Origin of the sequence: Nonomuraea sp. PA05 (genome assembly GCF_008086045.1) — a bacterium.
GTDB lineage: Bacteria > Actinomycetota > Actinomycetes > Streptosporangiales > Streptosporangiaceae > Nonomuraea > Nonomuraea monospora.
In genome coordinates, this window is the sequence record NZ_VSEY01000062.1 from 1 (window position 1) to 56,643 (window position 56,643).

Annotated in this window: 52 protein-coding genes and 2 pseudogenes (1 of these 54 only partly in view); 30 read left to right on the top strand and 24 right to left on the bottom strand. The window is 70.5% G+C overall.

Going from position 1 to position 56,643, the window contains the following annotated elements; all coding sequences use genetic code 11:
• Window positions 1-837 (bottom strand): MBL fold metallo-hydrolase, encoded by an 837-nt coding sequence (locus FXF51_RS54570; RefSeq protein ID WP_148442790.1) that lies wholly within the window; start codon window positions 835-837, stop codon window positions 1-3.
• 36 nt (window positions 838-873) lie between these two features.
• Between FXF51_RS54570 and FXF51_RS54575 the strand changes: the two genes are divergently transcribed.
• Both FXF51_RS54575 and FXF51_RS54580 read left to right on the top strand, forming a co-directional pair.
• On the top strand, window positions 874-1,167 hold the full coding sequence (locus FXF51_RS54575) for an ArsR/SmtB family transcription factor (RefSeq protein ID WP_262380513.1): 294 nt from the start codon (window positions 874-876) through the stop codon (window positions 1,165-1,167).
• 399 nt (window positions 1,168-1,566) lie between these two features.
• Entirely contained in the window at window positions 1,567-2,112 is a 546-nt protein-coding gene (locus FXF51_RS54580; protein ID WP_148442791.1) for a hypothetical protein, read from the top strand.
• A gap of 219 nt (window positions 2,113-2,331) precedes the next feature.
• Here the strand turns inward: FXF51_RS54580 and FXF51_RS61485 are convergent, their stop codons facing one another.
• Complete coding sequence (locus FXF51_RS61485; protein WP_187415081.1) at window positions 2,332-3,129, bottom strand: hypothetical protein; 798 nt, start codon at window positions 3,127-3,129, stop codon at window positions 2,332-2,334.
• Window positions 3,130-3,685: 556 nt separating this feature from the next.
• On the opposite strand from FXF51_RS61485, the gene FXF51_RS54590 reads away from it, so the two are divergent.
• Together FXF51_RS54590 and FXF51_RS54595 are read left to right on the top strand one after the other, a co-directional pair.
• Window positions 3,686-12,430: a DNRLRE domain-containing protein gene (locus FXF51_RS54590; protein ID WP_148442792.1), complete on the top strand. Its 8,745-nt coding sequence runs from the start codon at window positions 3,686-3,688 to the stop codon at window positions 12,428-12,430.
• 71 nt (window positions 12,431-12,501) lie between these two features.
• Window positions 12,502-13,218, top strand: coding sequence for a pentapeptide repeat-containing protein (locus tag FXF51_RS54595; RefSeq protein ID WP_148442793.1), 717 nt, complete (start codon window positions 12,502-12,504; stop codon window positions 13,216-13,218).
• Window positions 13,219-13,220: 2 nt separating this feature from the next.
• Here FXF51_RS54595 and FXF51_RS54600 read toward each other — a convergent pair whose 3' ends face one another.
• The 3 genes from FXF51_RS54600 to vanY-N form a co-directional block, all read right to left on the bottom strand.
• Window positions 13,221-13,556, bottom strand: coding sequence for a hypothetical protein (locus FXF51_RS54600; RefSeq protein WP_148442794.1), 336 nt, complete (start codon window positions 13,554-13,556; stop codon window positions 13,221-13,223).
• Between the two features lie 35 nt (window positions 13,557-13,591).
• A complete protein-coding gene (locus FXF51_RS54605; RefSeq protein WP_148442795.1) occupies window positions 13,592-14,458 on the bottom strand; it encodes an AraC family transcriptional regulator in 867 nt (288 codons plus the stop codon).
• Window positions 14,459-14,574: 116 nt separating this feature from the next.
• Window positions 14,575-15,123 carry a D,D-peptidase/D,D-carboxypeptidase VanY-N gene (gene vanY-N / locus FXF51_RS54610; RefSeq protein ID WP_148442796.1) on the bottom strand — a complete coding sequence of 183 codons (549 nt, stop codon included), beginning with the start codon at window positions 15,121-15,123 and terminating at the stop codon, window positions 14,575-14,577.
• A 192-nt stretch (window positions 15,124-15,315) separates the two neighbouring features.
• On the opposite strand from vanY-N, the gene FXF51_RS54615 reads away from it, so the two are divergent.
• Genes FXF51_RS54615 through FXF51_RS54625 form a run of 3 tightly spaced genes read left to right on the top strand, consistent with a single transcriptional unit; the run spans window position 15,316 to window position 17,941 of the window.
• The gene (locus tag FXF51_RS54615; RefSeq protein WP_187415082.1) at window positions 15,316-15,990 is read left to right on the top strand and encodes a response regulator transcription factor; all 675 of its coding nucleotides are present in this window, start codon (window positions 15,316-15,318) and stop codon (window positions 15,988-15,990) included.
• A gap of 8 nt (window positions 15,991-15,998) precedes the next feature.
• Window positions 15,999-17,432: a sensor histidine kinase gene (locus FXF51_RS54620; RefSeq protein WP_222871899.1), complete on the top strand. Its 1,434-nt coding sequence runs from the start codon at window positions 15,999-16,001 to the stop codon at window positions 17,430-17,432.
• Window positions 17,429-17,941, top strand: coding sequence for a GerMN domain-containing protein (locus FXF51_RS54625; RefSeq protein WP_148442798.1), 513 nt, complete (start codon window positions 17,429-17,431; stop codon window positions 17,939-17,941). Before FXF51_RS54620 ends, FXF51_RS54625 begins: the two co-directional genes overlap by 4 nt.
• Before the next feature lie 481 nt (window positions 17,942-18,422).
• Here the strand turns inward: FXF51_RS54625 and FXF51_RS54630 are convergent, their stop codons facing one another.
• A complete protein-coding gene (locus FXF51_RS54630; protein ID WP_148442799.1) occupies window positions 18,423-18,830 on the bottom strand; it encodes a nuclear transport factor 2 family protein in 408 nt (135 codons plus the stop codon).
• Window positions 18,831-18,928: 98 nt separating this feature from the next.
• Here FXF51_RS54630 and FXF51_RS54635 point away from each other — a divergent pair, with 98 nt between their 5' ends.
• The 4 genes from FXF51_RS54635 to FXF51_RS54650 are packed head-to-tail and all read left to right on the top strand — an operon-like array spanning window position 18,929 to window position 23,606.
• The gene (locus tag FXF51_RS54635; RefSeq protein ID WP_187415083.1) at window positions 18,929-20,410 is read left to right on the top strand and encodes an MFS transporter; all 1,482 of its coding nucleotides are present in this window, start codon (window positions 18,929-18,931) and stop codon (window positions 20,408-20,410) included.
• On the top strand, window positions 20,407-20,829 hold the full coding sequence (locus FXF51_RS54640) for a MarR family winged helix-turn-helix transcriptional regulator (RefSeq protein WP_148442800.1): 423 nt from the start codon (window positions 20,407-20,409) through the stop codon (window positions 20,827-20,829). Before FXF51_RS54635 ends, FXF51_RS54640 begins: the two co-directional genes overlap by 4 nt.
• A gap of 52 nt (window positions 20,830-20,881) precedes the next feature.
• Complete coding sequence (locus tag FXF51_RS54645) at window positions 20,882-22,609, top strand: bifunctional metallophosphatase/5'-nucleotidase (RefSeq protein ID WP_148442801.1); 1,728 nt, start codon at window positions 20,882-20,884, stop codon at window positions 22,607-22,609.
• Window positions 22,610-22,652: 43 nt separating this feature from the next.
• Window positions 22,653-23,606, top strand: a complete 954-nt coding sequence (locus FXF51_RS54650) for a squalene cyclase (protein ID WP_148442802.1) — start codon at window positions 22,653-22,655, stop codon at window positions 23,604-23,606.
• On the opposite strand, the gene bla is transcribed toward FXF51_RS54650, so the two are convergent.
• The 3 genes from bla to FXF51_RS54665 form a co-directional block, all read right to left on the bottom strand.
• Window positions 23,603-24,523, bottom strand: a complete 921-nt coding sequence (gene bla / locus FXF51_RS54655; RefSeq protein ID WP_148442803.1) for a class A beta-lactamase — start codon at window positions 24,521-24,523, stop codon at window positions 23,603-23,605. The two genes, FXF51_RS54650 and bla, sit on opposite strands and share 4 nt — an antisense overlap.
• A 147-nt stretch (window positions 24,524-24,670) precedes the next feature.
• A complete protein-coding gene (locus FXF51_RS54660; RefSeq protein WP_148442804.1) occupies window positions 24,671-25,072 on the bottom strand; it encodes a hypothetical protein in 402 nt (133 codons plus the stop codon).
• A 29-nt stretch (window positions 25,073-25,101) separates the two neighbouring features.
• Window positions 25,102-25,539, bottom strand: coding sequence for a MarR family winged helix-turn-helix transcriptional regulator (locus FXF51_RS54665; RefSeq protein WP_187415084.1), 438 nt, complete (start codon window positions 25,537-25,539; stop codon window positions 25,102-25,104).
• A gap of 127 nt (window positions 25,540-25,666) precedes the next feature.
• On the opposite strand from FXF51_RS54665, the gene FXF51_RS54670 reads away from it, so the two are divergent.
• Entirely contained in the window at window positions 25,667-27,091 is a 1,425-nt protein-coding gene (locus tag FXF51_RS54670) for an MFS transporter (protein WP_262380514.1), read from the top strand.
• Between the two features lie 65 nt (window positions 27,092-27,156).
• On the opposite strand, the gene FXF51_RS54675 is transcribed toward FXF51_RS54670, so the two are convergent.
• Window positions 27,157-28,176 carry a hydroxyacid dehydrogenase gene (locus FXF51_RS54675; protein WP_262380515.1) on the bottom strand — a complete coding sequence of 340 codons (1,020 nt, stop codon included), beginning with the start codon at window positions 28,174-28,176 and terminating at the stop codon, window positions 27,157-27,159.
• Window positions 28,173-29,207, bottom strand: coding sequence for a LacI family DNA-binding transcriptional regulator (locus FXF51_RS54680; protein ID WP_148442806.1), 1,035 nt, complete (start codon window positions 29,205-29,207; stop codon window positions 28,173-28,175). Before FXF51_RS54680 ends, FXF51_RS54675 begins: the two co-directional genes overlap by 4 nt.
• Window positions 29,208-29,438: 231 nt before the next feature.
• Here FXF51_RS54680 and FXF51_RS54685 point away from each other — a divergent pair, with 231 nt between their 5' ends.
• From FXF51_RS54685 to FXF51_RS64000, 13 genes and pseudogenes are all read left to right on the top strand, one after another.
• Window positions 29,439-30,725, top strand: coding sequence for an ABC transporter substrate-binding protein (locus FXF51_RS54685; protein WP_148442807.1), 1,287 nt, complete (start codon window positions 29,439-29,441; stop codon window positions 30,723-30,725).
• Window positions 30,722-31,696 (top strand): carbohydrate ABC transporter permease, encoded by a 975-nt coding sequence (locus FXF51_RS54690; protein ID WP_148442808.1) that lies wholly within the window; start codon window positions 30,722-30,724, stop codon window positions 31,694-31,696. The genes FXF51_RS54685 and FXF51_RS54690 overlap by 4 nt, the downstream gene beginning before the upstream one ends.
• The gene (locus tag FXF51_RS54695; RefSeq protein ID WP_148442809.1) at window positions 31,696-32,517 is read left to right on the top strand and encodes a carbohydrate ABC transporter permease; all 822 of its coding nucleotides are present in this window, start codon (window positions 31,696-31,698) and stop codon (window positions 32,515-32,517) included. Before FXF51_RS54690 ends, FXF51_RS54695 begins: the two co-directional genes overlap by 1 nt.
• A gap of 32 nt (window positions 32,518-32,549) precedes the next feature.
• Window positions 32,550-33,995, top strand: a complete 1,446-nt coding sequence (locus tag FXF51_RS54700) for an RICIN domain-containing protein (protein ID WP_148442810.1) — start codon at window positions 32,550-32,552, stop codon at window positions 33,993-33,995.
• A gap of 135 nt (window positions 33,996-34,130) precedes the next feature.
• Complete coding sequence (locus FXF51_RS54705) at window positions 34,131-34,523, top strand: VOC family protein (RefSeq protein ID WP_187415085.1); 393 nt, start codon at window positions 34,131-34,133, stop codon at window positions 34,521-34,523.
• Between the two features lie 21 nt (window positions 34,524-34,544).
• Window positions 34,545-34,883 (top strand): YciI family protein, encoded by a 339-nt coding sequence (locus FXF51_RS54710; protein WP_187415086.1) that lies wholly within the window; start codon window positions 34,545-34,547, stop codon window positions 34,881-34,883.
• Complete coding sequence (locus FXF51_RS54715; protein WP_148442812.1) at window positions 34,880-36,082, top strand: RNA polymerase sigma factor; 1,203 nt, start codon at window positions 34,880-34,882, stop codon at window positions 36,080-36,082. The genes FXF51_RS54710 and FXF51_RS54715 overlap by 4 nt, the downstream gene beginning before the upstream one ends.
• Before the next feature lie 179 nt (window positions 36,083-36,261).
• A pseudogene (locus FXF51_RS63340) lies at window positions 36,262-36,441 on the top strand (hypothetical protein); the annotation flags it as partial.
• Between the two features lie 244 nt (window positions 36,442-36,685).
• Window positions 36,686-36,829, top strand: coding sequence for a hypothetical protein (locus FXF51_RS61490; RefSeq protein WP_187415092.1), 144 nt, complete (start codon window positions 36,686-36,688; stop codon window positions 36,827-36,829).
• An 88-nt stretch (window positions 36,830-36,917) separates the two neighbouring features.
• Complete coding sequence (locus FXF51_RS54725) at window positions 36,918-37,598, top strand: CBS domain-containing protein (RefSeq protein ID WP_187415087.1); 681 nt, start codon at window positions 36,918-36,920, stop codon at window positions 37,596-37,598.
• Window positions 37,583-37,729 (top strand): hypothetical protein, encoded by a 147-nt coding sequence (locus tag FXF51_RS61495; protein ID WP_187415088.1) that lies wholly within the window; start codon window positions 37,583-37,585, stop codon window positions 37,727-37,729. Before FXF51_RS54725 ends, FXF51_RS61495 begins: the two co-directional genes overlap by 16 nt.
• Window positions 37,726-38,409, top strand: coding sequence for a CBS domain-containing protein (locus FXF51_RS54730; RefSeq protein ID WP_148442813.1), 684 nt, complete (start codon window positions 37,726-37,728; stop codon window positions 38,407-38,409). The genes FXF51_RS61495 and FXF51_RS54730 overlap by 4 nt, the downstream gene beginning before the upstream one ends.
• Window positions 38,410-38,536: 127 nt before the next feature.
• Window positions 38,537-38,716, top strand: a pseudogene (locus FXF51_RS64000) (NAD(P)H-dependent glycerol-3-phosphate dehydrogenase); the annotation flags it as partial.
• A gap of 79 nt (window positions 38,717-38,795) precedes the next feature.
• On the opposite strand, the gene FXF51_RS54740 reads toward FXF51_RS64000, so the two are convergent.
• The 5 genes from FXF51_RS54740 to FXF51_RS61500 form a co-directional block, all read right to left on the bottom strand.
• Window positions 38,796-39,632: a universal stress protein gene (locus tag FXF51_RS54740; RefSeq protein ID WP_148442814.1), complete on the bottom strand. Its 837-nt coding sequence runs from the start codon at window positions 39,630-39,632 to the stop codon at window positions 38,796-38,798.
• Between the two features lie 307 nt (window positions 39,633-39,939).
• Window positions 39,940-40,776: a universal stress protein gene (locus FXF51_RS54745; protein WP_148442815.1), complete on the bottom strand. Its 837-nt coding sequence runs from the start codon at window positions 40,774-40,776 to the stop codon at window positions 39,940-39,942.
• A 16-nt stretch (window positions 40,777-40,792) separates the two neighbouring features.
• The gene (locus FXF51_RS54750) at window positions 40,793-43,090 is read right to left on the bottom strand and encodes a phosphoketolase (RefSeq protein ID WP_148442816.1); all 2,298 of its coding nucleotides are present in this window, start codon (window positions 43,088-43,090) and stop codon (window positions 40,793-40,795) included.
• 591 nt (window positions 43,091-43,681) lie between these two features.
• The gene (locus FXF51_RS54755; protein WP_222871901.1) at window positions 43,682-44,158 is read right to left on the bottom strand and encodes a nitroreductase/quinone reductase family protein; all 477 of its coding nucleotides are present in this window, start codon (window positions 44,156-44,158) and stop codon (window positions 43,682-43,684) included.
• A gap of 105 nt (window positions 44,159-44,263) precedes the next feature.
• The gene (locus FXF51_RS61500; protein WP_187415089.1) at window positions 44,264-44,401 is read right to left on the bottom strand and encodes a hypothetical protein; all 138 of its coding nucleotides are present in this window, start codon (window positions 44,399-44,401) and stop codon (window positions 44,264-44,266) included.
• Window positions 44,402-44,531: 130 nt separating this feature from the next.
• Between FXF51_RS61500 and FXF51_RS54760 the strand changes: the two genes are divergently transcribed.
• Window positions 44,532-44,852, top strand: a complete 321-nt coding sequence (locus FXF51_RS54760; RefSeq protein WP_148442817.1) for a hypothetical protein — start codon at window positions 44,532-44,534, stop codon at window positions 44,850-44,852.
• Between the two features lie 2 nt (window positions 44,853-44,854).
• Here the strand turns inward: FXF51_RS54760 and hypF are convergent, their stop codons facing one another.
• Together hypF and FXF51_RS54770 are read right to left on the bottom strand one after the other, a co-directional pair.
• Window positions 44,855-47,077, bottom strand: a complete 2,223-nt coding sequence (gene hypF, locus FXF51_RS54765; RefSeq protein WP_148442818.1) for a carbamoyltransferase HypF — start codon at window positions 47,075-47,077, stop codon at window positions 44,855-44,857.
• A 10-nt stretch (window positions 47,078-47,087) separates the two neighbouring features.
• Complete coding sequence (locus FXF51_RS54770; protein ID WP_148442819.1) at window positions 47,088-47,744, bottom strand: CBS domain-containing protein; 657 nt, start codon at window positions 47,742-47,744, stop codon at window positions 47,088-47,090.
• A gap of 244 nt (window positions 47,745-47,988) precedes the next feature.
• On the opposite strand from FXF51_RS54770, the gene FXF51_RS54775 reads away from it, so the two are divergent.
• Window positions 47,989-48,168, top strand: a complete 180-nt coding sequence (locus tag FXF51_RS54775; protein ID WP_148442820.1) for a hypothetical protein — start codon at window positions 47,989-47,991, stop codon at window positions 48,166-48,168.
• Window positions 48,169-48,274: 106 nt separating this feature from the next.
• On the opposite strand, the gene FXF51_RS54780 is transcribed toward FXF51_RS54775, so the two are convergent.
• From FXF51_RS54780 to FXF51_RS54790, 3 genes are read right to left on the bottom strand one after another with little or no spacing between them, the layout of a single operon-like run.
• A complete protein-coding gene (locus tag FXF51_RS54780; RefSeq protein WP_148442821.1) occupies window positions 48,275-48,556 on the bottom strand; it encodes a wax ester/triacylglycerol synthase domain-containing protein in 282 nt (93 codons plus the stop codon).
• Between the two features lie 47 nt (window positions 48,557-48,603).
• The gene (locus FXF51_RS61505; protein ID WP_187415090.1) at window positions 48,604-48,753 is read right to left on the bottom strand and encodes a hypothetical protein; all 150 of its coding nucleotides are present in this window, start codon (window positions 48,751-48,753) and stop codon (window positions 48,604-48,606) included.
• Window positions 48,754-48,794: 41 nt separating this feature from the next.
• A complete protein-coding gene (locus FXF51_RS54790; RefSeq protein WP_148442822.1) occupies window positions 48,795-49,265 on the bottom strand; it encodes a PACE efflux transporter in 471 nt (156 codons plus the stop codon).
• A 94-nt stretch (window positions 49,266-49,359) separates the two neighbouring features.
• On the opposite strand from FXF51_RS54790, the gene FXF51_RS54795 reads away from it, so the two are divergent.
• The gene (locus FXF51_RS54795; protein WP_148442823.1) at window positions 49,360-50,253 is read left to right on the top strand and encodes a LysR family transcriptional regulator; all 894 of its coding nucleotides are present in this window, start codon (window positions 49,360-49,362) and stop codon (window positions 50,251-50,253) included.
• 219 nt (window positions 50,254-50,472) lie between these two features.
• A complete protein-coding gene (locus FXF51_RS54800; RefSeq protein ID WP_148442824.1) occupies window positions 50,473-51,219 on the top strand; it encodes a DNA polymerase beta superfamily protein in 747 nt (248 codons plus the stop codon).
• A gap of 362 nt (window positions 51,220-51,581) precedes the next feature.
• Here the strand turns inward: FXF51_RS54800 and FXF51_RS54810 are convergent, their stop codons facing one another.
• Together FXF51_RS54810 and FXF51_RS54815 are read right to left on the bottom strand one after the other, a co-directional pair.
• Window positions 51,582-52,343: a sporulation protein gene (locus tag FXF51_RS54810; RefSeq protein ID WP_148442825.1), complete on the bottom strand. Its 762-nt coding sequence runs from the start codon at window positions 52,341-52,343 to the stop codon at window positions 51,582-51,584.
• Between the two features lie 117 nt (window positions 52,344-52,460).
• A complete protein-coding gene (locus tag FXF51_RS54815; RefSeq protein WP_148442826.1) occupies window positions 52,461-54,371 on the bottom strand; it encodes an APC family permease in 1,911 nt (636 codons plus the stop codon).
• Between the two features lie 382 nt (window positions 54,372-54,753).
• On the opposite strand from FXF51_RS54815, the gene FXF51_RS54820 reads away from it, so the two are divergent.
• Window positions 54,754-56,106, top strand: coding sequence for a serine hydrolase domain-containing protein (locus FXF51_RS54820; protein ID WP_262380516.1), 1,353 nt, complete (start codon window positions 54,754-54,756; stop codon window positions 56,104-56,106).
• 293 nt (window positions 56,107-56,399) lie between these two features.
• Here the strand turns inward: FXF51_RS54820 and FXF51_RS54825 are convergent, their stop codons facing one another.
• Window positions 56,400-56,643 carry the 3' portion of a hypothetical protein gene (locus tag FXF51_RS54825; RefSeq protein WP_148442827.1) on the bottom strand. 215 nt of this gene lie beyond the right edge of the window, so only the last 244 of its 459 coding nucleotides appear in the window; its start codon lies beyond the right edge, outside the window — the gene reads right to left on this strand; it ends in the stop codon at window positions 56,400-56,402.

Here is a 56,643-nt window from a genome sequence, read left to right on the forward strand (position 1 = left end):
CTAGGCGTCGTCGTCGAGCGCGAAGCGCATGTATCGTTCCGCAGAACGGCGCACGGTGTCCGCCCCGTTGCTAGTGACCACCCGTCCCCAGAACGCGCCGTAGATGCGTTCGAAGGCGAACGGTTCGACCAGCGCGAGTGCGCGGCGGATGGTGCGCGGTCGCTCCGGGATGAAGTTGGGGATGCTGTACATGAAGCTGACCCACTCCCGGTCCATCACCACCATGAAGATGTCTCCGCTGAACAGCGCGCCGTGTCCGTCAGGGTCGTCACTCCAGTGCAGTACGGTGCCGCCGGCGAAATGCGTGCCCGCGTTGATCAGCGTCATGCCTGGCGCGAGCTGATGGGTGTCGCTCGTCCAGTACTCGATCAGCGGATCAGGCCGTCCGACCCAGTCGCGATCTGCGGCGTGAACGTACAGCGGGGCGTCGAAGGCCCGGCTCCACTCGGTCATCACACCGTAGAAGTGCGGATGGCTGACGGCGATCGCGCTGATCCCGCCTAGTTTCTCAACCTCGGCGGCAAGATCGTCATCGAGGTAGCCCACGCAATCCCACAGCACGTTGCCCGACGGTGAGCGGATCAACAGCGCACGCTGGCCGACAGCCACCGACGGCGTCGCCCCGACTCCGACCACTCCGGGCCCTTCCTCTTCGACCCGGCCGCGATGGCCACCAGCACGCAACTCGGCCAGCGAGGTCCACTGCTGGCCCTCCCAGCCAACGTACTGCCGCTTGTCCAGGCAGATCGGGCAATCAGCGCGTGGCTCCCCGTACTGCACCCCGCAGGTACGGCAGATCGGAAGCCGCGTGGCGGCCGTAGAGAGCATGTTAGGCATTTGCCTATATAGTCACATGGCGATTAATGTGTCAATGTGGAGGAGACGGAGGCCCGATGGGCCGAGATGCTGAAGGCATTGGGGCACCCGGTGAGATTGGGCATCATGCGTCGGCTGGCGGCCGCGCCCGAGACCTGCGCGTGCGACTTCAGCGACGTGTTCGGACTGAAGCAGCCCACCATCAGCCAGCACCTCAAGGTGCTCCGCGAAGCCGGTCTGGTCACCACACGCCGGCGCGGCACCCAGATCTGCTACTCAGTACACCCCGGCGCGCTCACCGAGCTCACCGACACCCTCGGCGCACTCACGGCCCATGCAGGTGCCGAGTGATCATCCAGCCAGGTCGTGCGGGTTGCCGGCGTGCGGGACGCTACCTGGCCGTGACGGGCAGGTGCCGAGGTCATGCGTCCCATGTATCACAGCAGCCCTCCAGAGAGGGCCTCGACCTAGGCACGCCGACGCGGTGCGTACACAGTTCCTCGGTGCCGCCGACGGCCAGGCAAACGCGCAGGCGCGGATGCGGCGGCCGATGGGCGGCGAGCGGCCCGACTCGCTGACGAACAGTCGATCTTCGGCTGGCTACTGTCGACTCAGATGACGCACACACCGGTACTTCGACGCATGCCTCATTGACAGCGCCCAGGTCAGGAGCAGCTCTTACTGCCATCTTCATTGCTTCCAGACACGGTGTTGTCTGATGCGCTTGCAGATGGCATAACGGCACGAGGCATGTCAACAGACCTGGCTGCCGGCCCGGTGCTGCTGGGGGCTTCGTTCGAGGAAACAGGGCGGGTGCTGGCGGCGTGGGGCGCGCCGTATCCGGGTGCGGAGCCGCTGGATTGGCGGCTGCTGGGATCGGGAGTTGACGTGCACGCGTTCTGCGGGTCCGCAGGAGTGGTGCAGACGGTCGAGATCTACCGAGATCTCGACGTGGAGCTGCGGGCGCACGTGTTCCTGCTTGGTGTGGATCTGTTCTCGACGCCTGCCGAGCAGGTGATCGCGGAACTGCGAGCCCGTTTCGACGTCGAGGTCGACCAGGGCGACTGCGGCTTGGTGGTGCCGGAGTTGTCCCGATCGGGGGTCCCGTATCCGGGGGCGGATCAGGAGACCGTCGACCGCTACACGTGTTTCGAGAGCGTCCTGATCGCGAGCCGGGGCTACTACGACCCGCCGCCCGGAACGGAGCATCATGAGCATGCCGGCACTCGACAGATCAACAGAGAAGTCACGCGCGGCTGCTGCAGAAGCCGAAGATCGCTTCCCTGGTGGAGCTGACCGGCCGATTCCTTCTCATCCGGGGTGATCTGCGGACGTACAAGATTCAGTGGGGTGCGGCCGGATCGGTGTTCCTGCCGTTCGAAGACGACGGGGGAACACTGCCGGTGATCCTTTCGAAGGCGTTCCTCCTGGCCGGCGACACGGCGATCACCGACCCGGTGATCACCCGGCAGCTCGGCCGGCCGGGTGTTTGCGGACAGGGGCACGGACGACCGGTCATGCGGCCGCACGGCTCCGAGGCGCGAGAGAGCCCACCGCTCCCAGCGCCGCGGCGCCCACGTAGGACCAGCCGATCAGTTCCAAGCTGCCGGAACAGTCGTGCGGCGCCGATGAGGCGAGCTGGGCGACCGGTTCGTACAGGGCGGGGACGAGGAGCACGACGGCGGCGGACAGTGCGGCCGGACCGGGCGCGAGCACGGCGCCGATGGCGGCCACGCCGACCCACACGCCGACGGCTTCGGCGGTGAAGAGGTGCATCTGGACCAGCGCCCAGGTGTCTTCCAGAGGCGCGTGGCAGCCGAGCACCTCGGTGGAGGAGAGGGGCATGGTGGCGGCGAGGTCACGACCGGCGGCGATGAACAGGACCGCCGTCCAGGCGGCGGCGTTCGCCCGCCTCGCCGGACGGCGCGGCCGCCGGTCCGCGCGGTCCAGGAGGCAGGCGGTCAGGGCGGCCGCGTAGCAGAGCAGCACCGGCCACTCACCGCGCTGTGACCCGCAGAGCGTGGTGTACGGGATGACGATGGTCAGCGCGCCCAGCACCAGCACGGCGGCCGACGCCGAGGCGCCGAGTACCGCGAACCGGCGCGGCAGCCACAGCGCGAGTAGCGCGAGCGCCACCGGAAGGAGCTCCGCGCTCCACCCGCCGAGTGTCCACACGACCGTCGCCAGCGCACTCGGCCTGGGTAACGCCTCAGAAAGCGGCGTATAAGCGAAATATCCGCAGCTCTCGCCGGGGATCAGCACCGAAAGAACGGCCGGTGTCACGGCTGCCGACACGGCCAGGAGGCGGAACATCAGGCGGCCTTTCGCCGAGCGCAAGTGATCATGTGCGGGCGAGGCTACCGCATCAGGCACCAGCCCGGTTCTCCGCTGAGGCATCGGCAGGCTCTTTGTGGCTCATCAAAACGGCGTATGACTATCTCGAAATGGTCACGGCCAGCCGGGAATAAGCTGGCAATAAATTCGCCTCCCGGGAAACACACCACTGCCAGGGAAAAGACCCGCCCCGAGCCACCGTTTTCAAAACGTTACCTTCCCCGGCCTCGCTCACTCCCCGCGCACGTGACCTTGCCGAATTCTCAGCACCCCCAGCTCGAGCCGACCATCCGAAGCCCCCGGGCGAGCAAGGTAAGCGCCCTAACCCAAATCCACCCAGGGTTGACAAGGGTTCGTGACGAGGTTCATGATCCCCGCAAATAGACAAACCGGGGATGACTTTCACAACGCCGGAGCCAGCGGATTCGCGCCCGGCGAAAAACTCAGTTCAATGATCATCGGCTGACGCCACGGCGCCCTTCGGCATGCCCTGGCCCAATTCCACCATGCCCTTTTCAAGGAGGCAGGCACGATCATGCGCAAATCCCGTCGATTACTGGGCGCCTTCCTGGTGCTCACCCTCGCCCTGAGCGGCAACGTGGTCCCCGCCAGGGCGGCCACACCGAGCCCGCCGCCGGGCGACGCGCGTAACGGATGGAAGCCGGACAGCGAGCGCGACTGGCTGGACGATCTGCAGGACTGGTTTACCGGGGGCGGCGGCGAGCAGGCGCCGGAGGCCAGGGATCTGGGGGTGAACGCGGTCCCCCGGAACGACGTGGAGCCGGCGGCGCGGAGGATCCCGCCGGTCAAGCGGGTCAAGGAGCTGGCGGGCAAGCGTTCCAAGCACGAGCGGACGTTCGTGCTGGAGGACGGCCGGCAGCAGGTCGAGGTGTCGGCGGCGCCGCTGAACTACCGTGACGAGTCCGGTGAGTGGCAGCCGATCTCGACGGAGATCTCGCCGACGGACCGGAAGGGGTTCGCGTACGGCAACCAGCGCAACGCCTTCAGCAGCTTCTTCGGCACAGAGCCCGCCTCGCTGCTGCGGGTGGAGCTGGACGACGTGGCGCTCACGCTCGGCGCCGACGGGGTCAAGCCCGGCAAGCCGAAGGTGAAGGACGACACCGCCACCTACGCCTACGAGGGCGGCGGGGCGCGGCTGGCGTACGAGGTGACGCCGGAGGGCGCCAAGGAGCAGATCGTCCTGGACGCCGCGCCCGAGCAGGCGCCCTCCTACACCTTCACCCTGAAGCCGGACGGGCTGCGGGCCTGGCAGCGGCCGGACGGGTCGATCGCGTTCTGCCGCGCCGACTTCGACGGCACGCCGGTGATGGAGATCCCCCGGCCGTACATGACGGACGCTCGCGACGACGCCTCCTCGCCGTACGGCAAGACGTACAGCGACAAGGTCCGGCAGGCCATGGTGTGGGACGCGGCGGCGGGGCTGCTGCGGATCACCGTGACGGCGGACCAGGCGTGGCTGGCCGATCCGGCGCGCCGGTACCCGGTGGTCATCGACCCGACGATCAAGATCGCGCCGACGCCGTCGGTCTCGCAGGACACGATGATCGTCTCCGACTCCCCCGGCACCAACTTCGACGGGAGCTGGCGCCTGTCCACCGGCACGTCGTCGGTGGGCGTGTCGCGGGCGCTGCTGAAGTTCCCGCTGACGGGGGTGCCGTCCGGCACGAAGATCGACTCGGCTCAGCTCCAGGTCTACTACGACCAGGACATCCAGACCAGCACCGGGGTGAGCAACAACGTCACCCTGGAGGCGCACCGCGCGACCGCCGCCTGGGACGAGACGACCGCCACCTGGAACTCGGCCAAGAACCTCACCGGCGAGCTGGGCGGCAACACCGAGGTCGTGGACGACGGCGACCCCGGCAAGACCGCGGCCACCGGTTCGTGGCCGGTCTCCACCAGCCCGCTGGCGGCCAACGCCGTCGGCGGCGACTACCTGTACAACAAGGACGCCGTCGCGGGCGACCGCCACACATGGGTGCCGCGCGTGACCGAGGACGGCGACTACCGGGTCGACGTGCACTACGTGGAGGCGGCCGACCGGGCCACGGCGGCGCCGTACACGGTCACCTACAACGGCGGCAGCAAGACGTACGCGGTGAACCAGAACGCGGCCTCCACCACGAACGGCGTGTGGAAGACGCTGGGCACCCACCCGTTCACCGCCGGCACCAACGGCAAGGTCGTGCTGGGCGACGGCCCCGCGTCCGCCTCCGTCGGCGTGATCGCCGACGCGGTGCGGCTGACCAAGGACGCGGTGCAGGTGAAACCTGCCTCGGCCAACGGCAGCCAGTGGCACTCGTTCTCGGTGCGCAACATCGTCCAGTCGTGGCTCGACGGCGCCAGCACGAACCACGGCTTCGTGCTGAAGGCGGCCGACGAGACCCTCGACAAGGGCGGGGTGCGCTACGAGGGCAGCCTCTACTCCTACGGCGGCGAGACCGCGACCTACCCGCGCCTGGTGCTGACGTACGGCCGCCAGGGCGTCACCGTCGATCCGCCGGCCACGATCCACGCCGCGGGCGCGGAGCTGTCCTGGCCCGCCTACCGGGACCCGTCGGACGCCGGGTCGGACGACCTCGCGGAGTACCAGGTGCACCGCAGCGTCTACCAGACGTTCACCCCGTCGGCGGCCACGCTGGTCTCGCCCGTGGCGGCGGGCACCACGCAGTTCACCGACACGACGGCCACGCCCACCCCGGCCGACTCGACCGACCCGTTCGGCCAGGTCTACTACTACATGGTCGCGGTGAAGACCAGGGACGGGCAGCTCGTGCCCGGGCCGACGGAGATCGCCGCGCTGCCGAAGGCGGGCAGGACCGTCAAGGTCTTCCAGGGCGGGACGGCGGACACGACGCTGTCCAGCAAGCAGCCCGACGTCAACCAGGACGTGCTGGCGGGCGCGCCGTGGCTGATGGTCGGCAACAACTCCGGCACGTACGGCACCACCCGGGCCGTGCTCAAGTTCCCCGGCGTCTCCGCCATCCCCCCGACAGCCCGGGTGCTGGACGCGTCGGTGGACCTGTGGGAAGTGACGATGATCGGGTCGGCCGCGGCCACGTACGAGCTGCGCGGCGTGAACACCGGCTTCGACGAGAAGAGCGCCACCTGGAACAAGGCCACCGCCTCCCAGGCGTGGACGACGGCGGGCGGCGACCACGCGAGCACGGTCACCAGCAGCTACGCCGGGCTCACCAACGACCCGTACAGGCGTTCCTTCAGCGCCACGCCGCTCGCGCAGAGCTGGGTCTCGACGCCCTCCGCCAACAACGGCGTGATGCTGAAGCTCGCGAACGAGACGTCCCCCGCCGAGCGGACCCTGTTCCTGTCGGACGAGGCGGCGGAGCCGCAGCTGCGGCCCCAGCTCCGGGTGACGTACCTGGAGAAGACCACCGAGAACACCTACTACGCACCCGACACGGCGCTGCGGATGGTCGAGGGCGGCCAGACCAGCACGCCGGTGACGCTCACCAACACGACCGCGGCGACGTGGAAGGCGTCGGACTACGTGCTGTCGTACCGCTGGGCGCAGCCGGACGGCACCGACGTGACCACGGCGGCGAACCAGGTGAAGACGGCGCTGCCCAAGGACCTGGCGCCGGGTGAGGCGATCACGGTCCAGGCGCAGGTCAGGGCGCCGGCGACGGCCGACGACAGCAGCAAGCGCAGCAGCTACCTGCTCCAGTCGGACCTGTACAACAGGACGACCAACGCGTGGTTGTCGGCCAGCGACGCGATCCCGGCGCTGACCCAGGCGGTGGCGGTGGACAAGCCCACCTCCGACCAGCTCGGGGTGGAGTCGTTCTACGAGTACGCGGGCGTCGAGACCGGCGCGGGCGGCTTCCTGCAGAACAACCTGTACGCGGGCAACGCCGTCTGGTCCTACAGCCCGTGGGCGCACCCCTCACGCGGCGACTTCGCGACCGTCGTCAACCTGTCCTACAACTCCAAGGACACCTCCAACAGCTCGATGGGCTTCGGCTGGTCGCTGCACGCCTCCATGCCGGTCCGGCTGGGCACGCCGCTGGACTTCCATCCGAACAAGACCCCGACCACGGTGACCATGACCGACGGGGACGGCACCGGCCACACCTTCACCTGGGACGACGCCGCGCAGCAGTGGATCAGCCCGAAGGGCGTGCACCTGTACCTGCAGCGGCTGGTGACGTGCGACAACAAGACCGAGGAGTCGCGCGCCTGGGTGATGACCGCGCCGGACCGCACGCAGTACTTCTTCGACTGCGACGGCTACATGTCGGCGACGCAGGACGGCAACGGCCTGGTCAACACCGCGTCGTTCACCTACGCCGCGCGCCGGTCGAACAACATGCCGACCAAGTTCCTGCAGTACGTCACCGATCCGGCCGGCCGTCAGACGCTGACCGTCGAGTACTACAAGAAGGGCGAGAACTACACCTGGATCAACGACGCGGGTGAGGAGGTCTACTGGGCCAACCTGGTCAACCCCAACATCATCGACCGGGTCAAGTCCCTCACCGACATCGAGGGTCGCAAGATCACCTTCATGTACACCAGCTGGGGCCTGATGGCCAAGATGGTGGACGGTGACGGGACTGCGGGCGCCAAGTCGTTCCGCTTCGACTACGACATGACGCAGGGCGTCAAGAACGCCAAGCTGGTCAGGGTCGTGGACCCGCGCGGACACGGCACCGGCGTGGCCTACTACTACCCGCGCGAGGGCGACGACCCGAAGTTCCACTGGTCGGCGCAGACCCTGACCGACCGGCTCGGCGGCACGACGTCGTTCGTGTACGTGGACCCCGACGGGCCGCAGGGCTCGACCCTCGACACGACGGTCACCGACGCGGAGAGCCACGCCACCGCCTACCACCTGGACGAGTTCGGGCGGCCCGTCCAGATCACGAACGCCAAGAGCCAGGTCACCAAGCTGGGCTGGGACGCCGACCACAACGTGATCCGCGAGGAGGAGAACAACGGCGCCGTCACCACCTCGGCCTACGACCCGCTGACCGGGGACCGGTTGTGGATCCGGGACGCGGAGGCGAACCTCAACGGCACGCCGGCGACCACGTACACCTACCAGAAGGGCCTGAACGGGCACATCGCCGACCTGACCGCCGAGACCAGCCCCGAGGGGCGGCGGGTCACCTTCACCTACGACCCGTGGGGCAACCTCGCCTCGGTCACCGACCCGGTCGGCAACACCACGGAGACCGCGGGCGACTACACCACCAGGTACGGCTACGACATCCTCGGGCAGGTCATCCACGCGACCGACGCGAACGGCAACCCCACCACGTTCGCCGACCACGACCCGACCGGCCAGCCGCGGATCATCACGGACGCGTACGGCGACTCCACCCGCCTCGGCTACGACCGGCGGGGCCTGACGCTGTCGGTGACCAACCCGCTGGGGACGGCGAGCACGCGCACGTACGACCTGTTCGGCCGCCCGCTGACCAGCACGGTGCCCAAGGACCGCGCCAGCGGAGAGAACATCGTCACACCGGCGCCCGTCTACGACGCCAACGACAACATCACCAAGGTCACCGCGCCCAACGGCGCCGTCACGACCTCCGAGTTCGACGCCGGCGACCGGCTCGCCTTCACCCTCGAACCCAAGGACGACCAGGACGGCGCGCCGGAGCGCAAGACCTCGTTCACCTACGACAAGGTCGGCAACCGGCTGACGGTCACCGAGCCGAACGGCAACCTGACCGCCACGGCCGGCGACTTCACCACCACCAAGTCCTTCGACGAGATCTACCAGCTCACCGGCATCACCGACGCCAAGGGCTACACCACCAGATACCTCTACGACGGCGTCGGCAACGTCACCTGGGTCATCGACCCGCGCAAGAACGCCACCCCTGACCCGCTGGACTACACGGTCAAGTTCGACTACGACCGCAACCGCCGGGTGACGCTGGAGACCGACGCGGGCGGCTACACCACCCGCGCGGGCTACGACCGCGACGGGTTGCGGACCACCACGACCGACCAGAACGGCAGCGTCTCCACCACGGTGTACGACGCCCGCGGCAAGGTCGTCGAGACCCGGGTGCCGCACGAGACGGTGGACGGGAACGTCAAGGAGACGACCACCCGGTTCGCCTACGACCAGGTCGGCAACCGGACCAGGACGATCAACCCGCGGGGCGTCGCCACCACCGACGACCCGGACGACTTCCTCACCGAGATCCGCTACGACAAGCTGAACCGGGCGATCGAGCAGGTCTACCCCTACGACAAGGACGACAACCAGGGCGCGCCGGACTACCCGTACCGCACGCCGCAGAGCGTGACGTACAAGTACGACTCGGCGTCGCGCCTGACCGAGGTGGCCCTGCCGCCGCCCGACCCCGATCACACCCCGAACGAGGACCACCGGGGCCGGATCGTCAGCAAGACCGAGTACTGGGACAACGGCTGGATCAGGAAGTCGATCGACCCGTTCGGCATCTCGGTCAGCTACGACTACAACGAGCTGGGCCAGCAGAGCGAGCGCAAGGTCAACGCGGCCGACGGCGCCCTGCAGCGGGCTCTGGAGTGGGGCTACCACCCCGACGGCAAGCTCAAGCACCACGCCGACCAGGGCGGCTCGTCCATGCCGCCGTACCCGAGCGTCAAGTCGTTCGACTACCTGTACGACCCGAACGGCAACCTCAAGCAGGTCACCGACAGCTCCTCGAACGCCACGATCGACCAGTGGGACCTCGAGTACGACGACCTCAACCAGATGGCGAAGGTCACCGAGCGCCTGGACGGCGCGCTCAAGAACACCACGACCTACGGCTACAACGAGATCGGCGGCCTGGTCCGCCGCGCCCACGACAAGACGATCGCCGACTACACCTACGACGCGCGCGACCTGCTCGAGACCGTGCGCAACGTCAGCAGCGCCACCGACCCCAGCCCCAGGCTGACCCGGTACGAGTACACCCCGCGCGGCGAGCGGAAGCGCGAGACCAAGTCCAACGGCAACGTCGCGACCTACGAGTACTACCTCGACGGGCTGCTGCGGCACTCGGCGGAGAAGAAGGCCGACGGGGCCGTGCAGTCGGAGCACACCCTGACCTACCAGGCCGACCTGCGGGTCTCCAAGGACCACACCAAAGTCCAGTGCGTCGAGTTCAGGTGCCTGTTCCCCGACGTGGAGAAGCAGTACACCCACGACCCGCGCAACCGGGTCACCAAGGTGGAGTACCTGGGCCAGGCGCGCAGCGAGGAGTACCAGTACGACGCCAACTCCAACGTCGTCATCCAGAGCGTCGCCGGCGAGTCGACCAACTTCCAGTACGACTGGAACCGGCTGGTCAAGAGCGGCGACCTGGCCGGCTACTCCGAGTACAACTACGACCCCTCGGGCCGCCTGTTCTCGGTGACCTCCGGCGAGGAGCAGACGCAGACCGGTCTGTACTACTACAACGCCTTCGACCAGATCACCCGCACCGAGCAGGTCGGGGTGGACGGGGTCGAGCGGGCCACCGACTACACCTACGACCCGCTGGGCCGCACGTCCTCCATGACCGACAACGACGGCGAGAAGACCACCTACTCCTACCTCGGCATGTCGGGTGAGGTGCTGGACGAGGAGGTCGGCGGCTCGATCACGCGCTCCTTCGAGTACTCGGCGTGGGACGAGCGGCTGTCCATGGCGAAGTTCAGCGGCGGAGCCGCCGAGCGCAGCGTCTACGGGTACGACCCGCAGGGCAACGTGGAGATCATCACCACGGACGCCGGCGACACGCGGGGCACCTACGGCTACAGCGTGTTCGGCTCGCTGGTGCCGGGGTCGGTCAGCGGGGTGGACACCCCCGACTCGGCCAACCCGTACAAGGAGCCGTACAACCCGTACTGGTTCGGGGCCAGGCGCTTCGACCAGCTCTCCTCCACCTACCAGATGGGGTCGCGCAACTACCTGCCGGGCAGTCACCAGTACCTCACCCCGAACTCCCGTCAGGACGCCGGGGCCGACCTGGGCCTCGGGCTCAACCCGGCGACGAGCAACCGCTACGGCTTCGCGGCGGGCCTGTCCATCGCGAACCTGCACTACACCGAGCCGATGGACTGGAAGCGAGCGCTCACGTCCTTCGGCGCCGGGCTGCTGGTCGGGCTGGGCGTCGGCGCGCTGGGCGCGCTGTGCCCCGAGACCGGCGGTCTGACCTGCGGGCTGGCGGTGGCGCTGGCCTCCGGAGCGGCGGCCTCCGCGACGAGCTACACCGTGGACGTCGCCATGGACCCGGCCAGGACCTTCGACGCCGGCGACTTCGCCCTGGAGACCGTCACCGGCGCCGCGCTCGGCGGCGCCGCCTTCGGTCTCGGCAGGCTCTTCCGGGGAGCGGGCAGCGTCGGCTGCGGGCCGGGCAACAGCTTCGTGCCGGGAACGATGGTCATGCTGGCCAACGGCACCACCAAGCCGATCGAGAAGGTCGAGGTGGGCGATGAGGTGCTGGCCGCCGACCCCGAGACCGGCAAGACCGAGGCCAAGCCCGTCACCGACGTGATCACGGGCGAGGGCGACAAGGAACTGGTCGACATCAAGGTCGACACCGACGGCGAGAAGGGGGACAAGACCGGCAAGGTCACCTCGACGGACAGCCATCCGTTCTGGGTGCGCGACCTGAACAAGTGGGTCCAGGCCGAGGACCTCCAGCCGGGGATGTGGCTGCGCACCTCCTCCGGGACGCACGTCCAGATCAAGGCGGTCAAGAAGCGGACGGCGCAGCAGCGGGTCCACAACCTGACCGTCGCCGGCCTGCACACCTACCACGTCCTGGCGGGCTCCGCCGCCGTACTGACCCACAACGCCGCCCGCCCGACACCGGCGACCTGCGGCGTCAAGATCAGTAAGGAACTCGCCAAGAATCTGCCCCCGGGACTCCGGGCGCGTTACCTGGCCTCCGCAGAAGCGGTCGAGGCCGCCGCGCTCCGGCTCGCCCAGAACCCGCAGGACATGCTGCGGTATCTCACCAGGAAGGAGTTCAAGGATTATCAGCGGCTGATCCGGATGAAGGACTTCGGTCAGGCGCGGCGTTACTTCGGGACGGCATTCCACCGGGCACTGGAGCGTGAACTCAACGCCACCGAACCCGGCCGGTGGGTGTACAAATCGAGCTGGGGCGTCGACCTCTACGACCGGCGGATCATGAACTGGGTGGAATTCACCACGGTCAAGGACCACGCCCGGCACCTCGCCCGGACCACTACCAACGTGTACAGTAAGGTGCCGTACGTGCTTTACAGCATAGGCCCCTTGCCCTCCTTCAGAAGATAGCCATTGACATCGGATACGCTCCCGGAGACGTCCGGGAGCGTATCCTTTGGCCACGTCATAAAGGAGCAGCCGTGGCAGCGAAAAACGAATTGAATCTGAACGCCGCCCAGCAGAACGGCGCCGACTATTCCGGCAAGCGTTTCTCGGTCATTTCCATCGCGAACGGCAGCCACCTCACCGACTGCGATTTCCGCGGCATTCACGCCACGAAAGGCTGCCTCGGCGCCGGCAAACGGCCCAGCGTCTTCACCGGCTGCGTGTTCGACGGCGGCACCCTCAAGGGCGACGGCCTCGACCCCGGCCGCGCCACCTTCGTCTCCTGCTCGTTCCTGGACGTGCGGCTGTCGCACCTCACCTTCATGGACGCCGAGTTCGTGGACTGCGTCTTCTCCGGGACCCTGGAGTCGGTGACCTTCTCCGCTGACCCCTGGGCGCGCGACGCCGAGCTGGGGCGCACGGTCAACAGGTACGAGGGCAACGACTTCAGCGCGGCGCGCCTGCGGGACGTCGACTTCCGCGGCGGGATCGACCTCGGCCTGCAACGGCTCCCCGAAGGGGACGACTACCTCGTCGTGCGTGACGCGGCAGCCGTCCTGAAGGCGGCGGTGCGGGAGATCGAGACGTGGGCGGACGCCAGTGAGCGCGAGGAGGCGCTGTCCACGATCGACACCCTGGAGTTCGACCTCCAAGGCGGTCAGCGGGACCTGTTCATGGACGCGGCGTTCGTGACCGACGGGTTGCCGCCGGAGGCGGCCGGGAAACTGCTGGCGGTCCTCCGGCGGTCGTAGCGCTACCCGGCCTCGCCCCTGGCCAGCGCGTCGACGAACGCCTCGGCCTCGGCGGGGCCGAGGCGCCTGCGGTCGCGTACCAGGAAGACGGCCGCCTTCCGCTGCCCCTCGGCCAGGAACTCGGTGACCGGGCCCGTCAGATCCTCCGGCCACCGGCCGGGGAAGTCAGGCAGGAGTTCGCCCCGGCGCAGGGTGCGGGCCGCGTCCAGCGCCTCCCGGCCGGAGACCTGCGCCTCCTCCTCCAGGACCTTGACCGCCTCGTCGAACCGCCCGGCCTCGATGAGGTCGTGCGCCTTGGCCTGGATCTCCACCGGAGTGAACAGCGGTATCTCGAACATGCCTGGATTGTAGAGATCAGCCGGACCGGCCGCCCTCAGGCCGTTACCCGCTCCACCGGGATCCACAGCTCCGCGTCCGCCTGACTTCCGTCCTCCGACACCCGCGTCACGGACATCTCAGGCCCGGGCCGGCTGCGGTACGGGTTGGCCGGGAACCACTGCGTGTAGACGTCCCGCCACAGGTGCTGCAACGCCTGCGGGAACGGCCCCGAGCTCTCGAACACCGCCCACGCCCCCGCCGGGACGGCCAGCGTGTCCAGGTCGCCGGGCACCTGCCCGCCCGTCACCACGCCGACCCAGTAGTCGAGCTCCACCCCTTCCTCGCGGGTGCCCGGCAGGTTGTCGCTCACGTTGACGATGCCGCGCGGCTCCTGGTCCGAAAGCCGCTCGATGCGGTCGAGCGCCTCCTGGCCGACACCGCGGACGAACGCCACGATGGCGGGGTTCATCCCCTCGTGCACCAACTGCACGCGCGCCTTGCGTCCCGCCAGGGTGAACGCCTGCTTCTCCACGATCCGATATCGCATGGTGCTGTTCCCTTCGACAATGAGGCGGAAGGACATGCGTGGCTGGGAGCGCAGCGCCGCGCCGGTGCGCCGGGCCTCGCCCGGCCCCACCCCGTGCACGGCGCGGAACGCCCGCGCGAACGCCTCGCCGGAGGCGTATCCGTGCCGGATCGCGATGTCGAGCAGCGGCTCCGAGCCGCCGACGACCTCGGCGCCCGCGACGGTGAGCCGCCGGCGGCGGACGTACTCCGAGAGCGGCATGCCGGCCAGCGCGGAGAACAGCCGCCGGAAGTGGTACTCCGACGTGACCGCGATCCGCGCCAGCTCGACGCCCTCGATCTGACGGTCGAGGTTGCGCTCGATGTACTCCAAGGCCGCGTTGAGCCCGTCCAGCACGCTTTCGCCCTTCCGTTTCGTTCTTGCCTCATCACCGTAGAGACGGACCATGCTGCCGTACCCGACAATCCATGCCCGATCCGGTCAGTTCGGAGCACGCCGCGGCGCCGCCTCCGTCACGGCGCCCACGCCGGGTTGGGCCGTCGCGGCGGCGGCGTGCCGCCGCTGCCCGGCCGGTGCTCGAAGTGCCACCACTCGTTGTCGTAGATGCGGTAGAGGTCGTAGCGGGCGCCGTGCTCCTCCAGCCAGCGCGCGCCCTCGTGCGGGCGCACGTCCAGCGCGACCCCTCTGACGTGCGGGGACTCCGCCGGCGGCAGGACGAGCATGCGGGCCAGGGCCGGGGAGCCGCAGCGGCGCACCTGCTCGTCGAACATCCGCTGCTGGACGACGGGGTCGCGGTAGCCCGAGGTGAGGCCGATGAGCTGGCCGTGCCGCCAGAGCGCCTCGGTGCGGGCCGCGGTGAACGCCGCCAGGGCCCCGTCGGTGAGCCCGGTGAGGTCCTCGGCGGGGAAGCGGAGCCGTAAGGCCCACGTGCAGGCCAGCTCGCGGGCGCGGCCGGGACGGCGGACGAACGCCGCGGGCAGCAGCAGCACGGCGAGCACCAGCGTGACCACGGCGAACAGGTGGTCCCGGGGCCGAGGCGGCAGGGTGCGTGGTTCGTTCATGCCGATTACGATTGGCGACGAATGTGCGTGCGTCGTCCGCCGCATGTCACCGTTCGTCGACGGCTGCAACCGTCGGCGTGCCGTGACACAACCATGACATGGCGCGGACGAGGCGAGGACACAGCCGGTCGATAGTGGATGGGGTCCGACCGGCGGGGGCGAGTTACGGAGCGTGCCGTGAAGCTTGGCAGCGTGTCACGAGTGTTGTTGATCGAGGACGATCCGGCCGTCCGGGAGGGGCTGGAGCTGGCCCTGCCGCGGCACGGGCACTCGGTGCGCGCCGTGGAGTCCGGCGAGCAGGGGCTGGAACGGCTGCGCGCCGACCTGCCCGACGTCGTCGTGCTCGACCTGATGCTGCCCGGCATGGACGGCTTCGAGGTCTGCCGGCGCATCCGCGCCGCCGGCGAGGTGCCGATCATCATGCTGACCGCGCGCGGCGACGACATGGACGTGGTGGCCGGGCTGGAGGCGGGCGCGGACGACTACGTCGTCAAGCCGGTGCAGCCCAGGGTGCTGGACGCGCGCATCCGCGCGGTGCTCAGGCGGATCGGCCGGGACCAGGCGGAGCTGGAGCGGCACGGCGACCTGACCATCGACCGGGCCGGGCTGGTGGTCTCCCTGCGCGGCGAGCCCGTCAGCCTCGCCCCCACCGAGCTGCGCCTGCTGCTGGAGCTCTCCGGCACGCCGGGCCGCGTGCACAGCCGCCAGCAGTTGCTGGAGTCGGTGTGGGAGCACGGCTACTTCGGCGACTCGCGGCTCGTGGACGCGTGCGTGCAGCGGCTGCGCGCCAAGATCGAGGACGACTCGGCGGCGCCCGTCTACGTGCAGACGGTACGCGGGTTCGGATACCGGTTCGGGCCGGTGTGAGCCGCCCGGTGACACCCCGTCCCGGCCTGGGGCTGCGCGCGCGGCTGATGGCCGCGTTCGCCCTGCTGTGCGTCGTCACCGCGGCCGCGGTGGCCGGCGGGATCTACGTGCAGGCCCGCACCGCCATCCTGGAACGGACGCAGGACGCCGCGGCGTACGCGATGACGGACCGCCTGGAGACGCTCTACCCGCTGCGTGACCTGGAGCCGGGCCCGGCCGAGCTCGGCGAGATCGCCGGCACCGTCAAGGACGGCAACCTCGCCGCGGTCGCCCTCTACGGGCAGGCGCGCTCCCCCTCCGGCCTCGACGTCGAGCTGATCCCCGGCGGGCTGCGGGACCTGGTGGCCGGCGGCGACATCGGGTGGCAGCGCGTCCTGTGGCAGGGCCGCCCCTACCTGGTCATCGGCGCGCCGATGCTGATCGTCGAGCCGGGCCGCGCGACGCGGACGTCCGGCATCGAGGTGTACGTCGTCCGCAGCCTGCAGCCCGAGCAGGACAGCATCGACGAGCTGGCCATGGCCGCCTGGCTCGCCGGCGGCGCCGCTTTGGCGTTCGCGGTCGCCCTCGCCTGGCTGGCCACCCGGGGGGTGCTGCGCCCGGTGCGCGAGCTGGGCCGGGCGGCCCGCCTGCTGGGCCAGGGCGAGCTGCGCGCCAGGATCGAGGTGCGCGGCTCCGACGAGCTGGCCGACGTGGCGCACACGTTCAACGACACCGCCGCGGAGCTGGAACGGCACGTCGAGCAGTTGCGCGGGATGGAGGCCGACGCCCGCCGGTTCGTGGCCGACGTGTCCCACGAGCTGCGCACCCCGCTGGCCGCGCTCGCCGCCGTCGCCGACGTCCTGGACGAGGAGGCGGCCCGCCTGCCGGAGCCGGCGGGACGCGCCGCCAAGCTCGTCAGCCAGGAGACGCTCAACCTGACCGGGCTGGTGAACGACCTCATCGAGATCAGCAGGTTCGACTCAGGCGTCGCCGTCCTCGCGCTGAACGAGGTGGACGTGGGCGAGCTGGTGCGGGCGACCCTGCGCGTCCGGGGCTGGTCCGGCACGGTGGACGCCGACCTGCCGGCCGGCGTCACGGCGCGGCTGGACCCGCGCCGCGTGGACGTCGTCCTGGCGAACCTCGTCGGCAACGCCCTGCGGCACGGCGAGCCCCCCGTGTCGGTACGGCTGCGCGCCGAGCCCGGCTGGATCGTCCTGGAGGTGCGCGACCACGGGCCGGGGCTGGACGAGGCGGTGCTGCCGCACGTGTTCGACCGGTTCTACAAGGCCAGCGCGGCCCGGGCCAGGTCGGAGGGCAGCGGGCTCGGCCTCGCCATCGCCCGGGAGAACGCGCTGCTGCACGGGGGCGACCTCACCGTCGCCAACGCCGGCCCAGACGGGGGCGCGGTGTTCACTTTGCGCCTGCCGCGCCCGGCTCCCGAACCGGATGGAGAACCCGCATGAGAATGGCACTCTCGCTGGTGGTAGTGGTGGCCCTGGCGGGCTGCGGTGTGCGGCCCACCGGCGTCATCCCCGGCGGCGACCCGCCCAGCGGGCTCGTCGCCCCGAGTGCGCGGGTCACCATCTTCCTGGTCAAGGACGACCGGCTCAGCGCGGTGACGCGGCCCGATCGCCGGGCGACCCAGGCGAACGCGCTCACCCTGCTGGCAGAGGGGCCCACCGCCAGCGAACGGTCACAGGGGTTCACCACCGAGGTGCCGGCCGACGCCGCGCCCTTCTCGGTCAGCGACGCCTCCGGCGGCCACCTGATGGTGAACCCGGCCACGCCGGGCGGTGAGCTGTCCCCCCTGGCGGTCGAGCAGATCGTGTGCACGCTGGCCGCCGCGGTGCCGGAGGATCGTGCCCGGATCACCGTGGTGGGTCATGGGGAGGAGGTCGATCCCCAGCAGTGCCCGCAGGTGCCGGGAACGATCGGTCCTCCGCAGGAGCCTGCCAGGGGCCAGGGCGGCTGATCCCGGCTGCGGCAGGAGCCTCGCCAGCTCAAGCAGCCCGCCGCGCGGGCCGGTCACCGCGTACGTTCGTGCCAGGCTGCCCCGCCTCGGCCGCCGGGGCGTGGGAGGACGGCGACCGGCCCGGGAACCTGGCGCCCGCCGATGGGGCCGTCCCGGTGGCGATGTGCGAGATCCCCCTCCCCTACCGGACCCCGCCGCCGCAGGGCCAGGTGCGGGTCAGGAAGCTCACCACCCAGGTCGACGCCACGCGCGACGTGGACGCGGGGCTGCGCCGGAGCGAGGCCGCGAAGGGGCGCGTCCTGGGAGACGATCTCCACCTCGGCGAGATCTGCCCCGCCATCGGCTACGGCACGAGCCTGTCCGTCGCAGGCCCGGCCGAAGCCCGTCGGGCCTCCCGGCTGCGCGGCCGGGCTGCCCGCCGCGAACGTCGACCTGCGCCCATCGACGTGGTGTGGGTGGGCGGCAGGGATCCGGGCGGTGATCAGTTCTCGCGCGTCCAGGCGGGCGTGATGCGCACCTCGCTCATCCGCCAGCCCGCCGCCGTCCGCACCACGGTGGACCTCATCCGCAGGCCGCCCGTGAAGTGCGGCGCCTGGCCGGCGCGGTAGTAGTACACGAGCGAGTTGGCGGTGGCGGTCGCCTGGTCGCCGTCGAGCTCCACCAGCAGGTCCGTGGTCGTGTGCTGGGTGTGCTGCCCCTCGACCTCGGATCCGCGCATGAAGGCGACGACCTTGTCGAGGCCGCGCAGCTCGCCTCCGCGCGGCGAGTGCACCGCCACGTCCTCGGCGAAGACGGTGGCCGCGCCTTCCCAGTTCCCTTCGTCGAGCAGGCCGGCGAAACGGGTGAACAGGTCGGCGATCTCGAAACGGTCGGTCAGCGACGTGGTCATGACATCCTCTTTCATTGGTTGAACCAACGTTGGCAGGACCAACTATACATAGCCGGCGAGGCGGTACAAACCATTAGTTGTGCGAATATAATCGTTATATGCCTATAACCAGATCGGCGACCGCTCCGGCCGCGACCGCCCCGGCCCTCAGCCCCCGCCGGCGGATGCTCGTCCTGGCCATCTGCTGCATGAGCCTGTTCATCGTCGGCCTGGACAACACGATCGTGAACATCGCGCTGCCCGCCATCCGCCGCGACCTCAACGCCTCCGTCTCCGGCCTGCAGTGGATCATCGACGCCTACACGGTCGTCCTGGCGAGCCTGCTCATGCTGGCCGGCTCGACCGGCGACCGGGTCGGCCGCCGCCGCACGTTCCAGACGGGCCTGACGCTGTTCACGCTCGGCTCGCTCATGTGCTCCCTCGCGCCCAGCCTGGGCTGGCTGATCGCGGCGCGGGCGCTGCAGGCGGTCGGCGGCTCCATGCTCAACCCCGTCGCCATGTCGATCATCACGAACACCTTCACCGAGCCCCGCGAGCGCGCGCGGGCCATCGGCGTGTGGGGCGCCGTGGTCGGCGTCAGCATGGCGCTCGGCCCGCTGGTCGGCGGCACGCTCGTCGGCTCCGTCGGCTGGCAGTCGATCTTCTGGATCAACATCCCGGTGGGGGTGGCCGCGTTCGTGCTGTGCGCGCTGTTCGTTCCCGAGTCGCGCTCGCCGCGCCCGCGCCGCGCGGACCCGGTCGGGCAACTGCTGGTGATCGTGCTGCTGGCCACCCTGACGTACGCCTTCATCGAGGCGCCCGCCGCCGGCTGGGGCTCGCCGCGCACGCTGGGCTGCTTCGCCGTGGCCGCGCTGGCGCTGGCCTGCCTGGCACCGTACGAGCTGCGCCGCGCCGAACCCCTGATCGACCTGCGCTTCTTCCGCAGCGTGCCGTTCGCCGGCGCCACCGTCATCGCCGTGTGCGCGTTCGCCGCGCTGGGCGGCTTCCTGTTCCTCAACACCCTCTACCTCCAGGACGTGCTGGGCCTGTCCGCCCTGCACGCCGGCCTCTACACGCTGCCCATGGCCGCGCTGACCGTGGTGTGCGCTCCCCTGTCCGGCCGGATCGTCGGCAACGCCGGCCCCCGCGTGCCGCTGCTCCTGGCCGGGGTCACCATGACGGGCAGCGGCCTGATCATGACGGGGCTGTCGGCGGACACGCCGATCTGGCAGCTCATGGCCGCGTACGTGCTGTTCGGGCTGGGCTTCGGCATGGTGAACGCACCGATCACCAACACGGCCGTCTCCGGCATGCCGCGCGCCCAGGCCGGGGTGGCCGCGGCCGTGGCCTCCACCAGCAGGCAGATCGGCCAGTCGCTGGGCGTGGCGGTCCTCGGCGCGCTGGTCACCTCGGCCGTCGTGGGACCGTTCGCCACCGGGTTCCCCGCGGCCAGCCACGTCGCCTGGTGGGTCATCGCGGGATGCGGCCTGGCGATCGTGCTGCTCGGTATCCTGACCACGACCGGCTGGGCCCGCCACAGCGCCGCCCGTACCGCCGAACGGCTCGCGCAGGCTTCCGACAGAACGGCGGACACCTCATGATCGACCCCCCGGACCAGGAGGCGGTGGCCCGCGTCTGGGCCGCCATGTACGACCTCGTCCTGCGCCAGGAGGACCGCCGCAAGGAGGTCGCCGAGACGCTCGGCATCAGCTTCTTCCGGGTCAAGGCGCTGCGCCGGCTGCTCGCGGGGCCGATGACGATGCGGGAGCTGACCGCCGAGCTGTCCACCGACAAGCCGTACACCACCCTGATGGTGGACGACCTGGAGCAGCGCGGCTACGTCACCCGGAGCGTCTCCCCCGACGACCGCCGCAGCAAGATCGTCACCCTCACCCCGGCGGGGACGGCCGTCGCCGAGGAGGCCGAGCGCATCCTGGCCCGCCCGCCGCGCTCCCTGCTCGCGCTCGGCCCCGGCGACCTGGCCGACCTCGACCGCATCATGGCCAGGCTGCTCACCTGAGACAATTACTCTATGTATACAAAGAGTTACTCTCTGCGTTACCTTGTCGCGCATGAAGATTCCGACAGGGCGGCGCAGGGTCGTGGCCGCCGTCGCCGCCGTCACGGCGGTGCTGCTCCCCTCAGCGGTGGCGCGGGCGGCCGAGCCTCCCGTACCGATCCAGCTCTTGGCGATCAACGACTTCCACGGCAACCTGGAGCCGCCCGCCGGCGGCACCGGCATGGTGACCACCCAGGGGGCGGGCGGCAAGCCGGTGGAGGTGCCGGCGGGCGGGGCGGCGTACCTGGCCACCCACCTGAAGCGGGCGCGGAAGCAGCACAGCCTCACCGTCTCGGCGGGCGACAACATCGGGGCCAGCCCGCTGCTGTCGGCGGCCTACCACGACGAGCCGACCATCGAGTCGCTCGGCCTGATGGGGCTGCGGGTCTCGACCGTGGGCAACCACGAGTTCGACGAGGGCCTGGTGGAGCTGAAGCGCATGCAGGAGGGCGGCTGCCACCCGCAGGACGGCTGCGCCCAGGCCGGGCGCCCGTTCCGCGGCGCGTCCTTCCCCTACCTGGCCGCGAACGTCATCGAGACGGCCACCGGCAAGCCGATCTTCCCGCCGTACGTGGTGAGGACCGCCGCCCCCGGCGTCAAGATCGGCTTCCTCGGCATGACGCTGAAGGACACGCCCGCCGACCTGGAGCCGGCGGCCGCCGCGGGCCTGCGCTTCCTGGACGAGGTCAGCACCGCGCGCAAGTACGTCCCCGAGCTGCGCCGCGAGGGCGTCGAGGCGATCGTGCTGCTGCTGCACCAGGGCGGCAAGGCGGCCAGCCAGATCTACGACTACGACTGCGACGCCGGCGGCCCGGGCTCCGGCCTGTCGGGGCCCATCGTCGGGCTGGCCGAGCAGCTCGACCCGGAGATCGACCTCATCGTCGCCGGGCACACCAACCAGTCGCACGTGTGCACCATCCCCGACCCCGGCGGCGCGCGCCGCCTGGTGACCAGCACCTCCTCGTTCACCAAGATGTTCACCGACATCACGCTGCCCTACGACCGCCAGGCGGGCGACTTCGTCCGGTCCGGGATCCGCGCCCGCAACGTGATCGTCACCCGCGACGTGCCCGAGGACCCCGACCAGGCCGCGCTCATCGCCCGCTGGGAGAAGCTGATCGCGCCGGTCGCGAACAAGGTGGTCGGCTACATCGCCAAGGAGCTGCGCGGACGCGGCTCCGAGGCACTGGAGAAGCCGCTCGGCAAGGTCATCGCCGACGCCCAGCTCGCCGCCGGCAAGTCGCAGGGGGCGCGGGTCGCGTTCGTCACGCCCGGCGCGATCAGATCGGACCTGGTGTACGAGAACGGCGGCGCGGTCACCTACGCCCGCGTCTTCGCCGTGCAGCCCTTCTCCACGCCCATGACCACCCTCGACCTGACCGGCGCCCAGATCGTCACGCTGCTGCGCCAGCAGTTCATCAACCAGTCGCGGGACATGGTGCTCCAGGTGTCGGAGGGCTTCACCTACACCGTGGACACCACCAAGTCAGGCGGTGACCAGGTCGTCGCCTCCAGCATCAGGCTCGACGGCAAAGCCCTGGAGCCGGGCAGAACGTATCGAGTGACCGCCAACGACTACGTGGCCTCCGGCGGCGACAACTTCACCGTCATGCGGGAGGGCCAGAATCGGGTGAGCAACGGCACCGACACCGAGGCACTGGCCGACTACCTGCAAGTGCGCGGCCCGGCGGACGACCCGGTGACCGAGCCCGCCGACCGCATCACCTTCCGCACCCCCTGAGCGGCGTGGCCGTGGGCGCGCCCGCCGTGCCAGACTGCGCGTCATGGTGGCCGACGCCCTGATCCCGTGGTTGCTCGACTCCGACCCGGCCCTGCGCTGGCAGGTCGAACGGGACCTGCTGCACGAACCGCCCGAGGTCTGGGAGGCGACGCGCGCCAGGGTGGCGACCGAGGGTTTCGGCGCCCGCCTGCTGGCCCTCCAGGACCCGGACGGCCAGTGGGCGGGCGGCGCGTTCTTCCCCGCCGGTCACGACTTCTCCCCCACCGCGGACGGCCAGCCCTGGACGGCGACGACGTGGACGCTGAACACGCTGCGCGAGTGGGGCCTCGACGCCGCCGCCCTGCGCGGCACGGCCGAGCTGCTCGCGAAGAACAGCCGCTGGGAGTACGAGGACCTGCCGTACTGGGGCGGCGAGGTCGACTGCTGCATCAACGCCTGGACGGTGGAGAACGGCCTGTGGCTCGGCGCCGACGTCACCGGCATCGTGGAGTGGTTCGTGGCGCACCGGCTGCCGGACGGCGGCTGGAACTGCGAGTGGGTGGAGGGTTCCGCGCGCTCGTCGTTCCACTCCACGCTGAACTCGCTCAAGGGCCTGCTCGCCTACGACCTGGCGACCGGCGGCACGGAGGCGACGCGGGCCGCCCGGCGGGCCGGCGAGGAGTACCTGCTGCGGCGCGGGCTCTTCCGCCGCCTGTCCACGGGCGAGCCGGTGGCACCATGGGTGGACCGCTTCGTCTACCCGTTCCGCTGGCTCTACAGCGTGCTCAACGCGGCCGACTACTTCCGCCGGTCGGCGCTGGGCGACGGCGTGCCGCCGGACCCGCGCATGGCCGCGGCGATCGAGCGGATCCGGGCCGCCCGGCAGCCGGACGGCACCTGGCCGCAGGGCCGCCCGCTGGCCGGGGAGGTGTGGTTCGAGGTGGACGTGCCGGAGGGTGAGCCGTCGAAGTGGCTGACCCTGTACGGGACGCGGGTGCTCGACTGGTGGGGCTCCTAGAGCCTGCCGAGGCCCTTGGCCAGGACGGTCGCGGTCCTGGCGATGGTCCGGTTGTCGGTGGGCAGGCCGGGGGTCCGGTTGGTGTAGACGGCCATGATGATCGGAGCGCCGCCCTTGCGCGGCCAGATGACGGCGATGTCGTTGCCGCCGCCGAAGCCGTCGGAGTTGGTGCCGGTCTTGTGGGCGATCGTCCACGTGCCGGGCAGGCCGGCGGGGATGCGTTCCGCGCCGACCTTGCTCGCGAGCAGCCAGGCGACGAGCTGCTCGCGGTCCTTGGCGTGCAGGGCCGTTCCGGTGGCGAGGGCGCGCAGGTCGGCGGCCATGGCGGCGGGGGTGGTGGTGTCGCGCTTGTCCTTGGGGGTCCAGTCGTTCAGCTCGGGGTGCCAGCGGTCCATGCGGGAGACCGGGTCCTTGAGCGTGCGGAAGAACGCGGTCATCCCCTTGGGCCCGCCGATGAGCTTCATCAGCAGGTTGGACGCGGTTCCGTCGCTCTGGGTCACGGCCGCCACGCACAGCTCGGAGACGGTGAGCCCGTCCTTGACGTGCTTCTCGGTGACGGGCGAGTTGGGCTTCATGTCGGCGGCCGTCCACGTGATGCGCCTGCTCATCAGGCCCGGCTGCCGGGTACGGGCCAGGTGCAGGACGGCGGCGCACAGGGGCGCCTTGAACGTGGACAGCATGGGGAACCGCTCGCCGGCCCGGTAGGTCAGGGTCTTCCCGGTGGCGGTGTCGATGGCGTAGGCGCCGATGCGTCCTTTGAAGGCCACCTCCAGCGCCCGCAGCTCCTTCTTGACCGCGGCCTCGGCGGCGACGGCCACCGCCGGCGCCGCTGCCGAGGCCGAGGCGGTGCCGGTGGTCACTCCGGCGCCGCCCACGAGGGCGATCGTCAGGGCGGTCGCGGCGCACAGGTGTCGCATCTGCTCAGTCCTTCGCTGGTTCGTCCGGAGCTCAGGAGCCAAGCAGATGCGATCAAGGTCTGTCTAATAGCGGTATCGGCCTCGCGCCGATATCCGCTCGCATATGGATGCTGGTCACAGGGCAGGCCCGCAGGGCGCGGTGGCGGGTCAGGCGGCGCGGCTGCGCGCGGTGATCAGGCCGATCAGGCGGGCCGGGTCCTCGACCGTGACCGTCAGGCCGGGATGGCGGAGCACGCCGAGGGGTTCGCTGCCGGACACCGACCGCCGGAACGTGATGCAGACGCCCTGCGTGGTGCTGCTGCCGAACGTCAGCCCGCCGTCGGCCATCGACACGCGCACCCCGATCGCCTTGAGCGGCGAGAACGGCCCGGACGGCTCCGCGCCGGTCACGTTGTGCCGGGGCGACAGCACCAGCCACGGCCCGAACCGCACCCGCAGCAACTCGTCGCTCAGTGTCAACCGGCAGGTCGAGGGGCGGATGCCGAGGACGGCGAGCAGCGGACGGTAGCGTTCCTCGAAGGCGAAGCCGAATTCCTCTACGTGACTCACCTGCTCACGGCTACCCGGAGCCCCAGGTCCTACACGCCTGCCTCGCGGTCCGGGCGGGGCCAGGGACGGCCGCCGAGGCGTTCGATGTCGGTGTTGAAGCGCTTGAGATAGGCGGCGAAGGCGGCGACGTCGTCGGCGCTCCACCCGGCCAGCACCTTCTCCAGTCCGTTGATGTTCCTGGCCCGCTCGGCGTCGAGGTAACGCTCGCCCTCCTCGGTGAGGCGGAACTTGCGGGCGATGCCGCCCTGCGGGTCGGGGATGCGCTCGGCCAGGCCCTGGCGCAGCAGCGCGGAGGTGTGCCGGTTGAGGGTGGACACGTCGAGCCGGAAGGCCTCGCTGAGCTGCCCGATGGACATCGGGCCCGCCATGCGGATGCGGCTGAGCAGGATGTACGCGCTGCGGTCGAGGTGGCGGTGCTGGCCGAGCAGCATCGTCTCGTACTCGATCAGGTGCGTGGGCTTGTCCATGCCGGTCCTTCTGTCCATCCGATGCGGGTCAGCCTATCGGCGGCGAATTCCCGCACAATGTGCATGTAACACACTATGTGTAGTGTGCACATCTCTTCCGACGTCGAGAGTTTCGAGGGGGATCCGCGTGGAAGACACTCGCTCCCAGGGCATCGTCACCGTGATGGCCGTGGCCGGCATCGTCGCCGCACTGTCACAGACCCTGGTCGTGCCGCTGATCGGCGTGCTGCCGGCCCTGCTGCGCACCACGGCGTCGAACGCTTCCTGGGTGATCACGGTCACGCTGCTGGCGGGAGCCGTCACGACGCCGGTGATGGGCCGCTTAGGCGACCTGTACGGCAAGCGCCGGATGATGCTCGTCTGCTCGGTGCCGCTGGTCGTGGGCTGCGTCGTCTGCGCGTTCGCCGGGTCCCTGGCTCCGATGGTCATCGGGCGGGGGCTGCAGGGCATGGGCATGGGCATGATCCCGCTGGGGATCAGCGCCCTGCGTGACGTGCTGCCGCCGCACCGGCTGGGGCCCTCGATCGCGCTGATGAGCTCGTCCATGGGCATCGGCGGCGCGCTCGGCCTGCCGCTGTCGGCCGCGGTCGCCGAGTACGCGAGCTGGCGGGTGCTGTTCTGGGGCTCGGCCGCGCTGAGCCTGGTCGTGGCCCTGCTGATCTGGCTGCTGGTGCCGGCCACGCCCGCCAAGGCGCGGGGGCGCATCGACCTGGCCGGCGCGCTCGGCCTCGGCGCGGCCCTGGTGTGCCTGCTGCTCGGCGTCTCCAAGGGCGCCGACTGGGGCTGGTCGAGCGGCACCACGCTCGGCCTGCTGGGCGCCGCGGTGGTGCTGCTGCCCGCGTGGGGCTGGTGGGAGCTGCGGGTCCGCGACCCGCTGGTGGACCTGCGGGTCACCGCCCGCCCTCAGGTGCTGCTGACGAACGTGGCCTCGATCGTGGTCGGCTTCTCCATGTACGCGCAGTCGCTGATCGTCATCCAGATCCTCCAGCTCCCGGCCGCCACCGGCTACGGCCTGGGCCAGTCGATGCTTGCCGCCGGCCTGTGGATGGCGCCGTCCGGCCTGATGATGATGATCATTTCGCCGATCGGCGCCCGCCTGTCGGCCGCCCGCGGCCCCAAGACCACGCTCCTCGTCGGCAGCCTCGTCATGGCGCTCGGGTACGGCCTGTCGCTGGCGCTGCTCGGCTCCACCTGGGGCATGCTGGTGATCACCTGCGTCATCGCGATCGGCGTCGGCTTCGCGTACGGCTCGATGCCCGCCCTCATCATGGGCGCGGTGCCGCTGTCCGAGACCGGCGCGGCCAACAGCTTCAACACCCTGATGCGCTCGATCGGCACCACCGTGTCCGCCGCCGTGATCGGCGTCGTCCTGTCACAGCTCACCATCGACTTCGGCGGGCACCCGCTGCCGTCCGAGACCGGGTTCCGCACGGGCCTGCTCATCGGCTGCGGCGCGGCCCTGGTGGCGGCGGCGGTCACCATGACCCTGCCCGGCCGCCGCGACCGCGACGAGCAGGCCGGGACGCCCGTGCCGGAGGCGGTCAAGTCCTGACCGTGAACACGAAGCGGTGCTCGCCCGGCGGGACCCGCGCCGCCAGCCGGGCGCGCCTCCCCTGGTCAGGCGATCCGGTTGAGGTCGGCCACGCGGACGGCGCCGCGCAGCGGCCGTCCCCTGACCAGCCGCTCCACCTCCGCCACGGCGAACTCCCCCAGCCTGCGCAGCTCCCTGCCCCTGGCCCCGCTGATGTGCGGCGTCACCAGCACGTTGGGCAGGCCGAGCAGCGGATGCCCGGCGGGCAGCGGCTCGGGATCGGTGACGTCGAGCACGGCCGAGATCCGCCCGCCTGAGCACTCGCGGACCAGAGCGGCGGTGTCGATGAGCGCGCCGCGCGCGGTGTTGACCACCACGGCCCCGTCGCGCAGCAGCGCCAGCCGCCGGCCGTCCAGCAGCCCGCGTGTCTGCGGCAGCTCGGGCGCGTGCACGGTGACCAGCTCGGCCGCGCGGCACAGCTCGTCCAGCGGCACGATCGAGACGCCCAGCCGCGCCGCCTCCTCCGCTGTCACGTAGGGGTCGCTGAGCAGCACCCGCGCCCCGTGCGACCGCAGCCCGCCGATGACGAGGCGGCCCACCCGGGACGCGCCGATCACCCCGACGGTCGCGCCGCCCAGCCCGCCGCGCTCCCCCGGGGTGGCTACGCCGGGCAGCGCGTCGCCGGACCAGCCGCCCGCCGTGTACGCCCGCGCCCTGGCGAACGCCTGCTTGGCCGCCAGCACCAGCATGGCGAGCGTGAACTCGGCCACCGGCACGGCGTTGGCCTGCGCCGCCGACGACACGGCGATGCCTCGGTCGAACACCGCCGCCGTCAGGTGCCCCTTGACGCTGCCCGCCGCGTGGACGACGGCCCGCAGCCGGGGCGCGCCGGCCAGGACGTCGGCGTCGATGCGCGGGCAGCCCCACCCGGTGATCAGGATCTCGGCGTCGAGCGGGCCGTCGAAGGCGTCGATGACGCGTTCGTGCACGCGCCCGACCAGCGACAGGCGGCGGCGCAGGTCGAGCGGGAACAGCTCGGGCAGCAGCGGCGGCTGCATCGCGAACGCCATCAGGGGGGCCTTGACCCGCATCGTGGGCGCGGTCATCGGGGCCCGAGGGGCCTGACCGAGTCGCGGACCACGATATGGGTGCCGAGCGTCAGCGGGCTGGTGGTCAGCCGGCCGAGCGCGAGGCGTACGGCGGCCCGGCCCAGCTCGTCGTGCGGCAGGTGCACGGTGGTCAGGTGCAGGTCCTGGGCGGGCGGCACGTCGTCGTAGCCGACGATGGACATGTCGGCGGGCACCCGCAGCCCGTGCTCGTGCAGCGCCTGGATCGCTCCCGCGGCGACGAGGTCGTTGCCCGCGAAGACGGCGGTGAAGTCGGGCGGCCCCGCGGCCAGGCGGCGGCGCATCGCGGCGTATCCGGCGTCGCGGTCGAACTCCGCCGCGACCTCCAGGGACGGGTCGGCGGGCACGCCGTACTCGGCCAGCGCGCCGCGATACCCGGCCACGCGGGTGTCGGAGGTGGTGTGGCCCGGCCGTACGCCCAGGTAGAGGATCCTGCGGTGGCCGGCCGAGAGCAGGTGGGCGGTCACGGCGCGCGCGCCGCCGGTGTTGTCGAAGCCGACCACGAGGGCGGGCGCCCCCTCCCCCAGCGGTGGCCGGCCGCACAGGACGAGGCGGGAGCCGGCGGCGGCCAGCGCGTGGGCGTACTCGGTCATGCGCTTGCGGTACTCCTCGTCCACGATCACGCTGCCGACCAGGATGACGGCCTCGGCGCGCTGCTCGCGCAGGAGTTGCACGATGGACAGCTCGCGGCCGTTGTCGCCGCCGGTGGTGCAGATCAGCGACAGCCTGCCCTCCTGCGCGGCCTGGTCCTCCACCCCCTGGGCGATCAGCGCGTAGTACGGCACCGCGATGGTGTTGACGACGATCGCGATGGCCCCGGGGCGGGCCGCCGACAGGGCCCGGGCGTGCGCGTTGGGGACGTAGTCGAGCTCGCGCACGGCACGCATGACCTTGTTGCGGGTGGCCGCCAGCACCGGGTACTCGCCGCCCAGCACGCGGGAGACGGTGGCGACCGAGACTCCGGCCTTCCTGGCCACGTCCCTGATGGTGACGCGTCGGGGTGTGGTCATGCGATCTCCCAGGTGAGCGCCGATCAGGTAATCGGTTACTTGAGCAGTGTCCTGGACGCTAGGAGATCCATCCGGACCCGTCAAGCCCGCCCCCAGCTCGTTTGTAACGAAAAGTTAACAGCGCATTGACGGCACAGGAGATCCGCGTCTAGCGTCCGGCTCACGACGTCTGAAGTAACCGGTTACCTGACATCGGCCCCGACTCATTCCCCCCAGCGAGAGGTGGCCCCGATGGACAGACCACTCACCCGGCGCGGACTTCTGAAAGGCTCCGTGCTCTTCGTCGCCGGCGCCGCCGTCTCCGCGTGCTCCACCGGAGACCCGCTGGCCAAGGGCACGGCCGCGCCCGCCGGGAGCGGCGCCCAGATCACCCTGACGCACTGGTACCACGAGTACGGCGAGGAGGGCACGCAGCAGGCGGCCATGAAGTACGCCGCCGACTTCACCAAGGCCAACCCCGACATCGCGGTCAAGGTCTCCTGGATCCCCGGCGACTACGCCACCAAGTGGACGGCCGCCGTGCTCACCGCGGAAGGCCCCGACGTCTACGAGGTCAACGACGTCAGCCCGAACATGGTCAAGGCCGGCCAGGTCACCCCGCTGGACGACGTGCTGGGTGCGGAGAAGGCCGATTTCAACGCCAAGGTGCTGGCGCCGTACACGTGGGGCGGCCAGGTGTACGCGGTGCCCATGATCATCGATCCGATGCTGGTCTTCTACCGCAAGTCGCTCCTCCAGAAGGCCGGCGTGAGCGTCCCGACGAGCTTCGCGGAGTTCTCCGCGGCGGCCAAGAAGCTCACCCAGGGCAAGCAGAAGGGCCTGTTCGTCGGCAACGACGGCATCGGCGACCTGGGCCTGGTGGGGGCCTGGTCGAACGGCAACCTCCTGGTGAACGAGCGCGAGATCACCTACGACGACCCGAAGGTGGCCGAGGTGCTGACCGCGCTCAGGGACCTCTACGAGGCCAAGGCCACCCTCCAGGGCTACTCCACCGACTGGTGGGACCCCGGCGCGCTGATCAACGGGGCGGCGGCCATGCAGTGGTGCGGCCTGTGGGCGGTGCCCGGCCTGACCGAGGCGCTGGGCGACGACTTCGACGCCTTCGCGCTGCCGCCGTTCGGGCCGGGCGGGCAGGCCGTGGTCAACATGGGCGGCTGGGTGCAGGTCGTCAACGGCAAGAGCGCCCACCTGGAGGCCGCCAAGAAGTACGTGCGCTGGCTGTGGGTGGACAACACCGCCGCCCAGACCGACTGGAGCCTGGCCTACGGCTTCCACATCCCGCCCCGCAACAGCGCCGCCGCCAAGGCCGACAAGCTGAACACCGGCCCGGCCAAGACCGTCATGGACGCGGTGGCCGCCAGCGGCATCAAGCAGCCGGCGCTGTGGACGCCCGAGGTCCGCGCGCCGTACGAGGACGCGATCCTGGCGATCGTCGGCAAGGGCGCCGACGCGGACAAGACGCTGGCGGCGGCGGCCAAGCGGTCGCAGGACATCCTGGACAAGGTTCCGGTGCTATGACGGCGACGGCTCCGGCCCGCCCCGCCACCGGGCGGTCCCGCCGCGCTCCGGGGCGGCGGGCCGCGCGCTGGCCCGCCTGGCGCGCGTTCCTGCTGCTCACGCTGCCGATGGTGGCGGGGCTGTTCGTGTTCAAGTACGTGGCCATCGGCTGGGGGCTGCTGCTCAGCTTCAACGACGCCCGCGGCACGATCGCGCTCGGCGACTGGAACGGCCTGGAGAACTACCGGCGCCTGCTGAGCGACCCGGCCTTCACCCGGTCGCTGGTCACGATCCTGCTGTTCACGCTGTTCATCGTGCCGGTGACGTTCGCCGTGTCACTGGGCCTGGCGGTGCTGGTGAACCGGCTGCGGCGGGGCCGGGCGCTGTTCCGCACCACGTTCTTCATCCCGGCGGCCGTCTCGTACGTGGTGGGCGCGCTGGTGTGGAAGATGAGCCTGTTCAGCGGCACGCCGTCGGGCGTCGCCAACAGCCTCGCCTACCTGCTCGGCTACCAGGACTCGATCGGCTGGGTGGCGACCGTGGACCCGCCGCTGTACTGGATCGTGCTGGTCACGGTGCGGCTGTGGCTGCAGACCGGCTTCTACATGATCCTGTTCCTGGCCGGCATCCAGCAGGTGCCCGCCCAGCTCTACGAGGCGGCCCGGGTGGACGGCGCCGAGTCCGAGGGCAGGCTGTTCCGGCACATCACCTGGCCGATGCTGCGCAACACGTCCGTGGCCGTGGTGCTGCTGCTGATCATCAACGCGTTCCAGGCGTTCGACGAGTTCTACAACATCCTGGCCTCCAACCTGTCGGGGCTGGGCCGCGCCGACGGCCGCACGCCGCTGATCCACCTGTTCCAGACGGCGCTCGGCGAGCAGAACTACGGCGCCGGGTCGGCGGGGGCGTTCGTGGTGACCATGCTCATCGTGGTGTTCACGCTGCTGCAGGGCCGCTTCGCCGGGTTCGGCAGGAGCGAGGAGGAGGGCTGATGAGGAAACGGCATCTGGGCTCGTACGCGGCGGTGATCGTCTTCGCGGTGCCGTTCCTGCTGCCGTTCTACCTGCTCATCCGCAACGCGCTGATGACCAGGCGGGAACTGGGCTCGCTCGACTGGCACTGGTGGCCGGAGACGGTCACCTTCCAGGGCTTCGCGGACGCGTTCGGCAACGAGGCCGTGCCGCTCGCGCACGCGCTGTGGAACTCGTTCCTGATCGCCGCGATCTCCGCGCCGCTGTCGACGCTGCTGGCCTCCATGGCCGGGTACGCGCTGGCCCGCGTCCCCGTGCCCGCCGCGAAACCGGCGTTCTTCTTCATCATCGCCACCATGATGGTGCCGGGCGCGGCCACGTTCATCCCGACGTTCGTGGTGGTCGGCTCGCTCGGCGGCGTCAACACGATGTGGGGGCTGATCGTCCCCGGCCTGTTCAGCGCGTTCGCGGTGCTCCTGTTCCGCGGCTTCTACCTGCGCTTCCCGCGCGAGCTGGAGGACGCGGGCCGGGTGGACGGCCTGGGCTACCTCGGCCTGTACGGGCGGCTCGCGCTGCCCAACTCCGGGGCCCTGTTCGCCTCGCTCGGCATCCTGTCCTTCATCGAGCACTGGAACGCGTTCCTGTGGCCGCTCGTCATCGGCCAGGACCCGGAGTTCTGGACGGTGCAGGTGGCGCTGTCGACCAACCTCAACCAGCAGGCGGTCAACCTGCCGGCGCTGTTCGCCGGTGCGCTCGTGGCCATCCTGCCCCTGGTCGCCCTGTTCCTCATCGCGCAGCGGTGGATCGTCAGAGGCGTCCTGCTCACCGGCATCAAAGGCTGACCTCTTCGGTCAAGGCTGATCGGAGCACCCTCATGTCCCGTGTCCTCCCCCTGCTCGCCGCCCTCGTCCTTGCCCTCTTACCGGGGCTCCCCGCTCGGGCGGCAGTTCCCGCCACCGTCGCTCACGCGGCGGCCCCCGTCACCGTCGCGGTCGGCGCCCAGTTCACCGACACCTCGGGCAACCTCCTGCACGCCCACGGCGGCGGCGTGGTGAAGGCCGGCTCCTACTACTACTGGTTCGGCGAGAACCGCAACCCCGACGGCACCTTCCGCTACGTCTCCGCCTACCGCTCGTCCGACCTGCGCACCTGGGAGTTCCGCAACCACGTGCTCACCCAGTCCAGCGCCCCCGAACTGCAGGTCGCCAACATCGAACGCCCCAAAGTGATCCACAACCCGGCCACCGGCCAGTTCGTCATGTGGATGCACAAGGAGAACGGCAGCGACTACGGCGAGGCCCGCGCGGCCGTGGCCGTCTCCAGCACCGTGGACGGCGCCTACACCTACCTGCGCAGCTTCCGCCCGCTCGGGCACATGTCCCGCGACATCACCGCGTTCGTGGACACCGACGGCACCGGCTACATGATCTCGGCCGCCGACGAGAACTACGACCTGCACGTCTACCGGCTGACCCCGGACTTCACCGACGTGGCCGCCCTGGTGCGCATGTGGGACGGCGACCACCGCGAAGCGCCCGCCCTGTTCAAACGCAACGGCGTCTACTTCATGCTCACCTCGGGCGCCACCGGCTGGCAGCCCAACCAGGCCAAGTACGCCACCGCCACCAGCATCACCGGCACGTGGAGCGCCTGGCAGAACGCCGGCGACACCCTCACCTACGGCTCCCAGCCGGCGTTCGTCCTGCCCGTCCAGGGCACGTCCGGCACCTCGTACCTCTACCTGGGCGACCGGTGGGCCGGCGCGTGGGGCGGCCCGGTCAACGACTCCCGCTACGTCTGGCTTCCCGTCCAGTTCCCCGGCAACACCACCATGACCCTCACCTACGCCCGCCGCCTCACCCTCGACACGGCCGCTGGAACCATCACCACCACCGGCACCGGATACGACCGGCTGACCGTGCGGCACTCGGGCAAATGCGTGGACGTGCGCAACGGCTCCACGGCCAACCTCGCGGCCGTCATCCAGTACGACTGCAATGGTGGCACCAACCAGCAGTGGCGCATTCAGTCGGTCAGCGGTGGTCACGTGCAGATCGTTGCCCGGAACTCCGGGAAGTGCCTTGACGTGAACGGGGCCAGCACCGCCGATGGGGCCGCTGTGCAGCAGTACGGGTGCGGGGCGGGGAGTAATCAGCAGTGGACGGTGCAGGATGCGGGGGGCGGGTATGTGCGGGTGGTGGCCAGGCATTCGGGGAAGTGCCTGGATCTGCCCAGCTCGGCGACGGGGAATGATGTTCAGTTCAAGCAGTACCCCTGCAATGACGGCCAGAATCAGCAGTTCAGCAGGTCAGAGCTCTGACAGAGATTCGTTGGGTGATGGATGTCGGATCGAGGGTTCGGCCGATCGTCTATGAGTTGAGGGCCAGGCCGACAGCGGGCGCGTGACGCTCGCCACGGCTTGGAACCTCGGCGACCGGACCCGAAGGAGCGCATCATGTACCCAACCCTGAACACCATCGACATCGTGGTGTCCGACCTGGACGCCTCGATCGCCTTCTACGCCCGTCTGGGCCTTGCGTTCAAGCTCGACGAGCACTCCCCCGAGCACGCCGGCTGCGACCTGCCGAACGGGCTGCACGTCATGCTGGACACCGAGGCCTTCCGCACGCCGTTCCTGCCCGGCTGGAGCGCGCCGACCGGCGGGCCGCGTACCCTGCTGTGCTTCGAGTCCGAGACCCCGGCCGGAGTGGACGCCAAGTACGCCGAGCTGACCGAGGCGGGCTACCGAGGGATCGCCGAGCCGTTCGACGCGTTCTGGGGGATGCGGTACGCGACGGTGGCCGACCCGGACGGGAACGGCGTCGACCTGTACGCCCCGACCCACTGACCAGCGGAAAGGACCCCGGCCATGAAGTACGTGCTGATGTTCGTCGAGACCGAGGAGTTCGCCCAGAAGCTGGAGGCGATGGGCGAGCTGGAGCAGCAGGCCGCCTACGCGGCGGTGACGCAGTGGTTCGCCGCCCACGCGGACAAGATCACTCACCACACGCATCTGGCGCCGGTGCACACGGCCACCACGATGCGCCTGGGGCAGGGCGAACCAATCGTCACCGACGGGCCGTTCGTCGAGGGCAAGGAGGTGGTGAGCGGGTTCGCCGAAGTGGAGGTGGCCGATCTGGACGAGGCGCTGAAGATCGCCCGCTCGTGGCCGGCCTGCCCGATCGTGGAGATCCGCCCGGCCTCATGAGCGGCGAGGTGAGCCAGGAGGTGCTGGCCCGCGTGGTGCGCGAGCACGCGGGCCGCCTGGCCGCGTCCCTGGTGTCGTTGCTGGGCGACTTCTCCGCCGCCGAGGATCTGGTGCAGGACGCGGTGGAGATCGCGTTGCGGCGCTGGCCTGCCGAGGGGGTGCCGGAGCGGCCGGACGCGTGGCTGTTCACCGTGGCCCGGCGGCGCGGGCTGGATGTGCTGCGCCGGGAGTCGACCTACCGGGCCAAGCTCGCCCAGCTCACCTGGCCGGCGCCCGCCCCGTTCGACGAACGCCTGCACTTGATCTTCACCTGCTGCCACCCGGCGCTGTCACGGACCGCGCAGATCGCGCTCACCCTCCGTGTGGTGTGCGGCCTGTCCACCGCGCAGATCGCCGCCGCGTTCGTCGTGCCGGAATCGACGGTGGCGCAGCGCATCACCCGCGCCAAGCGGAAGATCGGCGAGGCCGGGATCCCGTACCGCGTCCCCGCCGAGCAGGAGCTGCCGCAGCGCGTCGGCGAGGTGCTGGCGGTGATCTACCTGCTGTTCAACGAGGGCTACCTGTCCAGTACGGCCGAGCGCGCCCAGGCGCGCGACCTGGTCGACGACGCCGAATGGCTGGCCGCGCTGCTGGCCAATCTGCTGCCGAAGGACCCCGAGGTGGCCGGGCTGCTGGCGCTGATCCGGCTGCATCGAGCGCGCGGCGCGGCCCGGTTCGACGCCGGCGGCCGGCTGGTGCTGCTGGCTGACCAGGACCGCAGCTTGTGGGATCGGCGGGCCATCACCGAGGCGACCGGGGCGCTCATGCGGGCCGCACGCGCGCATCGCCGTCCGGGCCCGTACCAGGTGCAGGCGGCGATCGTGGCCTGTCACGCCGAGGCCGAGACGTTCGCCGACACGGATTGGGCGCAGATCCTCGTGCTGTACGACATGTTGCTACACCTGGCTCCCTCCCCCGTCAGCCGGCTGCACCGCGCGGTCGCGGTGCGCTACACGCAGGGCGCGGAGGCGGCGCTGGCCGAGCTGAAGGAGCTCGGCCGGGCGCTGGAGGATTATCCGCTCTTTCACGCCACGCGGGCGGAGCTGCTTCGCGATCTCGACCGTGGCGAGGAGGCCCGGCGCTGTGACGAGCGGGCGCTGGAGCTGACTGCCAACCCGGCCCAGCAGGCGCTGCTGGAGCAGCGGCTGCGCTGGGACTGAACCCTGCACGGCGGTGACGGGGAGCCCGGCCAGCCGCCCTTCGAGCATGCCGTCGGCCAGGGGCGCGGCGGTGCGGCCGTGTGTCCTCCAGCCGGTCGGCCAGCTCGGGCAGCGGAAGGGAGAGGGCACCCGGGATGTGGCCGGCGGCGCACTCCTCGCCGGCGCGGAGTGCGCTCTCGATGCCGCTGCGACCGCAGTTCGTCTCCTGGCTGGGCTGGCTGCTGGAGCCCGGCACACCGTACGTCATCGTCCGCGACGCCGGCCGCCTGGTCAGGAGCGGCCGCAGCGGTGCCGGGGGCCGGGCTGTGCGCTCACACAGCGCCACGGCGGCCACCCCCGACGTCGCGGTGGCCGCGCTGGCCCGCGCGGCAGGGGTGATCCGGCTCGCCAGCGTCAACGAGCTGATCGACACCGCCAAGCGCCCGGCCTGCTGGAGGCGCGGGCGGCCGCCGCGCTGGGCAACCCGGTGGACCGGACCGCCGATGCCACCGCGGACGAGGTCGGCTCCGCCGTCCGATCAGTCGCCGCCTCTCCCGAGGTGGACTTGGTCCTGGTCGTCTGAGGCGGGCCGGCCTGCCGGTCGTGCTCAAGGCCGTCGGTCCGATGCACAAGAGCGACGTGGGCGGTGTCCGGCTCGATCTGAACCCGGTCGTCGTCGGCCCCGGCGGCGCGCTCACGGTGGACGCCCGGATCAGGAGCGCGCCCTGCCAGCCGCCGCCCTCGCCGCTCCTGCGGCACCTGTGTTGACCAACGACCGTCCCCGTCAGGGACCTTCGCCTCTGAGCGCCGCCACCTCCGCGAGATGTGCTGAAGGTAACCGAGAAGGAGGCCTGTCATGCGCATGACCGTCGCGGACGTGATGACGGAGAAGGTCGTCACCGTGTCCGCCGCCACCCCGTTCAAGGAGATCGCCGAGACGCTCATCAGCGGCGGCATCAGCGCCGTGCCGGTCACCGACGACGACAACCACGTGCTCGGCATGGTGTCGGAGGCCGACCTGCTGCGCAAGGAGGAGTTCCGCGAGCAGTTCTACCGCGAGGGCTATCGGCCGCCGCTACGGGCCCGGCTGCGTCACCCCAAGGGGCGGGAGAAGGCCGAGGGCGACACGGCGAGCGAGCTGATGACCAGCCCCGCCGTCACCGTCACGGCTGCCTCGCCCGTGGTCGAGGCCGCGCGTCTCATGGACGAGCGCGATGTCAAGCGGCTCGCGGTCGTCGACTACAACGGCCGCCTGGTGGGCATCGTCAGCCGCCGTGACCTGGTCAAGCTGTTCCTCCGATCCGACGAGGAGATCGCCCGCGTGGTGCGCGAGGACGTCCTCGACAGGAGCCTGTGGGTGAACACCGACGGCGTCCGGGTGGACGTGCGCCAGGGCATCGTGACGCTGACAGGCTGGATGGAGCACCGCTCCGAGGCGGCCATCGCCGTCCGCATGGCCGGCCGGGTCAACGGCGTGGCGGACGTCGTGGACAAGCTCACCTGGAAGCAGGACGACTCCAAGTGGGAAGCGCGCTAGTCATGCTGGTGCGCGACGGTGTCGCCGAGCTGAGCGGGCCGCCTCACCCGCACGCCGGCCACATCGCCGACGTGCTCGCCCGTACCGTGCCCGGCATCGTCCGGGTCAAGCATCTCAGGAGAGGACCATGACCAGCTTCGTCGAGAACGTGATGACCACCGATGTGGCCGCCGTCAACGAGAAGGCGTCCTTCCACACCGTTGCCGAGCTGCTCATCAGCAGGGGCGTCAGCGGCGTGCCCGTACTGGACGACGACAACCGCGTGCTCGGTGTCGTGTCCGAGGCCGATCTGCTGGCCAAGGAGGAGTTCAAGGAGCGTTACTACGGTGATGACTACCGGCCGCCGCTGCGCGCCCGCATCCGCCACAGCGCCGGCAGCGAGGGCAGCGGCTTCCGTAAGTCCCTCGGCGAGACGGCCGGCGCGCTGATGACCAGTCCCGCTCACGTCATCACCCCGGACACGCCCGTCGTGTCGGCCGCCCGGCTGATGGACCGCCACGGCGTCAAGCGCCTGCCCGTGGTGGACGCCGGGGGCCGCCTCATCGGGATCGTCAGCCGTCGGGACCTGATCAAGGTGTTCCTGCGGCCCGACAAGGACATCGAGCGGGAGGTGCGCGAGGCCCTGCACGGCCGGGCCGAGGTCGCCGTGGCTGACGCCGTCGTCACTCTGAGCGGAACGTACGCCGAGCGCAGCCAGGCCGTCACCGCCATCCGCCTGGCGGAGAACATCGATGGGGTGGTGGCCGTGCACGACGATCTTTCCTGGAAGCACGACGACATCGCCGACCTGCCCATGTGGGGCGGCGCATGACGTCGAGCGGGCCACCCTGCTGCAGGAGATGTTCCAGCGCGGGCTGCTGCGCGTTCACACCAGCGGCGACGTGATCGGCTGCGAGCTGGGCGGCGCGTTGAAGAACGTCGTGGCGATCGCGGCGGGCATGGCCGAAGGGCTGGGCGTGGGCGACAACACCTGCCTGAGCCCGTACAGCCGCAACCGGCACGTCGGCGAGCAGCTCGGCAGGGGCCGCAAGCTCGACGACGTGCTCGCCGGGACGATCATGACGGCGGAGGGGGTGCGCACCACGCCGGTGGCGGTGCGGCTGGGCGATCGGCACGGGCTGGAGCTGCCGATCTGCCGCACCATACACCGGGTGTTCACGGCCCGTGGTCCCCCGGATGCGGACGTCCCCTTGCCGCTCAGGCGTTCTCCTTGCGGGGCCGTACCACCGCGACCGGGCAGGTCACGTGATGCAGGACGCCGTGGCCGACCGAGCCCAGGATCTCCGAGGCGAAGCCGCCCCGGCCGCGCGAGCCCACGACCACGAGGTCGGCCGTCTCACCGGCCCTGGCCAGGATGCCCACCGGATGTCCGGACAGCGTCTCGTGGGTGATGTCGACGTCCGGATTCTTCTCGCACCACCGTGTCACGCTCTCCGCGACCGCTCGGGATTCGTCCTGGTAGACGTCCACCAGGACGCTGTTCCAGGCGGACAGGTACGGCGAGAAGACCGGCGTCTGCCAGGCGTGCAGCACGTGCAGGCGCGCACCGTGGGCCCGGGCGTGTTCGACGGCGTACTGCATGGCGGCTTCGGAGTGCTCGGAGTTGTCGTAGCCGACCACGACGCAGCCGTGCCGGGTGCTGTCAGGGCCTCGCACGACCACGACCGGTCCCCTGGCGTGTCCGGCCATGGCCAGGCTCACGGAGCCGGCCAGCATTCCCGCGAGCCCGCCCAGGCCACGGCTGCCCAGGACCATGGTGTCGGCGGTTCCGGACTCCTCGAGCAGCCGGTCGACGACGGTGCCCGCCAGCAGCTCCGTGGTCACCTGGAGGCCGTCCGCCGTTCCACGGGCCAGGTCGGCGGCGGAGGTCAGCGTGCTCGCGCAGCATCCCCTCGGGTGTTCGCCCGGCCGTTGCTCGCGCACGTGCACGATGCGCAGGCCCAGATTCCTGCGCCGGGCGTCGTCCGCCGCCCATGCCACGGCGGCCTTCGCCGCTGCGGATCTGTCCACGGCCACGACGATGTGTCCAGCCATCTCGCATCCCTTCGCTTTGATCTGTCACGTCCAGCGTCGTCCTGGAGGGACGTGGGCGCCCGGGGACGAAGTCCCGATCGAGGGCGCCGTTGGTCCTTCGCCCGGGTGAATGACGAGGGCTGGCACCGGTCGAGCGGCTCGGCGTACGCCACTCCTGACTTGGCGGTGAGCGCCACGGGACCGGAATACAGCCCGTCGGCGAGCAGCCCGGCCGCGGCGGCGACGGTGGTGAGGACCACGACGAGGCCGCTCAGCCACCAGGCTGCCCGCAGGCACGGCGAAATCCTCGCCTGGGGCGGTCGACCGGTCAGTGCACCACGGCGACGGGGCAGGGCGCGTGGTGCACCATGGCCTGGCTGACGGAGCCGAGCAACAGTCCGCGGACCTCGCCCAGGCCACGTGCGCCGACCACCAGCAGGCAGGCCTTGCGCGCCGCTTCGAGCAGCGCCGGGCGCGCGGGCTCGTCCACGACCTCGACCCCGGCCTCCAGCCCCGGCAAGGCTCGCTGCCGGCTGATCAGTTCGCTCCAGGACGAGCTGCGCGCCTGGGTGCGCAGCTCGAACGTGTCCATGCGGCTGCCCCGCACGCACTGGGCGATCAGGACCTGGAGGCGAGCTCCCAGCCGGTGCGCCTCAGCGGCGGCGAAGCCGAGCGCGGCCGTGGCCTCCGGGGAGCCGTCGAAGCCCGCCAGGACCTCACGGGCGTCGCGCTCCTGCGGATCGCCGCGCATGACGATCACCGGGCAGCGGGCGCGGGTGGCGACGTGGCTACTCACCGAGCCCGCTGCCAGGCCTCTGACCTCGCCGTACCCGCGGCTGCCGACCACGATCAGCGCCGCGTCCGCGGACAGGCCGGTCAGCAGTGCGGACGGTGAGCCGCGGTCGGTCAGCGTGTTGACCGGCACGCCTGGATGGTGCCGGGCGGCCCAGGCCGCCGCGGCCTTGACCAGGCGCTGGGCGGGGCGGCGGACGAGTTCGAGCGGCACCAGCTCGCCGGGCCACTCGTGGTGGGGCCAGTCCCAGGCGTGGCAGACGGTCAGCGGCAGTGCTCTGCCTGCGGCCTCGGCGGCGGCCCATCGCAGGGCCGCCCCTGCCGGTGGGGAGCCGTCGTAGCCGACCACGACTCCCAGCTCGTCCTCGTTCATGGCTGCCTCCTCCTGTTCAGGCCCAGGTCCACTCGCTGATCGCGGGGACGTCCTCGCCGTGCTCGCGGGTGTGGGCGCGGGCGCGCAGACGTTCGTCGCTCATGTGCTGGCGTAGGTGCGCCTGGGTCGCGCCCAGGCCGGGGACACGGTCGATGACGTCCATGACGAGGTGGTAGCGGTCGATGTCGTTGAGCATCGCCATGTCGAACGGCGTGGTGGTGGTGCCTTCCTCCTTGTAGCCGCGCACGTGCAGGTTGGCGTTGCCGTGGCGGCGGTAGGTGAGGCGGTGGATCAGCCACGGGTAGCCGTGGAAGTTGAAGATGATCGGCTTGCCGGTGGTGAACAGCGTGTCGAACTCGGCGTCCGGCATGCCGTGCGGGTGCTCGGACGGCGGCTGGAGCCGCATGAGGTCCACCACGTTGATCACTCTGACCTTGAGCTGCGGCAGGTGCTCGCGCAGGATGGCGGCGGCGGCCAGGGTCTCCAGGGTGGGCACGTCGCCGGCGCAGGCCAGCACCACGTCGGGCTCCTCGCCGGCGTCGGTGGAGGCCCAGGGCAGGATGCCGAGCCCGCGGGTGCAGTGGGCGATCGCCTCGTCCATGGTGAACAGGTCGAGCACGGGCTGCTTGCCCGCGACGACGACGTTCACGTAGTCCCTGGAGCGCAGGCAGTGGTCGCCGACGGACAGCAGCGTGTTGGCGTCCGGCGGCAGGTAGACGCGCACGACCTCGGCCTTCTTGTTGACCACGATGTCGAGGAAGCCGGGGTCCTGGTGGCTGAAGCCGTTGTGGTCCTGCCGCCACACGTGGGAGGACAGCAGGTAGTTGAGCGAGGCGACGGGCCGCCGCCAGGGGATGCGCTTGGCCGCCTGCAGCCACTTGGCGTGCTGGTTGAACATGGCGTCGATGATGTGGATGAACGCCTCGTAGCAGTTGAACAGCCCGTGGCGGCCGGTCAGCAGGTAGCCCTCCAGCCAGCCCTGGCACAGGTGCTCACTCAGCACCTCCATCACCCGGCCGCCGGACGCCAGGTGCTCGTCGGTCTGCTCGACGGCGGCGTTCCAGGCGCGCGTGGTGGTCTCGAAGACGGCCTGCAGCCGGTTGGAGGCGGTCTCGTCCGGGCCCATCAGCCGGAAGGTGTGTGGGTTGGCGGCGATCACGTCACGCAGGAACGTGCCCAGGACACGCGTGGGCTCGCTCGACTGGGCGGCGGGCGCCTTCACCTGCACGGCGTACTCGCGGAAGTCGGGCAGGGCCAGCGGTGCCAGCAACTCGCCGCCGTTGGCGTGCGGGCTGTCGCTCATCCGCAGCGGTCCTTCGGGTACGGCGCGCAGCACGGCGGGCATCGGGCGTCCGTCGGCGTCGAACAGTTCCTCCGGGCGGTAGGAGCGCATCCACGCCTCCAGCAGCGCCAGGTGTTCGGGGTTGTCGCGGACCCCCGACAGGGGTACCTGATGGGCTCGCCAGGTTCCCTCGACGGGCAGGCCGTCGACCTCGCGCGGCCCGGTCCAGCCCTTCGGCGTCCGCAGGATGATCATGGGCAGGCGGCCGGCGAGGCCGTCCTTGTAGGCGGCGATCTGGTCGAACACCTCGTCCAGCGTCGCGGCCATCTCCTCGTGCGAGGGGCCGACGACGTGCGGGCGGTACCCGTACCCCTCCATGAGCTTGAGCAGCTCCGTCTCGGGGATCCTCGACAGCAGCGTGGGGTTGGCGATCTTGTAGCCGTTCAGGTGCAGGATGGGCAGCACCACGCCGTCGCGTTGCGGGTCGAGCAGCTTGTTGGAATGCCAGCTCGTGGCCAGCGGGCCGGTCTCGGCCTCGCCATCGCCGATCACGCAGGCCACGACCAGGCGCGGGTTGTCGAACGCGGCGCCGTAGGCGTGGGCGAGCGCGTAGCCGAGCTCGCCGCCCTCGTGGATCGAGCCGGGGGTCTCGGGCGCCACGTGGCTGGGGATGCCGCCGGGGAAGGAGAACTGGCGGAACAGCCTGCGCATGCCGTCGGCGTCCCGCGAGACCTCGGGGTACTTCTCCGAGTAGGAGCCCTCCAGCCAGGCGTGCGCCACCGCGGCGGGGCCGCCGTGGCCGGGCCCTGCGATGTAGATCATGTTCTGGGCGCGCTCGCCGATGACGCGGTTGAGGTGGGCGAAGCAGAAGTTCAGCCCGGGTGTGGTGCCCCAGTGGCCGAGCAGGCGGGGTTTGACGTGCTCCGGTCGTAGCGGCTCGGTGAGCAGCGGGTTGTCCATCAGGTAGATCTGTCCCACCGACAGGTAATTGGCGGCACGCCAGTACGCGTCGATCGTCTGCGTCATCGTCATGGTCACGATGGTGACCACCAGCGCGTGCCCGGCCTAGGGACCTTGGTCCTCAGGCTCCCGGGCCGAACCTCACAGAGGGATCTGCCAGAGCAGCCGCGTCCCGCCCGCTCCTCGATGTTGCGCAGGCCGCTGCGGCCAGTTGCCTCTCCCGCGCCGGGCCGCGCGGCGCCGACGGGGACATTCGTCCCGAGGTATGGGGCACCATCGTCAGCGACAACGACGGAGGGCAGGCCCGGATGCTTGTGTGGCTGGTGGTCGGAATTGCCCCTTTCCTCCTTGTGGCTTGCTTCCCCGCCACTCCGTGGATGGCAGCGTTGAAGGCGAGCGGCTCAGGAGCAGGCCGATCAATCTCCCGAGCGGAGCGGAGCCGGACGTGAGGCGAGGCTCAAGGGCTGCCGGTCGACGCTCAGCCAGAAGCGTGCGAGCCGCTACTGGAGCGATCGGAAGCATGCCCTCCCGACTGACCTAGGGATCACGAGCGATGGCGAGTCACCCGCTCCGCCAGGGCCTTCCGACGCTGTTCTGGAATGATCGCAGCCAGGTTTCGGCGTCGTGTGCCTCTGCCGGAGCGATCAGGGCCGAAAGGCCGTTCTACTGGGCCGTGATGCGGAACACGGGGACCTGGGCGGCGATGCGCTGGAATTCCTCCAGCGGCGCGTGCCGATCCACCGGGATGTGCGGTCGCGCGCCCGGCGCGAGGGCCAGGTAGCGGCGCAGGATGGGCGCGCGTCCGGCGGGTTCGACCTCCGCGAGGCGGACGCTCCTGCGCCGGCCGTGCCGCAGCACCGCCCTGCCACCGTTCGCACGCAGGTTGAGCACCCAGTTGGTGTGCTGCCCCAGCATCGCGACCAGGTACCGGTCTCCTCCGTAGTCGGCCATCACCATGGGGAAGGAATGGATCCGTCCCGTTCGGCGTCCGGGCACCTCCAAGGTGACCAGGTGGGGCACCAGGCCGCTGGAGTGCACCACCGTCCAGGACCGGTTCATGGCGCGTGCCAGGCGGTTGGGGCGGCCTCCGCGGTACATCCACCGGAGCCAGCGCCCGGAACGGCGCGTGTCGCGTTTCATGGTGCTCCCCTTCTCAGCTCGCCCACGCGCGCAGGCCGTACGGTCTGCCACGGCCGCGCAGCGTGCTGAGCGAATCCTTCTCGATCTGGCGGACCCACTGCGGGGTCAGCCACATTTCTCGGCGATCTGCCGGGCCGTGTGCGGGGCGTGCCCGTCCAGCCCGAACCTCAGCCGCACGATCAGCGCCTGGCGTGGCGCGAGCCCGTCCACGAGGCGGTCGAGCACCGCCTGGCCGCCAGTCAACGATCATGCTTCCTCCTCCGTATCCCTTCCAGGACACGCTGGAGATCGCCGCCCGCCCAGCGCCGTACGACTCCAGCTCGCGGGACTTTCGTCCATTCGGCCTGTTCACCGCTTCGATGGCGTCACAGACATGATCCGTGGGTTCCTCCTCGACGACCACGAGGTCGTCCGCCGTGGCGTCGCGGCGCTGCTGGACTCCGAGGACGGCCGCGAGGTGCGCTCGCGCGTGCCGGGGCTGGCGTGCCTCATGCTGACCTCCTTCGCCGACGACGACGCCCTGTTCGACGCGGTGGCCGCGCGACCAGGCCGCCCCCTCGCGCCAGGGCCGCCGTTCCCGGCCGGCAAGACGGTCAGGAACTACGTCTCCAGCCTGCTGTCCAAGCTGGACATGCAACGCCGCATTCAAGCCGCCGCCCTGGCCGCACGCTTGCGCGCCGACCGCAAGCAGTGACGTCATGCGCGTGACAGCCGCGCCGCCGCCACGGCCGCCTGCCCGTAGCTGATGCCCGCGTCGTTGACCGGGACCCGTTCGCCGATGTACGGCTCGAAGCCCGCCGCCGTCAGCCTGGCCAGCACGTCGGTGGCCAGCAGCCGGTTCTGGAAGACCCCGCCTGACAGGCATACCTGGGTGACGTCGTGCTCGTCGGCGGCCCGTTCGCACAGCAGCACGGTGACGGCCGCGATGGTGGCGTGGAAGGCGGCGGCGATCCGGCCTGCCGGTTCACGGTCCGCCTTGGCCTCCAGCAGGTGGCGCAGGGTCGCCACGCCGTCGTACACCCAGAGCCCGTCGCGCCGCTCCAGCCGCCAGGCCAGCGGCTCCGTTTCGGGGAAGACGCTTGCCACCTGTTCCAGCCGGGTGGCGGCCTCGCCTTCGAAGCCGTTCACCTCGCACAGGCCCAGCAGCGCGGCGGCGGCGTCGAACAGGCGGCCGGCGCTGGAGGCGGCCGGGCTGTTGACGCCTTGGGCGATCATGCGGGCGATGACCTCCTGGCCGGGCAGGTGACCGGGAACCGGTCCGGTGCTGAGCTCGCCGCCGAGCAGGTAGCCCAGGGCCATGCGGGCGGGCATGCGTACGGCCGCCTCGCCGCCGGGCATGGGGGCGCGAGAGAAGCGGCCCACCCGCCGGTAGCCGCGGTAGGAGGCCAGCAGCAGCTCACCGCCCCAGAACGTGCCGTCGTCGCCCAGGCCGAGCCCGTCGTAGGCCACGCCGAGGAACGGCGGCCGCAGCCGGTGCTCGGCGGCGACGGCGGCGACGTGGGCGTGGTGGTGCTGGACGGGGACGCGGTCCGGCCAGCGCCGCGCCAGGCGGGTGGACAGGTATCCGGGGTGCAGGTCGTGCGCGGCGTGCAGCGGCTCGATGCCGTGCAGGCGGCTGAGGTGGGCGAGCGACTCGTCGTAGGCTTCGAGGGTCTCGGCGTCGGACAGGTCGCCGATGTGCGGCCCGAGCACCGCTCGTTCGCCGTCGGCGAGGGTGAAGGTGCTTTTCAGCTGGGCTCCCACGGCCACCAGCGGCGGTGAGGCGGCGGGCAGGCGCAGCAGTGCGGGCGCGAGCCCGCGTCCGCGCCTGATCGTGATCGAGGTCCGGCCGAACGAGCGGATCACCGAGTCGTCGTAGCGGGCCACGATGGGCCGGTCGTGGGTGAGGACGCCGTCCACGGCCAGGCCGGAGATCTCGGTGGTCGGCATGGGGCTGTCGGCGTGGTTGGCGCTGGTGACCACGAGGGGGCGGCGCAGGGCGTCCAGGAGCAGGTGGTGCAAGGGTGTGTACGGCAGGAACAGCCCGATGTCCGGCATGCCGTGGCAGACGCCGGGCGACAGGACGCCGTGCCGTCGCGGAGCCAGCACGACCGGCGCGGAGGGCGCACCGAGCAGGACGCGGTCATCGCCGGTGAGGCCGGCCAGCGCTCCGGCCGTGATCGTGTCGCGCACCATGACCGCCAGCGGTTTGCCGTCACGGGCCTTGATCTCGCGCACCCGGGACACGGCTTCGTCGTTGATGGCGTCACAGACCAGGTGGAAGCCGCCCAGTCCCTTGACGGCGACGACGCCGCCGGCCGCGATGACGTCCGAGGCGGCTCGCAGCGCGGCCTCACCCGTCAGGTTCTGCCAGCGCAGCCGCGGCCCGCAGGACGCGCACGCGATCGGCTCGGCGTGGAAACGCCGGTCCGCCCGGTCGTGGTACTCGGCCGCGCAGGCCGGGCACATCGCGAAGCCGCGCATCGACGTGCGCGCCCGGTCGTAGGGCAGGCTCTCGATGATGGTCGCCCGGGGGCCGCACGCCGTGCAGTTGATGAAGGGGTAGCGGTGGCGCCGGTTGGCCGGGTCGAACAGCTCGCGCAGGCAGTCGGCGCAGGTGGCGAGGTCGGGCGGGATCTCGCTGTGGGTCCCGGGTGCGACCTCGCTCGCCACGATCTCGAAGCCGGGTCCCTGTTGCTCCGGCTGCCCCGAGGTGACGAGCACGTCCCGGACGCGGGCGGCGCTGGGCGGCTGCGTGCGCAGGCCGGAGACGAACGCCTCCAGCGAGGCCGGCGGGCCGGTGGCGGAGATGACCACGTGCCCGCCGGCGTTCCTGACCTGTCCCCGGATCCCGATGGCCGTCGCCAGCCGGTGCACGAACGGCCGGAAGCCCACGCCCTGCACGATGCCGTGCACCTCGATGCGCCATGCCGCGTCCACGACGGCGCTCCTACATCAGCGGCGGGACGACGATGAGGTCATCGTCCTCGGCGGCCAGCTCGCCCACGACGTCCACCACGCCTTCGGCGTTGCGCACGGCTTCGACGAGGGCGATGGCCTGCGACCTCCAACGCACCTGCCCGGCGATCCGCACCATGCCGGCGTTGATCTCGACGGTGAACGGGCCGGGCTCCGGCAGCAGGGCGCGGATGTCAGCCTCCAGCTCGCCGGCGGGACGCGTGAAGACGCGCAGCACGTCCCGCTGGTGCAGGGTGCCGATGACCCTGCCGGTGACCACGTCGATCACGGGTAGCTGCTTGATGCGCTCGGCGTGCATCAGCCGGGCCGCGTCGCGCACGCTGGTGCCCGGGGTGACGGTGATCGCCGGGGACGTCATGAGCTGGGACGCCGAGACCGCGGCGGCCTTCTCGTGCTCGCGCCGCTGCCTGCTGGACTCGAACAGCGACACGCTGTGGCGTACCGTGTCGATCTCCTTCAGCAGCAGATCGTCCTCGGAGACCACGCCCATCGGGCGGCGGTCGGCGTCGATCACGGTGACCGCGCCCACCGCGTACCGCTTCATCGCGGCCACGATGTCGGCGAACGACGCGTCCGCCAGCACGGCGATGACCACGTGTCCCATGACGTCCTTGACTTCGATCGACATGATGTTCCACCTCTTTCTCCTACGTCCCAGGCTCGCGTACGGCGGCCCGCGTGGTCAGCGGCGAACGTCCCCGATGGTCGGGACGAAGGTCCCGGGCCTCATCGTGCCCCCTCCTGTCAGCACGAGCGTCCATCCGGGGCGGCGGGTGCGGCCAGTGCCATAGGTCCCGCGAGGTGAGGGCGTTCGCCGGTACCGCAGGGCCGGCCGGGCAGTCACCATGGCCTCATCAGGAGGTGAACCGATCATGATCGGTGGACGTGTGATCATGGAAGCGCCGCTCGTCGACGCGGAGCTTCTGACGTTGAGAAAGCGGGTCGACAGTCTTGAGGAGCAGGTACGCACGCTGACAGCGGCGAACCTGGCCCTCGTGCGCAGCATCGAGAACCTTCAGCGGACGTCCGCGGGCGATCAGCCATCTACGTGATGGCGGTCAGGAGGGCGTCGTTGACGGTGCGGCCGTGGTGGTGGGGCCGTCGCTCAGCCCCGTCATACGAAGACGGCCGTCCACCGTGATGGCGGCAGCGGTCCGGTCAGCACGGCGGCCGCCAGGTCGAGCAGGGCCCGCTCGTTCCCGGGTGGGGGCAGGCGCGCTCACGTACGTGCAGCCGGAGGTCGAAGTGCGGATCATCCACCCACACCGGGCGGCCGCAGCCGAACGGGACGCGCACCAGCCGCCGCCTGAGCCTCGGAACGGAACGGATCCACTCGCCCAGCAGCGCCGACGCCCGCGTCACCTCGAACTCGGGTCCGGGCTCCAGCACCGTGGAGCTGGAGAAGCCGTTCCTGGCGCTCGCCTGACACCCTGCGGTCACGGGACGTCCGTGGCCGCACCTTCTTCACCTACGGATCCCCCCGGGGGTCATTCCGGACGCCCGACCTGGGAGACCAGAGTTACCTGCTCGCCCACGAGGGCCGGGGCGTGCTCGTCGATCCCCAGCGTGACATCGGACGGTTCCTGGACGCCGCCGCCGCGCGCGACGTCGAGCTGCGGTTCGTGCTGGAGACCCATGGGCCCAGTTCCCGTACGGCTGGGTCTCCTATAGCGGCTGATCACCGAAGCGGGGCGGGGGACGCCGGCACCGTCCCGCCCGAGGGCTGCTCGTTCACCGCGGAGTCGGGCACCCCGAAGATCCGGTCGAAGGCCCAGTTGTAGGCGAAGGTGTAGAACGGCACGTACACGATGAAGACCAGATCGAGCAGGAAGGCCTGGAGCAGGCTGATCTTCAGCCACCATGCGATGAGCGGGATCAGGGCGCAGACCAGCGTCAGCTGGAAACCGACCGCGTGCAGCACGCGCCGGAACACGGTGCGCGTGCGGTCGCGGCGCCGCCGCTCCCACGCCTCGAACAGGTAGGTGAAGGCGAGGTTCCACACGGTGGCCACGATGGTGATCATGAGGGCCAGCGGTCCGGTGGTGGCGGGCGAGGCGCCCGTCAGCAGGGCCATCACCGTGGCCCCGACGACCACCCCGAAACCTTCGTATCCGCCTACGTAGACCAGCTTGCGCTTGACGCCCTGCACGTGATGCTCCTGTTTCTCCCAGCGACGGACGTCACGCTATATTCAGGCATATTGATAATAAAAGTTGGATTCCTTCAGGAAGGCTGACAGCTGGATGGCTCTGTCCAGTGACGGGATCGCGCTCTTTCTGGCCGTGGTCGACCACGGGTCCTTCTCCGGGGCCGCCCGCGCGCTGCGCCGGGTTCCGTCAGCCGTGAGCATGGGCATCGCCAACATCGAGGCCGAGCTCGGATATCCCCTGTTCGACCGCTCCCGGCGCGAGGCGGTGCCCACGCCGCGCGCGCTGGCGCTGGTACCGCACGCCAGGTCCATCGCCAGCAGGCTGCGACTGCTCCAGGTCCACGCCCAGGAACTGGGGCAGGATCTGGAGAGCGCGCTCACGGTGGCCGTCACCGCCGGAACGGACGACCGCCGCCTGCTGGACGCCGTGGCCGAGGTCGGCGACCGACACCCCCTGCTGCGGGTGAACCTCGTCAGCGCTCCCCACGACGAGGTCCGGGCCATGCTCCACGGCGGCCGCGCCGACCTGGCCCTGGTGACCTGCTCCGAGCGGATGGACCGGGAGGAGGCCCTGGCCACGGTGGCCGGGGAGACGTTCGTGGCGGTGGCCTCGGCCGTCGCGGACACCTACGGGCTTCCGACCGGGCTGCGGCGGCTGGAGGACCTCAGCGCCAGCCGTCAGATCGTGGTGGCCGGGCCGGGGGACCGGATCAGCGAGCGGCGCCTGCTGGTGTCCGACGCCCGCTGGCACGTGGACACCGTCGAGGCCGCCATCGGGCTCGTCGAGCGCGGCGCGGGCTGGGCCAACCTCCCGCTGAGCGCCGTGCGACCCCGCGTGGCGGCCGGAACGCTGCGCGTCCTGGAGTTCGACAACCTCGAGAACGGTGTTCCCATGTCCATGCAGCTCATCTGGCTGCGCAGGAACCCGCTGCGGCGGGCCGCCGCCGAGCTCATCGAGCTCATGCGCCGCCCACCCACCGGCACATGACGGAGGCGCGGGCCTGTTCCCTCCGTTCGACATTCACGTCTCGCGACGGCACCATGCCCGGCTCTAGGTTTGCGCCGATCAGCTCGCGGCCCTTCGCTTCCCGTTCCGGCCGGCGGGCGGCAACCCGGGTCCCGGGCGCATGCGTCTTGGCCAGGAGCGTCCGGTGAGCTCACGGAACTGGCGGACAATGCACCTGATCGGCGCGCAAAGGAGGAAGTTGTGGAACTGCTCGGGTGGCTGGCGGAGATCCCCGGTGAGCAACCATATCCGCTGCAGTTCGCGACGGTGAGCGGGGCGCACCTGTACGGGTTCCCGTCGGTGGACTCGGATGTGGACCTGCGCGGGGTACACGTACTGCCGCTCGCGGAGGTGGCGGGGCTGCGGCAAGGGCCCGAGACTCTGTCGCGGATGTGGACGCGGCACGGCGTGGAGGTGGACCTCGTCACGCACGACGTCGCCAAGTTCTGCCGGCTGCTGCTCGGCCGCAACGGCTACGTCCTGGAGCAGTTGCTGTCGCCGCTGGTGGTGGCGTCCTCGCCGGCGCACGAGGAGCTCGTCGCGCTGGCGCCCGGCTGCCTGACGCGGCATCATGCCCACCACTACCTGGGGTTCGCCCGTACGCAGTGGCGCTTGTTCCAGAAGAGCGGGCAGCTGAAGCCGCTGCTCTACACCTTCCGGGTACTGGCGACGGGCACGCATCTCATGCAGACGGGGAAAGTGCAGGCCGATCTGACGCAGCTGTACGCGTACGGACCCGCGTACCTGCCCGAACTCATCGCGGCGAAGCAGACCGCCGAGCACGGCCGGGTGCCTGACGGCCTCTCCCCCATTGAGGGGTTCGAGGCGGACGTGGAGCGGATGAGGCGAACCCTGGAGGAGGCCCGCGACTCGTCGGCTCTGCCTGAGCGGGCCACCGTTGAGGCAGAGCTGCACGACCTGGTGCTGCGCGCCCGCTCGGGTGGTTGAGCGTTCCGCACGTGACCTCGGCTTCGATGCGGATCGCCGGCTTGTCCGTGAGGGCGCCGAGCAGGAGGAGCGAGCGTTACGTGGCACTCGATGAGGCGCCTGAGCTGGTCATCGAGCTACGGGTGAGCGGCGGCCACGTGGACCTGGTCCTCGCGCCGGGCATGGCGGTGGACGCCGACGAGCTGTCGGTGCGGCACAGCACGCCGGCGATCAGCAGGGACGTCGGCGGCAAGACGCCGGAGACGTTGCGCATCCGTTCGACAGGCAGGATGCGGCACGGCCGACTCGACGTCCGCCGGCAGACGCCACAGTCCGCCGGCAGACGCCACAGCCCTGACGCGGCATGGCGCCAGGCGACGTGCCTATCTGCCGGCTCGTCCTGGGCGTGTCACCAGCCAGCGGTCGATCTCACTGGGCCAGTCGGTACGCAGTGCTTCCTCATGACTCATCCGGTAGCGCCCGGCATGGACGTGGCGACCGCTGGGCCGGTCCACCTCCAGCTCCATCACGAACTCGGACGAACTCGGCACGAACGTCACCTCGACCTCGTGCACTACTCCGGCATGATGGTCCGGCGGATAGAACTTGATCTTCTGGAGGAACGGCAGTCCGTGATGCGGGTCGTCCTCTCGCCTGGCCCGCAGGTCAGCGGAGGTGAGGGGAAAGCCGAGCCGCGCGAACGCCTGCAGCACCCGTGACTGGGCGGGCGCCGGGCTGACGGCGACCAGATCGAGATCGCTCCTGCCTTCGATCGTGGCGATCACGACTTCGGTGCGCACGCCCAGCGCCATGCCCGCCAGATGCCGGCCGCCGATCTCGCTGATGGGGGTCCCCCAGGGAATGGCGGCCCGGAAGGCGATCGCCTTCTCCTCGCCCTGCCGCAGCACGACAGCGCCCGACACCGGAGCCTGGGAGAACTCCTCGTTCGGGTGGTGGCCGCCGGCTTCGTGTGCCACGTACGGCGAGGTGACCAGGCCGAGGCGGATCCGATCGATCGCGACGTCGGCGTCACCGCCCTTCAGGCGCACTTCGCCACAGAGCACGCCACCGGGCTGCGTTCGCGGGGTGGCCAGGACGGTGGTGACGCAGGGCGCGCTCGCCCCGCCGGCATCGGACAGCCGCATGAAGATCACAGTGATCTCCCGCCTCGCAGAAATCGAGCACTCGCCCGTCTGAACGACCCGGCGACGGGCGGGGTTCCCTTCGTCATGATGTCCTGTCCTTCCGGTCCAGCCGCCGGCTCATCCGACGTGGACGTGCGGGCGGCGTTCCAGGTCGGGCTCGGCCTGGCGCAGCACCTCGCGGGTCAGCGGCGGCACGTCGCCGCCGCCGAAGACCAGGTACCGCAGCATGGCCACGACCGGGTTGCCCTCGGTCCAGTGGAAGTAGATGTGCGGCACGGAGCCGGTGCGGTCGCGCAGGTGCAGCAGGAGTGCGGCCAGGGTGTTGGGCACGGCGGAGCTCTCGATGGTGAGAATCTTGTGGCCGTACCGTTCCTCGCCCCTGACGTGCAGCTCGGTCTCGAACTCGGACGCGTCCGGCACCGTCACCTCGACGAACAGGGCGGGCTCGGAGCTGCGCAGCCGGTGGTTGAGCCAGGTCTCGCGCAGCTTGTCGGTGTACTCGGCCTGGTCGCGGGTGTGCGGCTCGTTGGCGATCACGTGCACGTCGCCGCACAGGTCGTTGACGAACCGCTCGGCGAGCGGGTCGAGGCGCACCTCGGTGACGCGCAGCTCGGTGGAGCGGGTGGCGCGGGAGATCAGCGAGGTGACGATGATGGCCGCGATGAAGAACGAGGCGATCTTCACGCCGTCCGGCCGCTCGATCACGTTGTCGACCAGCGTGTACGTCAGCACCGCCGTGATCGCGGCGAACCCGGCCGTCGCCCCGCGCTGCCGCTTGCGGTAGGCCGACAGGGTCACCGCGACGGCCGCCGACAACATCAGCACCAGCACGCCGGTGGCGTACGCGCCGCCCTGGGCCTCCACGTCGGCGTCGAAGATGATCGTGATGGCGAACGCGATCACGGTGAACACCAGCACCAGCGGCCGTACCGCACCCGTCCACTCCGGCGCCATGCCGTAGCGGGGCAGGTAACGCGGCACCAGGTTGATCAGCCCGGCCATCGCCGACGCCCCGGCGAACCACAGGATCGCGATCGTGGACACGTCGTACGCGGTCCCGAACCAGTCCCCCAGATACCCGTGCGCCAGATAGGCGAGCGCCCGCCCGCTCGCCTTGCCGCCCTCCTCGAACTCCTCGTGCGGGATCAACACCGTGGTGACGAAGCTGGAGAAGACCAGGAACACACTCATGATCAGCGCGGCGACGGTGAGCAGCCGCTTGGTGCCCTTGACACGTTCGGGGATGTCGCCCTTGACCACCGGCATCACCGCCACGCCGGTCTCGAACCCGGACATGCCCAGCGCCAGCTTCGGCATCACCAGCAGCGACAGCCCGATCATGGCCAGCGGGCTGGAGAAGTCCAGGCTCAACGCCCGCTGCCAGTCCACCACGACCTGCGGCGCCTCGATCACGTGCACGATCGCGGTGGCGACGACCACGGCGTTCAACGCGAGATAGACGAACACGAGCAGCACCGCGATGCCGATCGCCTCGGTGAAGCCCAGCAGGAACACCCCGCCGAGCGCCGCCAGGAGCACCAGCGTGACCAGAACCCGCTGCCCGTGCAGGAAGTCCGGCACGAACGGGTTCTCCAGGATGTGCGCGGTCGCGTCGGCCGCCGACAGCGTCATGGTGATCACGAAGTCGGTGGCCGCGAAGCCGAGCAGCGCCAGCACGAAGAACTTGCCCCACCACTGCGGGGCCAGCTTCTCCAGCATCGCGATCGAGCCCTGCCCGTACGGGCTCTCGGCGGCCACCCGCCGGTAGACCGGCAGCGCGCCGAGCAGCGTCAGCGCCACCAGGAACAGCGTGGCCAGCGGCGACAGCAGCCCGGCGGCCAGCGCGGCGATGCCGGGCTGGTAGCCGAGGGTGGAGAAGTAGTCCACGCCGGTCAGGCACATCACCCGCCACCACGGGTGCTTGACGTGGGGACCGTGCTCGATCTGTTTGCGGTCGGTCTGCAGTCCCTGCAACAGCCAGGAACGCAGCGTTCCTTCCGTGGGGGCCGGCCGTTTCGCCAGCACCATGTCGGTCACCCTTCACCAAGACCCCGTAAAGACGCATCGCACACTACCTAGGACATATGGGCTGGTGGCGGGCTTAGTGCGTCAAGAAAACGTATAAATCGGAGACTGGTCAGTACTCGCTGAAGAGGAAGTCTTCCGCGGCGACCGTTGGCGATCGGGCCGCTCGCCGTCACACGCCCAGCTATTCCGTGTTGCTAGGTACCGGTAGTCGGTGTTACTTTATACCGGTAGTAAGTGACGCCGAGTAGCTGAGGGAGGTCGCGGCGGTGGCCGTGAGTTCCAGGCTTCGATGGCGGCTACGCCATCGCGCGCGCCCTGGGGCCACCGACAAGGCTGCCCATGAGCGCCGCGTCGAGACCGAAGACTGCAGATAAGGACATTCATGATGGGACAAGCAGTGGTGCGCAGACTGCGCGTCGTACTGGCACGGCATGTCGAGTCCGTACCGGTTCCCTGGCCGGTCGAGACGCACGCCGGAGCGATCGGGCCGATGCGCCGTGACGGTGCCGGGCCGAGACGCCGGCACACCGTCTTCCGGCCGGTGGTGGTCACGGCGCTGGCGGCCGGGCTGCTGGCCGGGACGATCGCACCCGCGGTGGCCTCCGCGGGCAGCAGCACGGCCGTGCCGAAGGCCGCCGCCGGGCAGGATCGCCCGGAGCTGCAGCGGGCCATCCAGGCGTTCGTCGATGCCGGTTTCCTCGGGGTACAGCTGCGCGTGCACGATGAGCGGGGCGAGTGGGCCGGCAGCGCCGGGGTGCGCAAGCTGGGCGCGAGCGCGAAGCCGCCGGGCAACGGCCATTTCTGGGTGGGCAGCGTGACCAAGACCTTCGTCGCGACCGTGGTGTTGCAGCTGGTGGCCGAGGGCAAGATCGGGCTGGACGCCCCAGTGGCCGGCTACCTGCCCAAGCTCGGGCTGGACCGGCGGATCACGGTGCGGATGCTGCTGCAGCACACCAGCGGCCTGTTCAACTACACCGGCGACCTCAACTCCGAGGGGACATGGGTGCCCGGTCTTCCCTCGACCGGCAAGGAGTGGCTGGACAACCGGTTCCACTCCTACCGGCCGCAGGAGCTGGTGCGGTTCGCGTTGTCCAAGCCGGCGAAGTTCGCGCCGGGGACGGACTGGAGCTACTCCAACACCAACTACACGCTGGCCAGGCTACTGATCGAGAAGGTCGCCGGCCGCTCGTTCGACGCGGAGCTGAAGGCGCGAATCGTACGGCCGCTCGGGTTGAAGGGCACTGTGGTGCCGGGCAACCGGACGCAGCTGCCCAGCCCGTACGCCCACGGCTACTTCCGCCACCAGGACGCCGGCCAGTGGAAGGTGGCCGACGTCTCCCGTCAGAACCCCTCCCTGCTGGCAGGCGCCGGTGACATGATCTCGACCACCCAGGATCTCCAGACGTTCTTCTCCGCGCTGAACCGCGGCAGGCTCCTGCCTGCCAAGCTGCAGGCCGAGATGCGCGAGCCGCACGCGAAGAGCGACCCCCTCTACGGCCGCTACGGGCTGGGGCTGTTCGTGAAGGACCTGGGTCCGGCCTGCGGCACCGTTCTCAACCACAACGGCAGCCCTCCGGCGGGCTACGCGGCGCTGATGTACAGCTCGCCCGACGGCAGCAAGACCCTTACCGCCTCAGTGACCGCCGGCGACGCCCCATTCGACCTCGCCGCTTACCCCAAGCTGCTGGACGGGCTCGTCAAGGCGGCGTTCTGCGACGGGCCGGCCGCAAGCTGACCTCCGAAGGCTGACCGCGCACCACGACCCCGTCCGGCGCGTCCGGCGGGGTCTGTTCCGCGGCTGATGGACACTGAGCGATGAGGGGGCCGGGGATGTCTACCCGCATTCGCCAGCGGCCTCAGGTTTTCTGGACGGCGTCGTTGCTGGTCGGTTGCTGGTCGCTACGGCGACGGCGTCCTCGTACTTGCCCGATCCGCTGCCGCTTGCCGTGAGGGACACCATGACAGGCCTCACCCGCGATGCCCACGGGGCTGCGCGGAGCATCGCGGGCACGCGGTTGTGCGGCAGGTTCACACCAGATGTTTTTGACGATCTTCGCGGGCCTGGCCGGGGAGCACCGCGGCTTGGCGATGCTCGGCGCGTATCGGCTCGGAGAGCCGGCGGCGGTAGCCGAGCGCGCGAAACGCCTGTCCGCAGAAGCAGCCGGCGACCGCCACGACGATGAACACACCCAACCGGACGAGGTCCTCACGGCGGAAGGTCAACTCTCCTGCGGTGTTGACCAGGAATCCCGTTGTGAAGCACCACGCCATC

Bases quoted from the DNA above. Each gene is read 5' to 3' on its own strand.
- FXF51_RS54815 (WP_148442826.1), bottom strand. From the start codon at position 54,371: ATGGTGCTGGCGAAACGGCCGGCCCCCACGGAAGGAACGCTGCGTTCC.
- FXF51_RS54650 (WP_148442802.1), top strand. From the start codon at position 22,653: ATGGTGGCCGACGCCCTGATCCCGTGGTTGCTCGACTCCGACCCGGCC.
- FXF51_RS54570 (WP_148442790.1), bottom strand. From the start codon at position 837: ATGCCTAACATGCTCTCTACGGCCGCCACGCGGCTTCCGATCTGCCGT.
- FXF51_RS54680 (WP_148442806.1), bottom strand. From the start codon at position 29,207: ATGACCACACCCCGACGCGTCACCATCAGGGACGTGGCCAGGAAGGCC.
- FXF51_RS54760 (WP_148442817.1), top strand. From the start codon at position 44,532: ATGATCCGTGGGTTCCTCCTCGACGACCACGAGGTCGTCCGCCGTGGC.
- FXF51_RS54590 (WP_148442792.1), top strand. From the start codon at position 3,686: ATGCGCAAATCCCGTCGATTACTGGGCGCCTTCCTGGTGCTCACCCTC.
- FXF51_RS54630 (WP_148442799.1), bottom strand. From the start codon at position 18,830: ATGACCACGTCGCTGACCGACCGTTTCGAGATCGCCGACCTGTTCACC.
- FXF51_RS54695 (WP_148442809.1), top strand. From the start codon at position 31,696: ATGAGGAAACGGCATCTGGGCTCGTACGCGGCGGTGATCGTCTTCGCG.
- FXF51_RS54635 (WP_187415083.1), top strand. From the start codon at position 18,929: ATGCCTATAACCAGATCGGCGACCGCTCCGGCCGCGACCGCCCCGGCC.
- FXF51_RS61505 (WP_187415090.1), bottom strand. From the start codon at position 48,753: ATGGGTCTCCAGCACGAACCGCAGCTCGACGTCGCGCGCGGCGGCGGC.
- FXF51_RS61485 (WP_187415081.1), bottom strand. From the start codon at position 3,129: ATGTTCCGCCTCCTGGCCGTGTCGGCAGCCGTGACACCGGCCGTTCTT.
- FXF51_RS54700 (WP_148442810.1), top strand. From the start codon at position 32,550: ATGTCCCGTGTCCTCCCCCTGCTCGCCGCCCTCGTCCTTGCCCTCTTA.
- FXF51_RS54710 (WP_187415086.1), top strand. From the start codon at position 34,545: ATGAAGTACGTGCTGATGTTCGTCGAGACCGAGGAGTTCGCCCAGAAG.
- vanY-N (WP_148442796.1), bottom strand. From the start codon at position 15,123: ATGAACGAACCACGCACCCTGCCGCCTCGGCCCCGGGACCACCTGTTC.
- FXF51_RS54645 (WP_148442801.1), top strand. From the start codon at position 20,882: ATGAAGATTCCGACAGGGCGGCGCAGGGTCGTGGCCGCCGTCGCCGCC.
- FXF51_RS54625 (WP_148442798.1), top strand. From the start codon at position 17,429: ATGAGAATGGCACTCTCGCTGGTGGTAGTGGTGGCCCTGGCGGGCTGC.
- FXF51_RS54755 (WP_222871901.1), bottom strand. From the start codon at position 44,158: ATGAAACGCGACACGCGCCGTTCCGGGCGCTGGCTCCGGTGGATGTAC.
- FXF51_RS54640 (WP_148442800.1), top strand. From the start codon at position 20,407: ATGATCGACCCCCCGGACCAGGAGGCGGTGGCCCGCGTCTGGGCCGCC.
- bla (WP_148442803.1), bottom strand. From the start codon at position 24,523: ATGCGACACCTGTGCGCCGCGACCGCCCTGACGATCGCCCTCGTGGGC.
- FXF51_RS54580 (WP_148442791.1), top strand. From the start codon at position 1,567: ATGTCAACAGACCTGGCTGCCGGCCCGGTGCTGCTGGGGGCTTCGTTC.
- FXF51_RS54740 (WP_148442814.1), bottom strand. From the start codon at position 39,632: ATGGCTGGACACATCGTCGTGGCCGTGGACAGATCCGCAGCGGCGAAG.
- FXF51_RS54600 (WP_148442794.1), bottom strand. From the start codon at position 13,556: ATGTTCGAGATACCGCTGTTCACTCCGGTGGAGATCCAGGCCAAGGCG.
- FXF51_RS54730 (WP_148442813.1), top strand. From the start codon at position 37,726: ATGACCAGCTTCGTCGAGAACGTGATGACCACCGATGTGGCCGCCGTC.
- FXF51_RS54685 (WP_148442807.1), top strand. From the start codon at position 29,439: ATGGACAGACCACTCACCCGGCGCGGACTTCTGAAAGGCTCCGTGCTC.
- FXF51_RS54745 (WP_148442815.1), bottom strand. From the start codon at position 40,776: ATGAACGAGGACGAGCTGGGAGTCGTGGTCGGCTACGACGGCTCCCCA.
- FXF51_RS54725 (WP_187415087.1), top strand. From the start codon at position 36,918: ATGCGCATGACCGTCGCGGACGTGATGACGGAGAAGGTCGTCACCGTG.
- FXF51_RS54705 (WP_187415085.1), top strand. From the start codon at position 34,131: ATGTACCCAACCCTGAACACCATCGACATCGTGGTGTCCGACCTGGAC.
- FXF51_RS54820 (WP_262380516.1), top strand. From the start codon at position 54,754: ATGATGGGACAAGCAGTGGTGCGCAGACTGCGCGTCGTACTGGCACGG.
- FXF51_RS61490 (WP_187415092.1), top strand. From the start codon at position 36,686: ATGCACAAGAGCGACGTGGGCGGTGTCCGGCTCGATCTGAACCCGGTC.
- FXF51_RS54665 (WP_187415084.1), bottom strand. From the start codon at position 25,539: ATGGACAAGCCCACGCACCTGATCGAGTACGAGACGATGCTGCTCGGC.
- FXF51_RS54770 (WP_148442819.1), bottom strand. From the start codon at position 47,744: ATGTCGATCGAAGTCAAGGACGTCATGGGACACGTGGTCATCGCCGTG.
- FXF51_RS54690 (WP_148442808.1), top strand. From the start codon at position 30,722: ATGACGGCGACGGCTCCGGCCCGCCCCGCCACCGGGCGGTCCCGCCGC.
- FXF51_RS54775 (WP_148442820.1), top strand. From the start codon at position 47,989: ATGATCGGTGGACGTGTGATCATGGAAGCGCCGCTCGTCGACGCGGAG.
- FXF51_RS54715 (WP_148442812.1), top strand. From the start codon at position 34,880: ATGAGCGGCGAGGTGAGCCAGGAGGTGCTGGCCCGCGTGGTGCGCGAG.
- FXF51_RS54795 (WP_148442823.1), top strand. From the start codon at position 49,360: ATGGCTCTGTCCAGTGACGGGATCGCGCTCTTTCTGGCCGTGGTCGAC.
- FXF51_RS54750 (WP_148442816.1), bottom strand. From the start codon at position 43,090: ATGACGATGACGCAGACGATCGACGCGTACTGGCGTGCCGCCAATTAC.
- FXF51_RS54675 (WP_262380515.1), bottom strand. From the start codon at position 28,176: ATGACCGCGCCCACGATGCGGGTCAAGGCCCCCCTGATGGCGTTCGCG.
- FXF51_RS54810 (WP_148442825.1), bottom strand. From the start codon at position 52,343: ATGCGGCTGTCCGATGCCGGCGGGGCGAGCGCGCCCTGCGTCACCACC.